Raw genomic sequence first — 54890 nt, forward strand, 5'->3', positions numbered from 1 at the left:
TTCATCGTCGCGTTCAACGACAACGACTTCGGCTACGCGTCGGCGCTGTCCGTCCTGCTGCTGCTCGTCGTCCTCGTGCTGTCGCTGCTGCAGTTGCGGATCGGGGACCGGACCCATGCGTGAACGACTCTTCCCCGGCGACCGGGTGGCGGCGTACGCCGTACTGGTCGCGCTCGGCCTGGTCACCGTGCTGCCGCTGCTCTACATGATCGTGCTGGCGTTGCAGAGTGACGCCGAGGTGCAGTCCGGTGATCCGGTGCTGTGGCCGGCCGACCTGCAGTGGCAGAACTTCACCCGGTTGTTCGAGGCCGCGCCGTTCGGGCGGTTCTTCGTGAACAGCTTCGTGATGGCCGGGGCGATCACGGTCGCGCACCTGGTCTTCGACCCGCTGGTCGGGTACGTGTTCGCGAAGATGGACTTCCCGGGCAAGCGGATCGCGTTCGTCGCGGTGCTGTCCACGCTGATGGTGCCGTTCTTCGTCCGGATGCTGCCGATCTACGCGATCTTCGCGAACCTCGGCTGGATCGACAGTTACCAGGGCCTGATCGTGCCGTTCCTGATGGATGCCTACGGCATCTTCTTGATGCGGCAGTTCATCCGGCCGCTGCCGGACGAACTGATCGAGGCGGCCCGGGTGGACGGCGCCGGCGAGTTCCGGATCTACCTGCGGGTGATCCTGCCGCAGTGCAAGCCCGCGCTGGCGGTGCTCGGCCTGTTCACCTTCGTGTTCCAGTGGAACGAGTTCCTCTGGCCGTTGATCGCCACCAGCCGGACCGAGATGCGCACGCTGCCGATCGGGCTGACACTGTTCAACCAGGAGTACTTCACCCAGTGGAACCTGACCGCGGCCGGCGCCCTGCTGCTGTTCGTCCCGACCGCGGTGTTCTTCGTGATCACCCAGAAATTCCTGGTCGAGGGCATCACGCTCTCCGGCCTCAAGTGAGGACTCTGATGCGCCCTAACGTGATCGTCTTCTTCACCGACCAGCAGCGCTGGGACACCGTCGGGAGCCCGCTGGGCATCACGCCCAACCTCGACCTGATGGCCCGGCACGGCACGTCGTTCGAGGCAGCCTGCACGACCAACCCCGTCTGCGCACCGGCCCGTGCGGCCATGCAGACGGGCATGTACCCGACCAACACCGGCGTCTACCGCAACAACGTGCCGCTGCCGACCGACGCGCCCACGCTGGGCCGGCTGTTCGGCGCGGCCGGCTACCAGACCGGCTACATCGGCAAATGGCACCTCGGAACGCAGGAGCCGGTGCCCGTCGAGGAGCAGGGTGGATACGACTTCTGGCTCGCGTCGAACCTGCTCGAGTTCACCTCGGACGCGTACCGGACCGTCGTGTACGACCGGGACGGCGAGCCCGTCCGCCTGCCCGGCTACCGCCCCGACGCGTTGACGGACGCAGCGATCCGGTATGTCGCCAGAGCCTCGGCCGATGACCGCCCGTTCATGCTCTTCCTGTCGCTGATCGAGCCACACCACCAGAACGAGCACGACGACTACCCGGCCCCGGAGGTCTACCGGGACACCTACAACGGCGCCTGGTTGCCACCGGACCTTGCCTCCCTCCCAGGTACGGCGCACCAGCACGCCGCCGGGTACTACGGCCAGATCAAGCGGGTCGATGAGTGCCTTGGCAGACTCCGCGACGCCTTGGTCAGCCTGGACCTGCTCGACGACACCCTCGTCGTCTACACCTCGGACCACGGGTCGCACTTCAAGACGCGGAACAGCGAGTACAAGCGGTCGCCGCATGACGGATCGGTCAGGATCCCGCTGGTCGTCGAGGGTCCCGGCTACCGCGGTGGTACTCGCGTCGGAGTACCTGTCAGCACGGTCGACGTAGTACCGACGGTGCTCGACGCAGCCGGAATCGAGTTGCCTGATCATCTGGACGGCGTACCCCTGCGGCAGCGGACGGTCAGTGAGCCGGTGCTGATCCAGGTGAGCGAGTCCGAGGTCGGCCGTGCGGTGCGCACGGAGCGGTGGAAGTACTACGTCCACGCACCGGAGATCGGTGACGAGCCGGCGGCGGATCGCTATGTGGAGAAGGCGTTGTACGACCTGACCGCCGACCCGTACGAGCTCGACAACCTGATCGACAGCGCCGGGCATCAGACGGTCGCCGCGCAGTTGCGGGAGGCGCTGATCCGCGAGGTGCTTCGGATCGAGAAGCAGACGGTGACGGTCACGCCGTACCCGGACGTGCGGGACCGCGGGCGCTTTGCCGAGACCACCGTCCGGCGCCTCGACCTGGACGGCCGCCGGCTCGAGTGACGTACTCCCGGCGGCCTCAGGGTCTCCCTGAGTCGTACCGCGGCTGGGGTAGGCGAACTGCCGTCGACTGCCGGACGCGGTAGGCGCAGTCCGGCGGCGACGCTGTGGTGGACATCGACTGTGACAGGGAGAAACCACCATGAACGCCTTGCTCCACAAGGGAAACAAGATCGCCGACTGGCTCGGGCAGCGCAGCGTCGACATCCTGCGGGTCAGCCTGGGCCTGGTCTTCCTCGGGTTCGGACTGCTGAAGTTCTTCCCGGGCGCCAGCCCGGCGGAGGCCCTGGTGATGCGGACCATCGACACGCTGACCCTCGGCGTCATAGAGGGACGCAACGCCGTCCTGCTGACCGCGCTGCTGGAGTGCTTCATCGGGCTGACCCTGGTCACCGGAAAGTTCCTGCGCACCGGACTGCTGGTGCTCGGGTTCTCGCTGGTCGGGATCATGTCGCCGCTGGTGCTGTTCTTCGGCGACCTGTTCCCCGGCACCCCGACGCTGGAGGCGCAGTACGTGCTGAAGGACATCGTGCTGGCCGCGGCCGGCCTGGTCGTCGCCGCGAAGGCGCTGACCGCGATGCCGGTCCGGATTGGAGATGGCCCCAGGCGGGCTTGATGCCTCGGTCCGGGGCCATCCGGCGCCTCTGCCGACTACGACGCGGCAGGGGCGCCGGCCGGTTCCTGCAGTTTTTCGACCAGTTGGCCGACCTGGCCGCGGGCCTTGGCCATCGCCACGTGGTCGATGTAGTCACGGGACTCCACGATCAGCCCGTCGCGGACCCGCAGCACGAAGATCGCCGGCGCCCGGAACGGCTCCCCGCTCGCCAGCACGGTCCCGGCGTACTCGAACTCGGCGACGATCACCTCCGGGTCGGCGGTCTGGTGGACCCGGATGTTCTCCGGCCGGAACCGGATCGACTCGACCGCCCGCGGGGCGTTCACCCCGAAGTGCTCACTCAGCGCGTCCCGGCTGAGCAGCGGCCGGTCGCCGTACGGGTTCATCGGGTGCCGGACGTCGGTCTGCTCGGCGTACAGCGCCGGGAGGGCGTCGAAGTCGCGGTCGGCGACGCCATGGACGAGTTTCAGGAAGACCTCTTCGGGAGTCATCGGGACGGACCCTCTCATCGATTAAACGGAGTATCGACTCCGAATATACGGAGTACCCACTTCGGTTACAACCCAATGGTGGGCGGCGGCGTCTCCTAGGCTGAAGGGGCGAGAGGGGAGCAGGGTGCGAGCAGACGCGCGGGACAACCGGGCCAGGATCATGACCGCGGCGGACGAGGTGTTCGGCCGGTCGCCGAACGCGTCCACCGACGACGTGGCGAAGCTGGCCGGGGTCGGGATCGCGACGGTGTTCCGGCACTTCCCGACCAAGACCGAGCTGCTCGAGGCAGTGCTCACGCTGCGGCTCGAGCGGTTGCGCGACACCGCCCTCGAACTTGCCGCCAGCAACCATCCCGGTCAGGCGTTCTTCGGGTTCTTCACCCAGGTGGTGTCGGAGTCCGCGTCCAAGCTCGCGATCGCCGAGGCGCTCACGGCGGCCGGCTCGCTGGGCGGCGCGGATGCCCGGAAGGCGGGCGCGGGGCTGCGGGAAGCGTTCGGCACCCTCCTCACCCGGGCTCAGGAGACCGGCGCAGTACGGCGTGATGCCGGGCTGGCCGAGGTGTACGCGCTGCTGATCGGCGCGTCCCGCGGTGCGACCGCGGTCGGGCTCGAGCCGGAGGTCCGCGACCGGATGCTCGCGCTGGTGTTCGACGGCCTGCGTCCGTGAGGCGGCGCTGGAAGACCTGGTCGCGCCGGCGCCGGGTCGTGCTGCTCGTCGTCCTGGTCTTCGTGCTGCTTGTGCCGGTGCCGCTCAGCGCCTTCGCGGTGTCGCTGCGGATCCAGTACGTCGGTGAACCGGCAGCCGAAGCCCGGACGCGCAACAACGACGCACTGTGGCTGGGCCATGCCTGGATGGACGGGCGGAAGACCGAGGCCGACGTGACCGCGCTGGCCCGTCAGCTCGAGGGCACGGGGATTCGGGACCTCTACGTGCACGCCGGTCCGCTGGAGCACGACGGCACGCTGCCGCTGGCCAAGGTGTCGCCGCGGGCGCAGTGGTTCACGACGGCCATGAAGGCTGCGGCTCCCGCCGTACGCGTGCAGGCCTGGCTGGGGGACATCGTGCAGCCGGGGAAGAACCCGGGCATGGACCTGGACGATCCGGCGGTGCGGACACGCGTGGTGGCGTCGTCGGCCGCCGTACTGGACCAGGGGTTTCAGGGCATCCACTTCGACTTCGAGCCGGTGCACTCCGGGTCGGCCGGCTTCCTCGCCGTACTGGACGAAACGCATGTGCTGACGGAGAAGCGCGGCGTTCCGCTGTCCGTCGCGGCTGCTCAACTGGAGCCGCTGTGGCGGGTCAACGCACTCCCACTGGCAATCGCCGGCGAGGGCAAGTGGTGGTCGCAGGACTACTTCGCCGAGGTCGCCCGCCGCGTCGAGCAGATCGCCGTCATGTCCTACGACACCGCGATGCCTCTGGAGTCCTTGTACGGCGGCTATGTCGCGCAGCAGACCAAGCTGGCGCTGGAGGCGACACCGGCATCAACGGACCTCCTCATGGGCCTACCGGCGTACTGGGAGAACAACCCGTCGCATTGGGGCCACGCGGAGACGGTCGCCGCGGCGGTCCGGGGCGCGCGGCTCGGTCTGGGCAAGTCAAACCGTCAGAACTTCGGCCTGGCCATGTACGTCGACTTCACTGCCACCGCGGACAACTGGGCGGCCTACCGCGACGGCTGGTGCGTCAGCCCTTAGACCAGACGTGCTAGGAGGGCGGCCCCCACACACGCCGCGAAGAAGAGCGTATCGACCAGTGCCTGCGGGTTGAGCCGGCGCCGGGCCGGTGTGGCCGGTAGTCCGGTCCGCGCTCTGAGCCGTAGCGCCTCGAGGACTGCAGCCACGTCTACGGGACGCTTTAGCCGAGTGATCTGGTGGCTGTCGCGGCCGGCCCTGAGTGCTACCCAGTTGCTGTGCACCTCGACCGAGTCGACCGTTCGCCAGTCCACGACCAGCTCGGACCAGCCACGCCGGAAGCGCACCTCGTCGGCCGACACACTGACGCGATCGAAAAGGTCGTCGCTGAGGAAGCGCAGCACCGTCGCGGCCGCGACCACCGCACCGATCGCCGGGAACCAGTCACCAACACTCACGAACCACGCGACCGCGACAGGCCCGCCCAGCAACGCCCCGATCAGCGCAGGCCAGCACCACCACGCGGCCGGCTCGCTAGGCACCGACCAAGGCAGTGGCGGCGTCTCCCGCGCCGCGTCGACGAGCCTGAACTCGGCGTGCACGTTCCTCGGGTCGACGTTCACCGACGTAGGCAAGCTGGCGGCGGCCTCGACACTCCAGGGCAGCCGGCGCGGTGCACGCATCGGAGCCGTCGGGCGCAGCGCGAGGTCACCCAGCAGCACCGTCGGCCAACCACCTTCGGCGAGCTCCCCCACCAGCAAGGCCTCACCCTGGTAGCGCTGGACCGTCTGGAGCCATTCCTGGCGAACGGAAGCCGGCGCGTCCGGCTCGTCGTCGTCGAGCTGATCGATCGCGTCGAACAGCCGGTCGTCCGCTGCCGCGTCGTCCAGGGCGGCTGGTAGGAAGGCTAGTGCGGTGGTGCTGTTGCTGAGGCTGATGACGAAGTCTGCCGAGGCGTCCGGTGTGATCCGGACGGGGAGGCCGGCGGCGGTCCATGACTGGCGAGGGCGGGCTCGACGTCGCCGGATGTCCCGGTAGGCAAGGAGAAGCGCCAGCAACCACGCGCCACCGGCCACCGCATACCAGTGCGTGTAGTCCGCGGGCTCCACGCGCAGCCGGACCCACTCGTCATCCGCCGGATCGATCAGCACCGGGATCTGGGTCCCTGGCTCGTAGTCGTCCAGCGGGATGATGAACCGCCGGTTGCCATCCGGCAGCCTGAGCTCCAGCTCATCGTCGTGGCTGTCACCGGCGACGGCTGTCTGCTCCACGGCCCGCTGCAGATGCACCTGCTCCTGCTGGTCCTGCCACCGCATGACCCCGAGACCAGCTGCTCCTGCCACCAGCAGCAGGACTGCAACAACGAGCCGCCCCGACAGGCCCAGCGGCTTCGCTGCAGGGACCGCCACCGGCCGTCTCGGCAGGTCAGCCGTCAGTGCGACCTGCTTGCGACGACTGACAGCGAACCAGACCAACAGAGCGAGGCATGCACACGCGAACAGCGCCCACTCGGCTAGTACTGCGCCCCCGTCGTACCAGACCTGGGCCGCGAAGAACACCAGCCCCGCAACGGCAGCGACGCGAGGCTGCCACCACCACAGGACCAGCGAGGCGAAGGCAGGAACCAAGGTCAGCGCGAACGCCACGTCAGGCGCACAGATGCTGGGGTCCTCCGTGCACGGCACGTCCTCGGTCGTCGTCAGCGACACCGTGGTCGCAGCGACCCACAGGACCGGCATCAGCCAGCGGTAGACCCAGCTGGGCACGACCGTGCCGGCCCAGCGCTTGGCCAGGTCTGCTGACATGACGAGCTCCCCCCTCGTTGGCGTGGGAGAACTGTACGGGTCAGCGGGCCCTCTCGACGCGCCCTTCGTCCCAGACGGGTTCGTTGGACTCGTAGACCGAGCCGTCGGCGCCGAAGACCAGGTAGCGGTCGAACCCGCGGGCGAACCAGCGGTCGTGGGTCACCGCGAGGACCGTGCCGTCGAACGAGTCGAGACCTTCCTCCAGCGCCTCGGCCGACTCGACGTCGAGGTTGTCGGTCGGCTCGTCGAGCAGCAGGAGCGTGGCGCCGGACAGCTCGAGCAGCAGGATCTGGAAGCGGGCCTGCTGACCACCTGACAGGCTGTCGAAGGTCTGCTCCGCGGCATGCGCCAGCTCGTACCGGTCCAGCTTCCGCGAGGCCAGCTCGCGTCCCATGCCCTCCCGGTGCTCGTCACCCCGGTGCAGGATCTCCAGCAGCGTCCGGCCGACCAGCTCCGGGTGCTCATGCGTCTGCGCGAACCACCCCGGTCGCACCCGTGCACCCAGCTTGGCGTTGCCGGTGTGCCGCACTGGAGCGATCTGTACGTCGCCGACCGGCCGGTGCTCCACGTCCGGATCCGAGCCGCCGTTGGCGAGCAGCCGGAGGAAGTGCGACTTGCCGGACCCGTTCGACCCCAGTACGGCGACGCGTTCGCCGTACCAGACCTCCAGGTCGAAAGGCTTCATCAGACCGGTGAGCTCGAGTGCGGTGCACACCACCGCGCGCTTGCCAGTGCGGCCGCCGGTGAGGCGCATGCTGACCTTCTGCTCGCGCGGGATGGCCTGCGGCGGCCCGGCCTCCTCGAACTTGCGCAGCCGGGTCTGCGCGGCCCGGTAGCGCGAGGCCATGTCGGAGTTGTACGCCGCCTTCTGCTTGTACATCAGCATCTGGGCGCGGAGCTTCGCGTGCTCCTCGTCCCAGCGTTTGCGCAGCTCCTCGAACCGCTCGAACCGGTGCTGCCTGGCCTCGTGGTACGTCTTGAAGCCGCCGCCGTGCGTCCACACCGTGTTGCCGGCCGCACCGAGCTCCACGGTGACGATCCGGGTCGCCGTGTTCGCCAGCAGCTCGCGGTCGTGGCTGATGTAGAGCACGGTCTTGTCGGTGGCCCGCAGCTGCTCCTCCAGCCAGCGCTTGCCCGGTACGTCGAGGTAGTTGTCCGGCTCGTCCAGCATCAGGACCTCGTCCGGTCCGCGCAGCAGCGCCTCCAGGACCAGGCGCTTCTGCTCGCCGCCGGACAGCGTCTTCACCTCACGCCAGCGGCACCGGTCGAACGGGATGCCGAGGGCGGCCGTCGTACAGACGTCCCAGAGGACCTCTGCGTCGTACCCGCCGACCTCGCCCCAGTCCGCCACGGCCTGCGCGTACTTGAGCTGGGTCTTCTCGTCGTCGGCCTCCATCATCGCCAGCTCGGCCTTGTCCAGCTCGGCCGCGGCGGTCTGGATCGCCTCCGGGGCGACCGAGAGCAGCAGGTCGCGCACGGTCGAGGAGTCCCGCACCGAGCCGACGAACTGCCGCATCACCCCGAGCCCACCGGACCGCGCAATGCTCCCGCTGTGCGGCTTCAGGTCCCCCGCGATGATCCGGGTCAGCGTGGTCTTCCCCGACCCGTTCGCCCCGACCAGCGCCACCTTGGCGCCGTCCCCGACCCGAAACGTGATGTCGTCCAGCAACACCCGCCCGTCCGGCAACTCGAACCCGACCCCACCGACATCCACGTGACCCATTCCCCCAGTCTGACAACCCAGGCACCCTCCCCGCGACCGGTTATGGTTGCCCGAACCAACGGGAGACGGGGTCGATGGCATTCAGGCGTGGGCGACTGCTCGACCCCAGGTCGCAGGACTGGGCGAGGGTGGCGGCGGTCATTCGGACCGTTGCGAGCCGCATGGAGCAGCCGCAGACCCGGTGGAACGGACGCATCTACCTCGAGCTGAGCAGCGCTGAGGGGGCCGCCGGACCGGACGGCGGGATGAGCGTCAGCGATGCGACCGTGCTGCAGCCCCTGGAACGGGCGTTCAGGGGCGAGGAGCTGACACCTGCTGAGCTCTACAACCTGCGGGACGCGCTCGTCACGCTCACCCACGAGTCACTGCACCTGTGCCATGAGGTGCAGGACACCGACGGAAACGTCCGGTTCTCGGCCGCCGAGCGAGCCTTCGAGGAGGGCCTGGCGGAGAACTGGGCGCAGGACAACGTCCATCACGTGATCCAGGCCCTGCACCTGGACGTCAGGTACCCGGAGTTGCTCACCCAGCCACGACTCGACGCCTATCCGGCCTTGCAGGCGGCGAGCAAAGAGCTGGTCGGCGGTGTCGCCACGCTGACCGGCAGAGAGCCCGGCGAAGTCGGCCGGCTGCTCCAGGGGACCAGGTCGAACGAGCGGTTCGGCGTCGTCGCGGACCTGGTGATCGAAGCTCGGCGCGACGAGATCACCGGCGACGTGGCGGAGCTTCGCGGCCGGCTCGAGCAGGCGCTGCAGGAGAAGTTCGCCCCGGTGCTGGCCGTCGAGGGCGACGACCTCGAGGGGAAGGCCGCGCGCGGCGCCGAGGTGGGCAGGCTGACGCTGGCCGAGGTCGACCGCGTGCTGACCGCGCCGGCCCCCAGCGAGACGGTCGAACCTCAGCACGTCCCGCGGACCTGGGAAGAGGAGATCCTCGCCTGGCAACAGCAACAGCAACAGCACGCGCAGGCGGCGCAGCAGGCACAGCAGGCACAGCAGCAGCCGGCTGCACAGACCTGGGAGGACGAGGTGCTCGCCTGGCAACGACAGCAGGCGCAACAACCGGCCGGGGACGTCAGTGACTTGCGGAAGTTCCTGGATGATCAACGGCCCGGTCTGGGCGGCGGCGCGAACATCGCCGACGCCTCGTCGACACCGGGTGCCATCCGGAGCGTCATATCGCAGCGCAGTCGCGGGCACGGGGTGGAGTGACCTGCCGGGTCGGCAGGATTCGGGGGTGAGTGTCGCCCATCCTTCGAGGGGGCGTCTTGGTGCGCTGATTCCGCCGGGGACGCCGGAGTACGCGGTGGTGGCGAGGGTTGTCGAGGCCGTCGTACGCCGTACCGGGATGCCGTCGCAGTGGAACCTCCGGTTGCACGAGCAGATCGGCGGGCAGCACGCGGCCTTCGCGCAGATCGGTGGGCCGATCGCTGCGCACCGGGCGATCGTCCTGGAACCGCTGGTACGGGCGGGCGCGGATCCGTGGCGGGCTCGGTTCGCGATGATCGTGCTGGTCCACGAGGCGGAGCACCAGACGAGCGTTCTCGGCGACGACAGGTCCCCGGACGCGGTCAAGTTGATGTCACCCGAGGACACCGCGCTCGAAGAGGCGCGAGCAGTGCTCAGGTCGGAACGCGACACCGACGAGGTCATCCGGGAGATCGGGCTCGACCGCGAGGTGCCCGGGATCCTGGACGCGGAGGTCGACTGGGGATACCCGGCAGTCAGCCGTTGCCTGGCGGACAGCGTCGACGCGCTGGCCGTGCTCACCGACCGGCCGGCCGACGAGTTCTGGGCGACGATCGACAAGACACCACGGCCGCAGCGGTTCAACGCGCTGGCCGACCTGGTCATCGACAAGCGGCTGGGCGACGTGATGCCGGAGTCTCACCGCGCTCTGATGCGCGACCGGCTCACCAGGTCACTGCGGCAGGAGCTCGGCGCGCTGATGCACTACGAAGAGGCCCGGCCCGGTCGGCCCACCGCCGAGGAGGCGGCCCGCTTCGGTGCGGAGCATGCGCAGCGTGCCGTCGCCGACCTGAGCGAGCGCCTGGCGGACGCGGAGGCGCACTACGCAGCTAACCCGGGCTCCGAACCACCGCTGTCGCCACACGAGCAGGAGTTTCTCGCAGACCTGAAGACCCACCAGGCCGTGCAGCGGGTGCAGGAAACGCTGGCGGACCTGCAGCGCTTCCTGGGATCACAGACCGGACAAGGCGCGACAGGGATGCCACGAACGGCGCCTGTGGAGCCTGTGGGTAGGCCAGTCGAGCCCGGCGTTGGGCCGGGCGGGGGTGCGGCGGCGGGGGGCGCCGCGGCGTCGGGTGCGGCAGCGGCCGGACGGGTGGTGCAGTTCCGGCCCAGGCAGGAGCGCGGACCGGCCGTCGACTGACTCACCAGTCTTTGAGCGCCTCCAGGTAGGTGCCACCGGCCGGGCGGACCGTGCCGGTCATGAAGAGCTTGAGCGGTGCGGAGTACAGACCGAAGGTGCGGGATCCGGTGAAGAAGCCGGCTGAGTCACAGCCGTCGTACTGCACCCAGATCTCCCGTACGCCGGCGGACGTGTCGAACCGCAGCACGATGGCCTCCGACGGCTGGGCGGCCTGTGGTGCGCACTTGAACACCGGCAGGTCGGGGTTCCGCTCGGGCAGCACCTTGATCGCGTCGACCACCTGCTGCGCGATCGTGGCGTTGAAGGCCCGCTGGCCGAGCAGCATCGTCGCGCCCGGGGTGAGCCGGTAGCGACACGCCTGCATCCCGAAGACCGGCGTCTCCACGTCCAGCCCGGTGCCCCGCGGTACGGCGATGGCCCCGTTCGGCTGCTGGATCGGGTGGTCGGCCGGACAGCCGGCGTCCGCCTGCGGTGGCACGAACTTCGGCGTACCCGACTCGGTGCCGGCAGTCCCACGCTCCGTGTTGCCACTGCTGTTGCTGTCCTGGGCGCTCGACGCGATCGGCGACGGCTCCCCGATGGCGTTCCAGACGCCTCCGATCGAGACGGCGACCACGGCGGCCGCCGCGGCCATCGCCATGCCCTGCCGCCGCTTGCGGACCCGCCGGCGAGCCTCTGCCGCCAGCCCGCTGCCCCGCAGCCCGCCGGCGCGGTCGGCCTGGTGCTGGAACGCGTCGGCGATCTTGGGGCCGAGCTCCTGCTCAGACTCGTGCTCGTGCTCGTGCTCAGGCATCCTCGGCTCCTTCCCTGCTCAGCGTGGTCTTCAGTGCTGCCAGTGCCCGGTGTACATGTGACCGGGCGGTCGCCTCCGCGCAGTGCAGCAGCGCACCGATCTCGGCGTACGAGAGCTCCTCGTAGAAGCGCAGTACGACGGCTGCCCGCTGCTTGTCCGGCAGCGTCGCGCACAGCGCCCAGACGGCGTCGGACTCCGCCCGGTCCGCGACCCCGTCCGGCGCCGGTGGCCCGGTGCGGACCGGATCAGCCGACGGGGCTTCGCGGCGGCGGAAGCGACGCCACCAGGAGATGTGCGCGTTGACCACCATCCGCTTCACGTACGCCTCGGGGTCGTCAGCGCGGCTGACCCGGCTCCAGCGGGCACAGGCGGTCGTCAGGGCGTCCTGCACCGCGTCCTCGGCCAAGCTCTTGTCGCCGGTCAGGACGTAGGCGAAGCGCAGCAGGGCGTCCGCCTTCTCGGTCACCCAGAGCTCGAAGTCGATCGAGCCAGTCCGTGCCTCTGCTGCCGCCAAGGCTGCCTCCATACCCTCAGGACGGCGCTCCCGCCCGATCCGTTGCAGCCGGTTTCACCGTCCCGTGGCTGACACGGTGGACAAATACCATCACACCCCATGGATCGTGGTGTGCTCCTGAACGGGCAAGACAACGTCCAGCGTGTCACCGGCACCCTGCACGACGCCGTGCACGAGCTCTGCGAGCGGGTCGGCGAGGTGTCCGGGCTCGCGCCCGGCGACCTGCACAACAAGCATCAGCTCACGCCCCCCGCCGAGCGCTGGTCACTTACCGGGCAGGTGGCACCGGGGTCGCAGCCGGGTGCCGGCGCGAGCTACGACCGGCCTGCGTCGGATAGGGATTCGCGCCGCAGGCAACGAGTTGGGTGGCTAGCGGGTCGCGCGGAGGACGCGGAAGCCTTTGGCGCTGGCCTTTCGCTCGCAGGGGTAGCCCTGGTCGGTCAGCCAGCGTTGCAAGGAGTCACCGCCGAGGTTCTTGCCGACGACGAACCACGCCACGCCACCAGGCGCAAGACGCTCGAGCCAGCGCAGCAGCATCTTGTGCAGTTCGGGCTTGCCGATGTGGATCGCCGGATTGGACCAGATCTGGTCGAACCGCACGTCCTCGGGTACGGCGTCCGGCAGCACAGCATGCACGCGGTCGGCCACACCGGCCCGCTGCGCGTTCTCTGCGGTCAGCTCCAGCGCCCGCGTGTTCACGTCGACCGCCCAGACCTCAGCCTTCGGCGCCTCGACCGCCAGCGCACAGGCGATCGGCCCGTAGCCGGTCCCGAGGTCCAGGTACGTGCCAGTGCCGCTCGGCGGGTCCACCTCGCGCAACAGGACCGCCGTACCGATGTCCAAGCGGTCCCGCGAGAACACCCCGGTGGCTGTGGTGAAGGTGTACTCCCGTCCCCAGATCCGAGCCTCGACAGTACGGCGTACGTCCGCCGAGCCCGGCTCTGCCGAGAAGTAGTGGTCAGCCACGCTGGTGCACCTCTCCCCTGACCTGGCGGGCCTGCAACGCCCGCGCAGCCAGCTCGTCGTCGGCTGGGTAGCGCACTTCCTCCAGTGTGAGCCCGTGCGCAGGCAGGACGGAGACAGCCGAGTCCCGCACCTTCCCCGCCAGTACGGCGGCCGGCCAGCTCACGTCACGCCGTCCGTCACCCACGGGGACCAGCGCACCGACCAGAGCCCGCACCATGGAGTGGCAGAACGCGTCTGCGATCACAGTGCCCTCCAGCAGGCCTGGCCCTGTCCGCTGCCACGAGTACTCCAGCAGCGCACGCACTGTGCTGGCGCCCTCCCGCTTCTTGCAGAAGGCCGCGAAGTCGTGCTCACCGAGCAGTCCGGCGCTGGCGGCGTTCATCCGGTCCACGTCGAGGGGGCGGCCCACTCGCAGCACATGACCGCGCTGCAGCGGGTCCCAGCCTGTGGGGTCGTCACACAGGCGGTACACGTAGCGACGGGCGAGAGCGGAGAACCGGGCGTCAAAGCCGTCTGGAGCCGCTGTCACGGCCGTAACAGCCACATCCTCGGGTAGTACGCCGTTCAGGCTTCTGAGCAGCCTGAGGGGCTCCACAGCGCCTTCGACGTCCACATGGGCGACCTGGCCACGCGCGTGTACGCCGGTGTCCGTCCGGCCGGCGCAGGTCACGGTCGGCGGCTCCGGCAGCCGCAGTACGACCCGGAGCGTCTCCTCCAGCACGCCCTGCACGGTCCGGAGACCCTCCTGGCGGGCCCAGCCGTGGAAGGCCGTTCCGTCGTACCTCAGGTCTATCCGCCAACGCACACGGCAATCTAACGCAACAGTGCCCCCGCACCGTGTGGTGAGGGGGCACTGCTGGTGGCTCAGGGCCGACGACTCACTTGTCGTCGGTCTTCGCGTCCTCGGTCGTGGCGTCGTCGGCGACGACGTCCTGGACCTTGGCCTCGTCCTCGACCGTCTCGTCGGTCTTGTCCTCGACCTTGGCCTCGTCCGCCGCCGCAACCTTCTTGGCCGGAGCCTTCTTGGCGGCCTTCTTCGCCTTCGGCGAGTCGGCCAGCGCCTCGACCAGCTCGATCTTCACCATCGGCGCGTTGTCACCCTTGCGCGGGCCGAGTTTGGTGATCCGGGTGTAGCCGCCCGGACGGTCGGCGTACCGCTCGCCGATCTCGGTGAAGAGCACGTGCACGACGCTCTTGTCCTTGATCCGCTTCATCACCTGGCGGCGCGAGTTCAGGTCACCACGCTTGGCCTTGGTGATCATCTGCTCCGCCAACGGCTGCAGGCGCTTGGCCTTGGCCGCGGTGGTGGTGACGGCGCCGTGCTCGAACAGCGACGTCGCGAGGTTGCTGAGGATCAGCTTCTCGTGCGCCGGGCTGCCGCCCAGCCGGGCACCCTTGGTGGGGGTTGGCATCTCTTGACTCCAGAAAGTTCAGGCCACTCGGACCCGGGGGTGGTTGGCTCTCAGTACTGCTCGGTCTCGGCGAAGCTCTCGTCCTCGTCGTCGGCCTCGGTGCCGTAGGCCTCGGTGGCCGCACGCAGGTCGAAGCCAGGAGGCGAGTCCTTCAGCGACAGGCCCATCTCGGCCAGCTTCAGCTTGACCTCGTCGATCGACTTGGAGCCGAAGTTGCGGATGTCCAGCAGGTCCTGCTCGCTGCGCGAGATCAGCTCACCCACGGTGTGGATGCCCTCACGCTTGAGGCAGTTGTACGACCGGACGGTCAGCTGCAGGTCCTCGACCGGCAGCGCCAGGTCGGCCGCCATCTGCTCGTCCACCGGCGACGGGCCGATGTCGATGCCCTCGGCCTCGACGTTCAGCTCGCGGGCCAGGCCGAACAGCTCGACCAGCGTCTTACCGGCCGACGCGACGGCGTCGCGGGGCAGCATCGACGGCTTGGTCTCGACGTCGACCACGAGGCGGTCGAAGTCGGTGCGCTGCTCGACACGGGTCGCCTCGACCTTGTAGGTGACCTTGAGCACCGGCGAGTAGATCGAGTCGACCGGCATCCGGCCGATCTCGGCGTCGGCGGACTTGTTCTGGATCGCCGAGACGTAGCCCCGGCCCCGCTCGACGACCAGCTCCATCTCGAGCCGGCCCTTCTCGTTCAGGGTGGCGATCTTCAGGTCCGGGTTGTGCACCTCGACACCGGCCGGCGGCGCGATGTCCGCGGCGGTGACGTCACCGGGGCCCTGCTTGCGCAGGTACATGGTGACCGGCTCGTCGTGCTCGGAGGAGACGCACAGGTCCTTGAGGTTCAGGATCAGCTGCGTGGCGTCCTCCTTGACCCCGGCCACGGTGGAGAACTCGTGCAGGACGCCGTCGACCTTGATGCTGGTCACGGCGGCCCCCGGGATGGAGGACAGCAGGGTACGGCGGATGGAGTTGCCGAGGGTGTAGCCGAACCCCGGCTCGAGCGGCTCGATCACGAACCGCGAGCGGTGCTCGTCGACGACCTCTTCGGTCAGGGTGGGGCGCTGGGCAATAAGCACTTCGTGTTCCTTGTCTGCTCGCGACGACCACTATTTGAGGTCGCGAAGGTGAAGAAACGGATCCGGCCGGCCGGCGGCCCGGAGGCCACCGGCCGGCGGTGGATCAGTTCTTCGAGTAGAGCTCGACGATCAGGTGCTCGGCGACCTGGGTGTCGATCTGCTGCCGGGTCGGCAGCTGGTGGACGAGGATGCGCAGCCGCTCGGGCAGCACCTCGAGCCAGGCCGGGACGACGCGCTCGGAGTGCGTCTCCCGGGCGATGATGAACGGGGTCGTCTCGACCGACTTCGCCTTGACATCGATGATGTCGTGCGCAGCCACCCGGTACGACGGGATGTTCACCTTGACGCCGTTCACGGTGAAGTGACCGTGCACGACGAGCTGACGGGCCTGCCGCCGGGTCCGGGCCAGGCCGGCGCGGTAAACCACGTTGTCCAGCCGGGACTCCAGGATGATCAGCAGGTTGTCACCGGTCTTGCCGGAGCGCCGCGAGGCCTCCTGGTAGTACCGGCTGAACTGCTTCTCCAGCACGCCGTAGGCGAAGCGGGCCTTCTGCTTCTCCCGCAGCTGGAGCAGGTACTCGCTCTCCTTCGGGCGGCCGCGGCCGTGCATACCCGGCGGGTACGGACGACGCTCGAACGCCTTGTCGCCACCGACGAGGTCGACCCCGAGACGGCGCGACTTCTTGGTCATAGGTCCGGTGTAACGGGCCATGGTTGTTCTCGCTCCTCTCGAAAGGTCAGACCCGGCGCCGCTTGGGCGGGCGGCAGCCGTTGTGGGCGGTCGGGGTCACGTCCTGGATGGTGCCGACCTCGAGGCCGACGGCGCCCAGCGAACGGATCGCGGTCTCACGGCCGGAGCCGGGACCCTTCACGAACACGTCGATCTTGCGCATGCCGTGCTCCATCGCCCGGCGCCCGGCGGCCTCGGCGGCCATCTGCGCGGCGAACGGAGTGGACTTGCGCGACCCCTTGAAGCCGACGGTGCCCGCGGAAGCCCACGAGATGACCGCGCCGGTCGGGTCGGTGATCGTCACGATCGTGTTGTTGAACGTGCTCTTGATGTGCGCGTGGCCGGCGGCCACGTTCTTCTTCTCCTTGCGGCGCACCTTCTTCGCGCCGGCCGCGGTGCGGCTCTTGGGAGGCATAGGTCAGTTGCTCCTGGGGTGGTCGACGGTCATCCGGGTCATCACTTCTTCTTCTTGCCGGCGATCGCCTTGCGACGACCCTTGCGGCTGCGGGCGTTGGTCCGCGTGCGCTGACCACGCACCGGCAGGCCGCTGCGGTGCCGGCGACCCTGGTACGACCCGATCTCGATCTTGCGGCGGATGTCCGCGGTCACCTCACGACGGAGGTCACCTTCGATCTTGTAGTTGCCCTCGATCCAGTCCCGGAGCTTCACCAGCTCCTCGTCGCCCAGCTCGTGGACGCGCTTGTCCCCGGAGATCCCGGTGCTCTTCAGCGTCTCCAGGGCGCGGGTACGACCGACCCCGAAGATGTAGGTGAGAGCGACCTCGATGCGCTTGTCGCGCGGCAGGTCGACCCCTACGAGGCGTGCCATGTGGCGGTGTTCCTTTCGTCGGCAGAGGTGTGGTGGCGCGCCGCGTCCTTGCCCGCCTCGGTGAGTGCTTCACCGGCAAGGCCCCGGCCTCTGTTCCGGGGGCAGCATCCAGCCGTGGTGCTCAGAGCTGGACGAGCGTGCGCGCTGTGGTGCGAAAAGTGCTGTGTACTGCTCGAGTGGGGCTGGTCAGCCCTGCCGCTGCTTGTGCCGCGGGTTCTCGCAGATCACCATGACCCGGCCGTGACGGCGGATCACCTTGCACTTGTCGCAGATCTTCTTGACGCTCGGATTGACCTTCATCGAGCTTCTTTCTTCGACAGGTGTTGGTGGTGGTCTTACTTGTACCGGTAGACGATGCGACCCCGGGTGAGGTCGTACGGCGACAGCTCCACGACGACCCGGTCCTCGGGGAGGATCCGGATGTAGTGCTGCCTCATCTTGCCGCTGATGTGCGCGAGCACCTTGTGCCCGTTGGACAGCTCAACACGGAACATCGCGTTCGGCAGGGCCTCCACGATGGTGCCCTCGAGTTCGATGACTCCCTCTTTTTTGGGCATGTCCTCGCACTTCTGTAGACGACGTACTGAATGATGGTTTCTGTCTCTTGGCGCCCTCCCGACCGAGGTCGGGCAGCCGCGGGCACGACGAGCCAGAGGCTACAAAGAGCCAAGGAAAGAGTGTACGCCACTCCCCCAGGCGAAACCCAATCGAGACCGCTCAGCGCCCCCGTGAGCCCTCCAGTTCGCCCAGATGCTCCGCTCCCCAGGCGTCCAGCGGCGCCAGCGCCACGTTGAGTGACTGCCCGAGCTCGGTCAGCGAGTACTCCACGCGCGGCGGGACCTGGTGGAAGACCTCGCGGTGAACGATGTCGCGGGACTCCAGCTCGCGCAGCTGCTGGATCAGCATCTTCTCGGTGACGCCGGCGATCTCCCGGCGCAGCTCCCCGAACCGCATCGGCCCGTGGTGCAGCGCCCACAGGATCCGCGGCTTCCACTTCCCGCCGATCACGTCCGCGGCGGCGTCCAGGCCGCAGGTGTACGGAAGCATTACTTACCTTTCCGTCAGTACCGCACCATTTAGTGAGTACTTGTCCATCCTAAAGCGTCCGGTCAGGGTTGACGACATGAAGACTCCCGTCACCGTTCTCGGCCTCGGCGCGATGGGCACCGCCCTAGCCCGGGCCTTCCTGGCCGCCGGCCACCCGACCACCGTCTGGAACCGCACTCCCGGCCGCTCCCCCGAGCTCGACGCCCTCGGCGCCACCCGCGCCGCCACCGCGGCCGACGCGGTCGCCGCCAGCCCGCTGGTCGTCGTCTGCCTGCTGGTCGACACGACCGTGCGCCGTACCCTCGAAGGCCTCGACCTGAGGGGCAAGACCGTCGCCAACCTCACCAACGGCACCCCGGCCCAGGCCCGGGGCACGGCCGCCTGGGCCACCGAAGCCGGCGCGGAGTACCTCGACGGCGGGATCATGGCCGTGCCCGCGATGATCGGCGGACCCGCCGCCTTCATCTTCTACAGCGGCTCCCCGGTCGCCTTCGAGCGGCACCAAGCCGACCTCGCGGCGATGGCGCGGCCGGAGTACGTCGGCAGCGACCCGGGCCTGGCCGCGTTGCACGACATCGCCCTGCTCAGCGGGATGTACGGCATGTTCGGCGGCGCCCAGCACGCACTGGCACTTGCCACCAGCGAGAAGGTCTCCGCGGTGCGGTTCACCGAGGACTACCTGCTGCCCTGGCTGACGGCGATGCTCGGCAGCCTGCCGCGGATCGCCAAGGACCTGGAGGAAGGCCCCGAGGGACCGGCGGGTTCCAACCTGGCGATGCAGGCGGCCGGCTACGACAACCTGGTCGACACCGCGACCGGCCAGGGCGTGGATCCCGCGCTGCTCATCCCGATGGGCGACCTCCTGCGGAAGGCGGTCGCCGAGGGTCACGGCGACGAGGATCTGGCTGCGCTTGTCCCGCTGCTCAGGGCTGGTGCGTAGCGGCCCACTGCTCGCCTTCGCGCCAGATCTGCTCCGGCATCAGGTCGAGCAGGTCGCAGGCCGCGTCCAGCTGCGCGAGGGCGGTGGCGGAGTCGCGGTACGCCGGCAGGATCGCGACGAAGCGCCGTCCCTCGCAGCTGAACCCGAACGCCGGCACCTGGGCCAGCGCCTCGACCGCCCGCGGGTGCAGCACCGTCTCCGCGTGGTCCTCCCGGCCGTTGAACAGGCAGAACCGCCCAGGCAGCCCGTCGACCGTCAGCTTGATCGGCAGCAGGCTCGCGGCAGCTACCGGCGCCAGCGCGGCCGGCAGCAGCTGTAGCGGTGGCAGCGGCCGATCGACCTGGAGATCAAGGAAGTCGAAGCCGAGGTCGCGCCGGCCGACCTTGTGCCGGAACCGCCCACTGGCGAACTCCCGGCCGCGGTGCCGGCCGGTGGTCACGTCGTAGACCTCGGCCTCCGGATCCGCCGAGAACGGCGGGAACGGCCAGCGCTCCCGCAACTCCGGCCGGTCGACGCTGAGCCGCCAGCCCATCTGCTCGACGACGTCGCCCCAGGCCTTCCGCCGCCGGCTGTCGGCGACCCGCAGGCCGAGTGTGAACCCGATCAGCACCAGGAACCAGGCGAGCATCAGCCAGCCGACCCAGCGCGGTTCCAGCAGCAGCCCGCCGATCGCCAGCGGTACGGCGACCGCGAACCAGATCACGTAGACGAGAGCAGACCCCTGCCGCAACTGCCAGTCCCAGTCCGGCCGCAACCGCGGGCCGGTGACGCGTCGGGTGACCGGGGCCGCTGTCAACGGCGCTTTCCGAGGTTGCTCAGGGCGAACAGGGTCCACGGGATCAGCAGCCAGACCGGCCAGAAGTGCGGCCAGTTCCCGCCGTTGGCGGCGCCGATCACGAACCAGATCACCACGTTGATCAGGACGACGCCGGTGAAGCCGCCGCCCAGCGCCGCCAGTCCCTTCGGCCCGTCCTGCTTCTTCCGCTCCGGGAACTCACCCGGGGCCGGGGCCGGCTTGCTGTCCTGCACCACCGCGGGGGTCTGGTACGTCCGCACCGGCGGCAGGTCACGCACCAGCGGCTCCAGCTCGCCGTACGTCTGCACGGAGTAGAGCTGGTCGAGCCGGGAGCTGAACTCGGGCTGGTCCAGCCGGCCGTCCGCGAACGCGTCCCGCAGCCGGCCGGCGATCTTGTCCCGGTCGGCTTCGGTGAAACGCTGGTGCGGCTGGTACTGAGGCATAGCTCAAGTGTGCCTCAGCGGCAGGCCCTTGGCGTCCCCCGACGGGTGGACGCAGGGTGTCCATCGGTACGGCGAGTCAGCGGACGCCGCCGTACCGTATTCAGTCGGCCAGGGCGCCGAACTTGACGCCGAGCTCGGCCAGCTTGGTCTCGCCGCCGTCGAGGGCGGTCAGGACCCACGGGCCCTGCGGGGTCAGCGTGAACGTGTGCTCGGTGTGCGCGGCGACCTTGCCGTCGTCGGTGACCACGGTCCAGTCGTCCTCGAGCGTGTGGTTGTCCTGCTTGCCGAGCGTGAGCATCGGCTCGACCGCGAGCGCCATTCCCTCGACCAGCTTCGGGCCGCGGCCGGGGCGGCCGAAGTTCGGCACGTTCGGCGGCTGGTGCATCGCCGAGCCGATCCCGTGCCCGACGAAGTCCTCGACGATCCCGTACGGCGAGCTCGCCCGGACGTGCCGCTCGATCGCGGCCGAGATGTCGGTCAGCCGGCCGCCGAGCCGGGCGGCGGCGAACCCGCGCCACATCGACTCCTCGCAGATCCGGGCCAGCTCGAGCAGCTCCGGCGTCACTTCGCCGACCGGCACCGTGATCGCGGCGTCGCCGTGCCAGCCGTCGACGATCGCGCCGCAGTCGATCGAGATAAGGTCGCCGTCGGCCAGTACCCGGTCACCGGGAATGCCGTGCACGATCTCGTCGTTCACCGACGCGCAGATCGAGCCGGTGAAGCCGTGGTAGCCCTTGAACGACGGGACCGCGCCAGAGGATCGGATGTGGTCCTCGGCGATCGCGTCGAGCTCACCGGTGGTGATCCCGGCCCGGACCTCGCCACGGAGCAGCTCCAGCGTGCGGCCGACGACCAGGCCGGCCGCACGCATGGAAAGGATCTGTTCGCGGGTCTTGATCTCGATCCCGCGGTCTTTAAAAATCACAGCACATCATTCGCCGGCTACTCGGTCACCGTCTTGAGAGCGGCCAGCACACGCTCGCTGACCTCGTCGATCTCGCCGACCCCGTCCACCTCGACCAGCAGGCCGCGCTGCGCGTACACGCGCAGCAGCGGCTTGGTCTCGGCGGTGTAGACGTCCTGCCGGTGCCGGATGACCTCCTCGGAGTCGTCCGACCGGCCCTCGGTCCGGGCCCGCTTCGTCATCCGCTCCACCAGCACCTCGGTGTCGGCCATCAGCGCCACCACCGCGTCCAGCTTGTGGCCGTGCTCGGCCAGGATGTCGTCCAGCGTGCCGACCTGGGCCAGGGTGCGCGGGTAGCCGTCCAGGAGGAAGCCGTCACCGGCGTCCGCCTCGGACAGCCGGTCCCGCACCATCGCGTTGGTGACCTCGTCCGGGACGTAGTCACCGGCGTCCATGTAGCGCTTCGCCTCGAGCCCGAGCGGCGTCTCGTCCTTGACGTTCGCACGGAAGATGTCGCCGGTGGACACGGCCGGGATATTCAGGCGTTCCGCAAGCACCTTTGCCTGCGTGCCCTTGCCCGCCCCGGGCGGACCCATCAGCAACATTCTCATCAGCGCAAGAACCCTTCGTAGTTACGCTGCTGCAGCTGAGACTCGATCTGCTTCACCGTGTCGAGACCGACGCCGACCATGATCAGGATCGACGTACCGCCGAACGGGAAGTTCTGGTTCGCGTTCAGGAGCACCAGCGCGATCAACGGGATCATCGAGATCACCGCGAGATAGATCGCGCCCGGCAGCGTGATGCGGGACAGCACGTAGCCCAGGTACTCCTCGGTCGGCCGGCCCGCCCGGATGCCCGGGATGAAGCCGCCGTACTTCTTCATGTTGTCCGCGACTTCCTTCGGGTTGAAGGTGATCGAGACGTAGAAGTACGTGAAGAAGATGATCAGAGCGACGTACGTGAGCATGTAGATCGGATGGTCGCCCTTGACCAGATTGCCCTGGATCCACTGCGCCCAGGACTTCTCCTGCTGGAACTGGCTGACCAGCACCGGCAGGTACAGCAGGCTGGAGGCGAAGATGACCGGGATGACACCGGCCTGGTTCACCTTCAGCGGGATGTACGTGGACGTGCCGCCGAACATCTTGCGGCCGACCATGCGTTTGGCGTACTGCACCGGGATCCGGCGCTGTGCCTGTTCGATGAAGATGACCGCGGCCATGATCACCAACCCGATCGCCAGCACCACCACGAAGGTGGCCAGACCGCGCTCCTTGCGGATGGTCCACAGCTGCGACGGGAAGGTGGCGACGATCTGGGTGAAGATCAGGATGGACATGCCGTTGCCGACACCCCGGTCCGTGATCAGCTCGCCCAGCCACATCACCACACCGGTGCCGGCCGTCATGGTCAGCACCATCACGACCACCGGGAACCAGCTGTCGTCGTGCAGCAGCGGCTCCTGGCAGCCCTGGAAGAGCCGGCCGGGGGTGCGCGCCAGCGCGACGAACGCGGTCGCCTGCAGGATCGCGAGGCCGACCGTGAGGAACCGGGTGTACTGCGTGATCTTGCCCTGCCCCGCCTGACCTTCCTTCTTCAGCGACTCCAGCCGCGGGATCACCACGGTGAGCAGCTGCAGGATGATGCTGGCGGTGATGTACGGCATGATGCCGAGCGCGAAGATCGCGAGCTGCAGCAGCGCACCGCCGGAGAACAGGTTGATCAGGTTGTACAGGTTCGCGTTCGCACCCTGCTGCGCGCCCTTCAGGCAGATGTCGAGCGACTTGACGTTGACACCCGGCGTCGGAACGACCGAACCGATCCGGAAGATCACGATGATGAAGAGCACGAAAAAGATCTTCCGGCGCAGGTCCGGAGTCTTGAACGCGTTGGCAAAGGCGCCTAACACCCTGTCCTCCCACACATGTTTCCTCTGCCCGGTCAGGGCAGGGGCCTAGCAAAGCAGCTTGGCAAGAGACGAACCAGGGCTCGTCCGAACTCCAGCGCACGATATCAAGCGCCGGCTCGCACGAGCCCTGGACATCACACCTCGGTGATGGTCCCCCCGGCCGCCTGGATCTTCTCCTGGGCGGACTTGGAGAACTTGTGCACCGAAACCTGCAGTGCCACGGTCAGCTCGCCGTCACCCAGCACCTTCACCGGCTGACCGCGACGGACCGCGCCCTTGGCGACCAGGTCGGCCACGCCGACCTCGCCACCCTCGGGGAACAGTTGTCCGAGCTTGTCCAGGTTAACGACCTGGAACTCCACCCGGTTCCTGCTCTTGAAACCCTTCAGCTTCGGCAGCCGCATGTGCAGCGGCATCTGGCCACCCTCGAAGTACTCGGGGATGTTGTTGCGCGCCTTGCTGCCCTTGGTACCGCGGCCGGCGGTCTTGCCCTTGCTGCCCTCACCACGACCCACGCGGGTCTTGGCGGTCTTGGCACCGGGCGCCGGACGCAGGTGGTGAACCTTCAGCGCCATGTCAGTCGACCTCCTCGACGGTGATGAGGTGGCGAACCGTGCGAACCATGCCGCGAACCTCGGGGCGGTCTTCGTGGACGGCGGTGTCGCCGATCCGCTTGACGCCCAGGGTGCGCAGCGTGTCGCGCTGGTTCTGCTTGCCACCGATGGCGGAACGGGTCTGGGTCACCTTCAGGCGTGCCATCAGGACGACACCTCCGCCCGCGCCTTCAGCAGCGCCGCCGGAGCGACGTCCTCGACCGGCAGGCCACGACGCGCGGCCACGGCCTCCGGGGTCTCCAGGCTCCGCAGCGCCTCCACCGTGGCGTGCACCACGTTGATGGCGTTCGCCGAACCCAGCGACTTGCTCAGCACGTCGTGGATCCCGGCGCACTCCAGTACGGCGCGCGCCGAGCCACCCGCGATGACACCGGTACCGGGAGCGGCCGGGCGCAGCAGCACCACGCCGGCGGCCTTCTCACCCTGGACCGGGTGCGGGATGGTGCCCTGGATCCTCGGCACCTTGAAGAACGCCTTCTTGGCCTCCTCGACACCCTTGGCGATCGCCGCGGGCACCTCCTTGGCCTTGCCGTAACCCACACCGACGGTGCCCTCACCGTCGCCGACGACCACGAGGGCGGTGAAGCTGAAGCGACGACCACCCTTCACGACCTTGGCGACACGGTTGATGGCTACCACGCGCTCGATGTAGGCGGTCTTGTCGGCTGCCGCGCCGCGACCACCGTCGCGGTTACGGCGCTCACCACCGGCGCCGCCTCCGCGACGCTGCTGGCCTCCGCTCATGTCGAACTACCTCTTCCTGTGTTTGTGTCGCCGGTCAGAAGCCGAGCCCGCCCTCGCGGGCGGCGTCGGCCAGGGCCGCGATGCGGCCGTGGTACTTGTTCCCGGCCCGGTCGAAGACGACCGAGTCGATGCCGGCAGCCTTGGCCCGGTCGGCGATCAGCCCGCCGACGGTCTTGGCCTTGTCGGTCTTGTTCGCCTCCGCGCCGCGCAGGTCGGCCTCCATGGTGGAGGCGGACACCAGCGTCTTGCCGGCCACGTCGTCGATGACCTGCACGAACAGGTGCTTCGACGACTTGGTGACCACCAGCCGCGGCCGGTCGGCCGTGCCGTTGATCTTCTTCCGGACCCGGATCTGGCGACGAAGCCGGGACGCGGTCTTCTTCGCGGAGTGCTTGTGCGGACGCAGTCCGATCGCCATGGTTACTTACCAGCCTTTCCGACCTTGCGGCGCACCTGCTCGCCGGCGTACCGCACACCCTTGCCCTTGTACGGCTCGGGCTTGCGCAGCTTGCGGATGTTGGCGGCAACCTCGCCGACGGACTGCTTGTCGATTCCCTGCACCGAGAAACGGGTCGGGGCCTCGACGTTGAACGTGATGCCCTCCGGCGCGTCCACCGTGATGGTGTGGCTGTACCCGAGCGAGAACTCCAGCTGGGTCGGTCCCTTGGACAGGACGCGGTACCCGACGCCGACGATCTCGAGCTTCTTCTCGTAGCCCTCCGTCACACCGGTCACCAGGTTGGCGATCAGGGTGCGGGACAGGCCGTGCAGTTCCTTGCTCTTGCGCTGGTCGTCCGGGCGGGTGACGGCGATCGTGCCGTCCTCGTCCCGGTTGACCGCGATGGGCTCAGCGACGACGTGCGAGAGCTGACCCTTGGGACCCTTCACGGTGACCGTCTGGCCGTCGATCGTGACGTCGACGCCGGACGGGACCGAGATCGGGAGCTTACCGATGCGAGACATGAAAGTGGTCCTCCTTCCGGTTCTTCGTCACCAGACGTAGGCGAGGACTTCCCCGCCGACGCCCTTGTTCTTGGCCTGGCGGTCCGTCAGCAGCCCCTGGGACGTCGAGATGATCGCGACGCCCAGGCCACCGAGAACCTTGGGCAGGTTGGTCGACTTCGCGTAGACCCGCAGGCCCGGCTTGCTGATCCGCCGGACGCCCGCGATGGAGCGCTCCCGGCTGGGACCGAACTTGAGGTCGACGATCAGGGTCTTGCCGACGGCGCCCTCCTTGGGCTCCTCCACCTTGTAGGAGGAGATGTAGCCCTCCTGCTGGAGGATGTCGGCGATGCCCTGCTTGATCTTGCTGTACGGCATCGAGGTCGACTCGTGGTACGCCTGGTTGGCGTTGCGCAGACGCGTCAGCATGTCTGCGATCGGGTCGGTCATCGTCATGGCCTGGGGCCTCTTTCCCGCCGTGGTTTCGCCGCTCGGCGACCTACGGTGACTAGATGGTGAGTAGGGAGAAGATCGGGGGTGGAGACGGTCACCAGCTGGACTTGGTCACACCGGGCAGCTCGCCCCGGTGCGCCATCTCCCGCAGGCAGATCCGGCACAGGCCGAACTTGCGGAAGACCGCCTTCGGCCGGCCGCAGCGCTGGCAGCGGGTGTAACCGCGCACCGCGAACTTCGGCTTCCGGGCCTGCTTGACCTTGAGTGCTGTCTTCGCCACGTCAGTTCTCCTTGAACGGGAAGCCCAGCGCGCGCAGCAGCGCCCGGCCCTCGTCGTCGTTCTTCGCGGTGGTCACCACGGTGATGTCCATCCCGCGGACCCGGTCGATGCGGTCCTGGTTGATCTCGTGGAACATCACCTGCTCGGTCAGGCCGAAGGTGTAGTTCCCGGTGCCGTCGAACTGCTTCGCCGACAGGCCGCGGAAGTCGCGGATCCGCGGCAGCGCGAGCGCCAGCAGCCGGTCCAGGAACTCCCACATCCGGTCGCCGCGCAGCGTCACGTGGGCGCCGATCGGCATCCCCTCGCGCAGCTTGAACTGCGCGATCGACTTGCGGGCCTTGGTGACCTGCGGCTTCTGGCCGGTGATCGCGGCCAGGTCCTTCACCGCGCCGTCGATCAGCTTCGAGTCGCGAGCCGCCTCGCCGACGCCCATGTTCACCACGATCTTGGTGAGGCCGGGCACCTGCATGACGTTCTCGAACTGGAACTGGTCCTGCAGCTTGCCGACGATCTCCTCGCGGTACTTCGTCTTCAGCCGCGGCTGGACCTTGGTCTCGGTAACTGCGGTGGTCATCAGATCTCCTCGCCGGTACGCCGCGCGATCCGGACGCTCCGGTAACCGGTGTACGTCGAACCGTCCGGGCGGCGCTTCTGCACCTCGACGCGGTTGTAGCCGACGCGGGTGGTCACCTTCTGCTTCTTGCCGTCCTTCTCGACCTCGACCAGCAGCGCCACGTTGGACACGTGGATCGGGGCCTCCTGGGTGACGATGCCACCGGTGGTGCCGCCGCGCTGGGCCTGCTGCACCTTGGTGTGCTTCTTCACCCGGTTGACGCCCTCGACGATGATGCTCTCGTCGTCCGGGAAGACCTGGATGATCTTGCCCTCGAGCCCCTTGGACTTGCCGGCGATCACGCGGACGAGATCACCCTTCTTCACGTGCAGCTTCTTCTGCGCCATCTCAGAGCACCTCCGGAGCGAGCGAGATGATCTTCATGAAGCGCTTCTCGCGCAGCTCCCGGCCGACCGGCCCGAAGATGCGGGTACCACGCGGCTCGCCGTCGGCCTTCAGGATGACGGCGGCGTTCTCGTCGAACCGGATGTAGGAGCCGTCCGGACGCCGGCGCTCCTTCACGGTCCGCACGACGACCGCCTTGACGACGTCACCCTTCTTCACACCACCGCCCGGGATCGCGTCCTTGACGGTGGCGACGATCGTGTCACCGACACCGGCGTAGCGCCGACCGGAGCCACCGAGCACGCGGATGCAAAGGATCTCCTTGGCACCCGTGTTGTCGGCGACCTTCAGTCGCGACTCCTGCTGGATCATCTGTTGATCTCCTGGTTGTCTCGCTGGTTCTCACGTCCGTGAGCCTTGCGGAACGAATGATTTCGATTGGTTGCCGGACAGCGCCGAAGCGCTGGGCCGGGAACTACTTGGCCTTCTCGAGGATCTCGACGACGCGCCAGCGCTTGGTCGCAGACAGCGGCCGGGTCTCCATCAGCAGGACGCGGTCGCCGATGCCGGCGGCGTTCTGCTCGTCGTGGGCCTTGAGCTTGCTGGTGCGGCGGATGACCTTGCCGTAGAGGTGGTGCTTGACCCGGTCCTCGACCTGGACCACGACGGTCTTGTCCATCTTGTCGCTCAGCACCAGGCCCTCACGGGTCTTCCGGCGGCCTCGCGCCTCGGTGGTGGTCGTGCTCACGGTCTCGTCCTTCGCGTTCTCGGTCATGCCTTGCTCCCAGCCTTCTCGCTGTCGTCCGCGTCGGCTTCGGCGTCGGCCTCGACCTCGGTCTCGGCCGCCGGGGCGGCGTCGACGTCCTCGGTGATGCCGAGCGCGCGCTCGGTCAGCACCGTGTAGATGCGGGCGATGTCCTTGCGGACGGCGCGCAGCCGGCCGTGGGACTCCAGCTGACCCGTGGCAGCCTGGAACCGGAGGTTGAACAGCTCCTCCTTGGCTTCACCGAGCTTCGTCAGCAGCTCGTCCCGGCCCAGGTTCCGCAACTCGGCGGCGGTCAGGGTAGCCATCAGTTCTCACCTGCCTCTCGGGTGATGAAGCGGCACTTCATCGGCAACTTGTGAATCGCGCGGCGCATGGCCTCGCGAGCGATCTCCTCCGGAACACCGGACAGCTCGAACATCACGCGACCGGCCTTCACGTTGGCGATCCACCACTCCGGCGAACCCTTGCCGGAACCCATCCGGGTCTCGGCCGGCTTCTTGGTCAGCGGGCGGTCGGGGTAGATGTTGATCCACACCTTTCCGCCACGCTTGATGTGCCGGGTCATCGCGATACGCGCGGACTCGATCTGCCGGTTGGTGACGTAGTGGCTCTCCAGCGCCTGGATGCCGAAGTCACCGAAGGCCAGCGTGGTGCCACCCTTGGCAGCGCCGGAGCGCTTCGGGTGGTGCTGCTTGCGGTGCTTGACCTTGCGGGGGATGAGCATCGGTCAGCTCTCCGTTCCGGTCGTCTCGGCGGGCTTGTCGGCAGCAGCCGGCGCCTCGGCCCGGGGGGCCTCGTCGCGCTGTCCCCGACGGTCGTCCCGGCGGTCGCCACCGCGGCCACCGCGGTCGCCACCACGACCACCACGGTCGTCGCGACGGGCCGGACGGCGCTGCTGAGTGGCGGCCCGGGCCGCGGCCTGCGCCTCGCGCTCGGCGCGGGAGCCGGCGACGTCACCCTTGTAGATCCAGACCTTCACGCCGATCCGGCCGAAGGTCGTGCGGGCCTCGTAGAAGCCGTAGTCGATGTCCGCGCGGAGCGTGTGCAGCGGCACCCGGCCCTCGCGGTAGAACTCCGACCGGGACATCTCCGCGCCACCGAGGCGGCCGGAGCACTGGATCCGGATGCCCAGGGCGCCGCCACGCATGGTGGTCTGCATCGCCTTGCGCATCGCGCGGCGGAACGCCACGCGGCCGGACAGCTGCTCGGCCACGCCCTGCGCGACCAGCTGAGCGTCGACCTCGGAGTTCTTCACCTCGAGGATGTTCAGCTGCACCTGCTTGCCGGTGAGCTCCTCCAGGCTGCCCCGGATCCGGTCCGCCTCGGCGCCGCGGCGACCGATGACGATGCCCGGACGGGCGGTGTGGATGTCCACGCGGACCCGGTCACGGGTGCGCTCGATCTCCACGCGGGAGATGCCGGCGCGCTCCATGCCCTTGCTCAGCAGGCGGCGGATCTTGACGTCCTCGCCCACGTAGTCCTTGTAGAGCTTGTCGGCGTACCAGCGGCTCTTGTGGTCGGTGCTGATGCCGAGACGGAACCCGTGCGGGTTTACCTTCTGTCCCACAGTCAGGACTCCTTCTTCTCAGCGGTGGCCTTCTTGGCGGCCGACTTCTTGGCGGTCGCCTTCTTGGCCGGCTTCTCCGCGGCCTCGGCCTGGTCAGCCGGAGCCTTCTTGGCCGGGGACTTCTTGGCCGTGTCGGCCTTCTTGGCCGACTTCTTGGCGGGGGCCTTCTCGACCGGCTCCTCCTCGACCCGCGGCGCCACCACGACAGTGATGTGGCTGGTCCGCTTGTCGATCCGGGTGGCGCGGCCCTGGGCACGCGGGCGGTGACGCTTCAGCGTCGGGCCCTCGTCCACGAAGGCCTTCGCCACGACCAGGTCGGCCCGGCTCAGGTGCTCGGTGCCCTCGGCGTTCGCCGCGGCGCTGTCGACGACCTTGTACACGGTCGCGGCAGCGGCCTGCGGGGCGAACTTCAGAGTGGCGAGTGCGTCGTCGACGCCCAGACCGCGCACCAGGTCGACCACGCGGCGCGCCTTCATCGGCGTCACGCGGACGAAGCGCGCGACCGCGAAGGCCCCGGGCTCGTCGCCCAGCAGGCTCTCGCGACGGGCGCTGATCGCCCTACGCTCTTGAACGCTCATGATGTTCGAATCTCTCCGTAGGTTGCTTTCGCTTCGTCACTGACCGGGGTCAGCGACGCCGTGACTTCCGGTCGTCCTTCTCGTGACCCTTGAACGTCCGGGTCGGCGCGAACTCGCCGAGCTTGTGCCCGACCATCGCGTCCGTCACGAACACGGGCACGTGCTTGCGGCCGTCGTGCACCGCCAGCGTGTGGCCGATCATGTCCGGCACGATCATCGATCGGCGGGACCAGGTCTTGATGACGTTCTTGGTGCCCTTCTCGTTCTGCACCTCCACCTTCTTCATCAGGTGGTGGTCGACGAACGGGCCCTTCTTGAGACTGCGTGGCATCTGGCCGGCTCCCTATCAGCGCTTCTTGCCGGCCTTGCGGCGCCGGACGATCATGCGGTCGCTTTCCTTGCGGGTGCGGGTGCGGCCCTCGGGCTTGCCCCACGGGGACACCGGGTGGCGACCACCCGAGGTCTTGCCCTCACCACCGCCGTGCGGGTGGTCGACCGGGTTCATCGCGACACCGCGAACGGTCGGGCGCTTGCCCTTCCAGCGCATCCGGCCGGCCTTGCCCCAGTTGATGTTCGACTGCTCGCCGTTGCCGACCTCACCGAGGGTGGCGCGGCAGCGCACGTCGACCATCCGGACCTCGCCGGACGGCATCCGCAGGGTGGCCATCCGGCCTTCCTTCGCGACCAGCTGAATGCTGGCGCCGGCCGAGCGGCCCATCTTGGCGCCGCCGCCCGGGCGCAGCTCGACGGCGTGCACCGTGGAGCCGACCGGGATGTTGCGCAGCGGCAGGTTGTTGCCGATCTTGATGTCGGCGGCCGGACCGTTCTCGACGATCGTGCCCTGCTTCAGGTTCGACGGGGCGAGGATGTAGCGCTTCTCGCCGTCGACGTAGTGCAGCAGCGCGATCCGCGCGGTGCGGTTCGGGTCGTACTCGATCTCGGCAACCTTCGCCGGGACGCCGTCCTTGTCGTACCGCTTGAAGTCGATCAGCCGGTACGCCCGCTTGTGACCGCCGCCCTGGTGCCGGGTGGTGATCTTGCCGGAGTTGTTCCGGCCGCCCTTCTTCGGCAGCGGACGCAGCAGCGACTTCTCGGGGGTCGAACGGGTGAGCTCGACGAAGTCGGCCACGCTCGAGCCACGGCGGCCCGGCGTCGTCGGCTTGTACTTGCGGATTCCCATTACGACTGGCCTCCGAAGATGTCGATGCGGTCGTCACCCTTGAGGGTCACGATCGCCCGCTTGGTGTCCGGGCGCTTGCCCCAGCCGGACCGGGTCCGGCGGCGCTTGCCCTTGCGGTTGATGGTGTTCACGTCGCTGACCTTGACCTTGAAGACCTTCTCGACCGCGAGCTTGATCTCGGTCTTGTTGGCGTTCGGGTCGACCTCGAACGTGTACTTCTGCTCGTCCAGCAGGCCGTAGCTCTTCTCGCTCACGACCGGCCGCAGCAGCACGTCCCGCGGGTCCTTGTTGACTCCGTGGCTCATGCTTCTACCTCCTCGGCTTCGGTCGACGTCGCGACAGCCTTCACGGACTTGCCCTTCGGGGCGCCGGCGACGAACGCGTCCAGCGCACCCTTGGTGAACACGACCGCGTCACTGACCAGCACGTCGTACGCGTTCAGCTGGTCGGCGGCGATCAGGTGCACGTGCTGCACGTTGCGCAGGCTCAGCCAGGTGAGCTCGTCGGCGCGCTCGACCACGACCAGCGCCTTGCCCGGGTCGGTGACCTCGGACAGCACCTTCAGCGCGGACTTCGTCGACGGCTTGTCGCCGTCCACGAACTGCTCGACCACGTGCACGCGGCCGTCGCGGGCCCGGTCCGAGAGCGCACCGCGGAGCGCGGCGGCGATCATCTTCTTCGGGGTCCGCTGGCTGTAGTCACGCGGCACCGGGCCGTGGACCACGCCACCGCCGGTGAACTGCGGCGCGCGGGTCGAGCCCTGGCGGGCGCGACCGGTGCCCTTCTGCCGGTACGGCTTCGCGCCGCCACCGGAGACCTCACCGCGGGTCTTGGTCTTGTGCGTGCCCTGGCGGGCCGCGGCCAGCTGGGCCACCACGACCTGGTGGATCAGCGGGATGTTGACCTGGACGTCGAACAGCTCGGCCGGAAGCTCGGCGGAGCCCTTCTTGCTGACCTTGTCGCCCTTCACGACGACGACGTCGACGGTGCTCACTTGGCAGCTCCCTTCGCGGCGTTGCGGATCAGCACGAGGCCGCCCTTGGGGCCGGGGACGGCGCCCTTCAGCAGGATCAGGCCGCGGTCGGCGTCGATCGCGTGGACCGACACGTTCTGCGTGGTGACCTTCTCGTTGCCCATCCGGCCGGCCATCCGCAGGCCCTTGAAGACCCGTCCGGGGGTGGCGCAGCCGCCGATGGAGCCCGGCGAGCGGTGCTTCTTGTGCACACCGTGGGTGGCCCGCAGACCGCCGAAGCCGTGCCGCTTCATCACACCGGCGAAGCCCTTGCCCTTGCTGGTGGCGGAGACGTCGACCAGCTCACCGGCCTCGAACGCCTCGGCCTTGATCTCCTGGCCCAGCGTGTACTCGCTGGCGTCGGCGGTGCGCAGCTCCAGCAGGTGGCGCCGCGGCGTCACGCCGGCCTTGTCGAAGTGGCCGCGCATCGGGCTGGTCACCTTGCGTGGGTCGATGTCGCCGAAGGCGATCTGGACGCCGTCGTACCCGTGGCTGTCCGAGGTGCGAACCTCGGTCACGACGCAGGGGCCGGCCTGGATCACGGTGACGGGGACGACACGGTTGTTCTCGTCCCAGGTCTGGGTCATGCCGAGCTTGGTGCCCAGCAGACCGCGCGTGTTCTTGTGCTTGCTCATTGGTTGTTCGCGTCCCTCAGAGCTTGATCTCGATGTCGACACCGGCCGGCAGGTCGAGCCGCATCAGCGAGTCGACGGTCTTCGGCGTGGGGTCGATGATGTCGATGAGCCGCTTGTGGGTGCGCATCTCGAAGTGCTCGCGGCTGTCCTTGTACTTGTGCGGCGAGCGGATGACGCAGAACACGTTCTTTTCCGTCGGCAACGGCACCGGGCCAGCAACCTTCGCACCAGTACGCGTCACCGTGTCGACAATCTTGCGCGCCGAGCTGTCGATGACCTCGTGGTCGTAGGCCTTCAGCCGGATGCGGATCTTCTGTCCCGCCATCGCTTCGCTTCGTCCTTCTCTATCGTCTTCGTTGCGTTGCTCCGACCCCCGCGGTCGGGTGTGTCGCGGACGCGGCCCGCACGTGACTCACCGCTTCTTCGACCTGGGATGGAGATCGGGGCCCGGTCTCGGACCGGAACCTCGGCATGGTCTCCGGTCCGGCGCACCCGCCAGACCCGGGAATGAGTCTGTGGCGCACCCCGGCGGCCTCGCCTGAGCAACCTGAATATTGTGCCAGAGATCGGCGTCGAAACGCCAATCGGGTGGCCTCACGCCTGATCCGGCCCACCTGAGCGCCGGATCGGGCGCAAAGCAGAGGTCCGCGGGGGCTCAGCGTGCGAGCCCTCGCGGACCTCGTGAGATCACTTGATGATCTTGGTGACCCGGCCGGCGCCGACGGTGCGGCCACCTTCGCGGATCGCGAACTTCAGACCGTCCTCCATGGCGATCGGCTGGATCAGCTCGACCGACATGTCGGTGTTGTCGCCCGGCATGACCATCTCGGTGCCCTCGGGAAGCTGCACGACACCGGTCACGTCCGTGGTACGGAAGTAGAACTGGGGCCGGTAGTTCTGGAAGAACGGCGTGTGACGGCCGCCCTCCTCCTTGGACAGGATGTAGACCGAGGCCTCGAAGTTGGTGTGCGGGGTCGTGGTGCCCGGCTTGATGACAACCATGCCGCGCTCGACGTCCTCGCGCTTCGTGCCACGAAGCAGCAGACCGACGTTCTCACCGGCCTGGCCCTCGTCCAGCAGCTTCCGGAACATCTCGATACCGGTGACCGTGGTGGTCTGCTTCTCCGGACGGATGCCGACGATGTCGACGGTCTCGTTGACCTTGATGACACCGCGCTCGATCCGGCCGGTGATGACGGTGCCGCGACCCGTGATGGTGAAGACGTCCTCCACCGGCATCAGGAACGGCTTGTCGATCTCGCGCTCCGGCTGCGGGATGTACTCGTCGACGGCGTTCATCAGCTCGACGATCGACTCGCCCCACTTGGCGTCGCCCTGCAGCGCCGGGTGAGCGGCGACGCGGACGATCGGCGCGTTGTCGCCGTCGAACTCCTGCTCCGAGAGCAGCTCGCGAACCTCGAGCTCGACGAGCTCCAGGATCTCCTCGTCGTCGACCATGTCGCACTTGTTCAGTGCCACGACCATCGCCGGCACGCCGACCTGACGGGCGAGCAGCACGTGCTCACGCGTCTGCGGCATCGGGCCGTCGGTGGCGGCGACGACCAGGATCGCGCCGTCCATCTGGGCCGCACCGGTGATCATGTTCTTGATGTAGTCCGCGTGACCCGGGCAGTCGACGTGGGCGTAGTGCCGGGCCTCGGTCTGGTACTCGACGTGCGCGATGGAGATGGTGATACCGCGCTGACGCTCTTCGGGCGCCTTGTCGATCTGATCGAAGGCCGACGCCTCGTTGAGGTCCGGGTACTTGTCGTGCAGCACCTTGGTGATCGCCGCGGTAAGCGTGGTCTTACCGTGGTCGATGTGACCGATGGTGCCGATGTTGACGTGCGGCTTAGTCCGCTCGAACTTCGCCTTCGCCACTGGGGCCCTCCTAGATAAATGTTGACTACGCCGTACGCCGACGCGCTTGGGGTGTTGGTCAGGAGCGAGAGACTACTCGCCCCGGGCCTTCTTGATGATCTCTTCCGCCACGTTCTTCGGAACCTCGGCGTAGGAATCGAACTGCATCGAGTAGGACGCGCGGCCCTGCGTCTTGGAACGCAGGTCACCGACATACCCGAACATCTCCGACAGCGGCACCAGGGCCTTCACGACCCGGCTGCCACCGGGGCCCTCGTCCATCGACTGGATCTGGCCACGGCGGGAGTTGAGGTCGCCGATCACGTCGCCCATGTAGTCCTCGGGCGTGGTGACCTCGACGGCGAACATCGGTTCCAGGATGACCGGCCCGGCCTTGCGGGCGGCATCCTTGAACGCCATCGAACCGGCGATCTTGAACGCGAGCTCGGAGGAGTCGACGTCGTGGTACGCGCCGTCCTGCAGCGTGACCTTGACGTCCACCATCGGGTAGCCCGCGAGGACACCGAACTCCATCGCCTCCTGGCAGCCCTCGTCCACCGACGGGATGTACTCCCGCGGGATGCGGCCACCGGTGACGGCGTTGACGAACTCGTAGCCGCCCTCGCCGCCGGCCTCGACGGAGGTCGGCTCGATGTCGATGATCACGCGACCGAACTGACCCGAACCACCGGTCTGCTTCTTGTGCGTGTAGTCGACCTTCTCGACCTTCTTGGTGATGGTCTCGCGGTAGGCGACCTGCGGCTTGCCGACGTTCGCCTCGACGCGGAACTCACGCTTCATCCGGTCGACCAGCACCTCGAGGTGCAGCTCGCCCATCCCGGCGATGATGGTCTGGCCGGTGTCCTCGTCGGTCCGGACCTGGAAGGTCGGGTCCTCCTCGGCGAGCCGCTGGATCGCGACGCCCAGCTTCTCCTGGTCGGCCTTCGACTTGGGCTCGATGGCGACCGAGATGACCGGGGCCGGGAACTGCATCGACTCCAGCACGACCGGGTTCGACGGGTCGGCCAGGGTCTCACCGGTGGTGGTGTCCTTCAGGCCCATCACGGCGACGATGTGGCCGGCGCCGATCGACGCGATCTCCTCACGCTTGTTCGCGTGCATCCGGTAGATCTTGCCGATCCGCTCCTTGCGGCCCTTGGTCGGGTTCAGCACCTGGGTGCCGGTCTCGAGCTTGCCCGAGTACACCCGGATGAAGGTCAGCTTGCCCAGGTGCGGGTCGGCCGCGATCTTGAACGCCAGCGCCGAGAACGGCTCGCTGTCGTCCGGCTTGCGCAGCACGACCTGCTCGGCGTCCTTGACGTCGTGGCCCTCGATGGCCGGGACGTCGATCGGGCTCGGCAGGTAGTCGTTGACCGCGTCGAGCAGCGGCTGCACGCCCTTGTTCTTGAACGCGGTGCCGGTCAGGACCGGGGTCAGCTTGCTGGCCAGGGTCGCCCGCCGGATCGCGGCCTTCAGCTGCTCCTTGGTCGGCTCCTCGCCCTCCAGGTACAGCTCCATGACCTCGTCGTCGGCCTCGGCGACCGTCTCGATCAGCTTGTCGCGCCACTCGGCGGCCAGCTCGGTGTGGGTGGCCGGGATCTCCTCGACCGTGTAGTCCTCACCGATCTTGGTCTCGCCGCGCCAGGTCAGCGCCCGCATCTCGACCAGGTCGATGACGCCGATGAAGTCGGCCTCGGCGCCGATCGGCAGCTGCATGACCAGCGGGATCGCGGCGAGGCGGTCGCGGATCATGTCGACGCAGCGCATGAACTCCGCGCCGGTCCGGTCCAGCTTGTTGACGAAGCAGATCCGCGGCACGCCGTACCGGTCCGCCTGACGCCAGACGGTCTCGGACTGCGGCTCCACACCGGCGACACCGTCGAAGACCGCGACGGCGCCGTCGAGCACGCGCAGCGAACGCTCCACCTCGACGGTGAAGTCGACGTGGCCCGGGGTGTCGATGATGTTGATGGTGTGGTCTTTCCAGGTGCAGGTCGTCGCGGCGGACGTGATCGTGATGCCGCGCTCCTGCTCCTGCTCCATCCAGTCCATCGTGGCGGCGCCCTCGTGGACCTCACCGATCTTGTAGGTGATACCGGTGTAGAAGAGGATCCGCTCGGTCGTCGTCGTCTTGCCGGCGTCGATGTGAGCCATGATCCCGATGTTGCGGACCTTGGCCAGGTCGGTGGTGATTTGTACGGCCACCTCGGTGGTCTACCTCTCGATTCTGTACTGCGTCAAAAGGGTGAGCGCTGGGGTCCGGATCGGACCCCGGATCACCAGCGGTAGTGGGCGAAAGCCTTGTTGGCTTCGGCCATCTTGTGCGTGTCCTCGCGGCGCTTGACCGAGGCTCCCAGGCCGTTGGAGGCGTCCAGGATCTCGTTCATCAGGCGCTCGGCCATCGTCTTCTCGCGACGGGCCCGGGAGTACGTCGTCAGCCAGCGCAGCGCCAGCGTGGTGGAGCGGCCCGGCTTGACCTCGATCGGCACCTGGTAGGTGGCGCCACCGACCCGGCGGCTCTTCACCTCGATGCTCGGCTTCACGTTGTCGAGCGCACGCTTCAGCGTGATGACCGGGTCGGTGCCGGTCTTCGTGCGGGTGCCCTCGAGCGCGCTGTAGACGATGCTCTGCGCGATCTGCTTCTTGCCGTCGACCAGGATCTTGGAGATCAACTGGGTGACGAGCGGCGAACTGTAGACCGGGTCGATGATGACCGGCCGCTTCGGGGCGGGACCCTTGCGCGGCATTAGCTCTTCTCCTTCTTCGCGCCGTAACGGCTGCGGGCCTGCTTCCGGTTCTTCACACCCTGGGTGTCGAGCGAACCGCGGATGATCTTGTACCGGACACCCGGCAGGTCCTTCACACGACCGCCACGCACGAGCACGATCGAGTGCTCCTGCAGGTTGTGGCCGACGCCGGGGATGTACGCGGTGACCTCGATGCCGCTGGTCAGGCGGACACGCGCGACCTTGCGAAGGGCCGAGTTCGGCTTCTTCGGCGTGGTGGTGTAGACGCGCGTGCACACACCGCGACGCTGAGGGGAACCCTTCAGGGCCGGCGTCTTGTTCTTGGACACCTTGTCCTGGCGGCCCTTGCGGACCAGCTGCTGAATGGTGGGCACCGCGTAGGTCTCTTTCTGTCGTCCGGCTTTCTTCTGCTGCGTTCGCCTGACCCCCGCGGTCGGGTGTGTCGCGTGTTCACGGGCGCACCGAAAGCCTTGAACTTCCAGACTGTCGGCAGGAGTCCCGTGCCACGCGCGCAGACCCGTTCGACGAGGGGCACGCATGACGGCCCAGGATGACCCGGGCACGATCGTTAAGACTAGCGGCTGCCTGAAGCACGGTCAAAATGAGTAACCGACCGGAACCGAGGCCCTTCCGCTCCTCCAGTTTACAGGGTCTACGGAGTGGCCTTCCCGGAGAGGAAAGCGGCTGCCACGGCGGGGTCTCCCTCGACCGTCAGGACGCTCCCCGGCAAGCGTTTCCACAGGCACAGGTCGAGCTCGGCCGCGGTCCCCGAGAGGACCGCTTCGCCGGCCGCCTTCCCGCGCTCGACATGCGGCCGATCGCCTTGTGGCACAGGGCTCAGCGTCCATTCGTCACCGGTGTCGGTCGCCCGGACGCCGAGCTGCCGGGTGACCGCCGGATCGAACCCGCGGGCCAGCATCCGGGGCAGGAACACCCCGAACACCTCGTCCACCCCGTCCGCCGCAAGCTCCGGAGGTACGGCGGTAAGACCACTGGCCGCCCGTTGATCCGGGGCTGCCCCGGTCTGGACCGCGTCCACGAGGTGGATGACCGTCTCATGCATGCGCCGGCGCGACCAGAATCCGGCGCGCTGCTCGACCGGTGCGAAGTTCCAGCACGGCTCGTCCGGGTCGACGGCCCGGATCGCGGCGGCCAGGGCGGCGGTCGTGCCCGCATACCAGTCGGCCCAGGAGACCGTCGTACGGAGCACCTCCGGGACCTTCTGCCTGGCGCCGCTCAGCAGGATGGACGCGGCCCAGCGCTGACCGGAGCCGACGTGCAACGCCAGGTCGGCCAGCGTCCAGCCGGGGCAGCCGGGCACCGCCGCGGCCGGGTCGACGCTGTCCAGGACGGCCGCGAACTGCGCGGCCGTCCGCTCGAACTCGGCCAGGTGGTCGATCGGGGCGGACAGCGCCCCAGACTCGGACACGGACTCGGACACGGGCTCAGGCCCGGAACTGGACTTCGGCGATCAGCCCCTCGGTCACGCGGTACAGCGCGATCATCGGGATCGGCTCGCCGGAGTCGTAGGCCAGGATGTGCTCGACCACCCACTCGCCGAGCATCAGCTTCTGCACCACCTCGGTCTTGCACCGGCCGGCGTCGAAGCGTGGCCGGTAGTACTCGCGGAGGAAGCGCCGGCCCTTCAGCTCGCTGTCGTCGGCCAGCACGATCCGCGCGGTCGGCGAGTACATCGCCAGGAACGCCTCCAGGTCATGGGCGGCGTACGCGGAGTGCTCGCGGGCGACCACGCGAGCCGCAGGGGTATCGACCGTGGCAGCCGCGACCGTGGCGGCGGCGACACTGGCCAGCGGTGTGGCCGTGGGGGCGACGGCCGGGGTGGGAGTGGGCTCGGGAGCCGGGGGTGCGGCAGGAGCCGCCGTGGGGGCTGCCGGGGCCGGTGCAGGGCTGGGCTTCGGCTGACTGGCGGGGTCAGCGGGCGCCTTGGCTGCCTTGGCGGTCACGGTGGGCTTGGCGGCGGTCGTCGTACGCCGGGTGGTCGGCTTGGCGGGAGGAGGAGGAACAAGGAGCTTGTTCTGGCCGTCCGGCTCCTCACCCAGGTGGGCGATCGCCCAGTCCAGGGCCTTGGCGACGGCGGCGCGTGATTCTTCGGTGTGGTCGAGCATGTCGAACCCGTGGTGCCCTTTCGGTACGTCGATGATGTCCAGCGCGGTACCACCGGCGGAGACGAACTCCGCGACCGGACCGGCGAGCTCCTCCAGCTCGAGTCCGGCCCTTGTCAGCAGTACCGGCAGGTCCTTGTGTTTGCCAATCACTTCGGCGGCATTGACCAGTTCTTCGACACCGGGCGGGGTGGCGAGCAGGGGATAGGTCAGGGCGACGCAACGCAGCCAGTCGGGGCGGCTGTCCAGCCACTCCCCTGCCAGCAGTCCGGCGCCGGAGAAGAACCACAGGGCGACCCGATCGGGGTCGACCCGTGGGTCGGATCGCAGTACGCCGATCGCAGCCTCCACCTCGTCCGCGGCGGTGACCAACTGGTCGAAGCCGTGGATCAGGCTGTGGTCGACGACAGCGGCCACCACGCCACGCCGGGCGGCAGCGGTCGCATAACCCCGGTACACCGGCCACTCGCGAGGCAGCACCTCGAGGCCGGCGGGCCCAGGACCCCCGTGCACAAAGAGAATCGCGCCGGTCCGGGCGGTTCCGGCCGGGCGGTAGAAGTCGATCTCCCCGAGCCGGTCGACCCGGACGCCGGGGCCGTCCAGCACCCCCAGGACGAAAGGGCGCAGGTAGGCCGGGAGATCCGTCATGGACCAATCTTGGCGCATCACAGGGACACTTTCAGCCGCCACCCCGAGTGTCTTTCCCGGCACCCGTCGTACCGGGCCCGGAAACGCCGAAAGGCGGCACTCCAGCAGGAGTGCCGCCTTTCGCGGAATGACTCGAATCAGTTCTGGTAGGAACCGAGATCGAAGTCGTCGAGCGGGACCGACTGACCGGTGGACGGGCCGAAGTCGTAGTCGTACGACTCGTAGCCGACCATCGAGTACATCGCGGCCTTCGCCTCCTCGGTGGGCTCCACCCGGATGTTGCGGTAACGGTCCATGCCGGTACCCGCCGGGATCAGCTTTCCGATGATGACGTTCTCCTTCAGACCGACCAGCGAGTCGGACTTGCCGTGGATCGCGGCCTCGGTGAGGACGCGGGTCGTCTCCTGGAAGGAGGCGGCCGACAGCCACGACTCGGTCGCCAGCGAGGCCTTGGTGATACCCATCAGCACCGGACGGCCGGAGGCCGGCGTGCCGCCCTCGGCGACCACCCGGCGGTTCTCCGCCTCGAACATGATCCGGTCCGCGAGCTCACCCGGCAGCAGCTGGGCGTCGCCCGACTCGATCACCGTGACCCGGCGCAGCATCTGCCGGACGATGATCTCGATGTGCTTGTCGTGGATGGCCACACCCTGCGACCGGTACACCTCCTGGACCTCGTCCACCAGGTGCTCCTGCGCCTTGCGCACACCGAGGATCCGCAGAACCTCCTGCGGGTCCGGCGTACCCTGCGTCAGCTGCTGACCGACCTCGACGTGCTGACCTTCCTCGATCAGCAGGCGGCCACGCTTCGACACCGGGTAGGCGACCTCCTCGGAACCGTCGTCCGGGGTGAGCACCAGCTTGCGGGTCTTGTCGGTGTCCTCGATCGAGATCCGGCCGGCCGCCTCGGAGATCGGCGCCTTGCCCTTGGGCTGCCGGGCCTCGAACAGCTCGACGACACGCGGCAGACCGTGGGTGATGTCATCACCCGCGACACCACCGGTGTGGAAGGTACGCATGGTCAGCTGCGTACCCGGCTCACCGATGGACTGGGCCGCGATGATGCCGACCGCCTCGCCGATGTCGACCGGCTTGCCGGTCGCCAGCGAACGGCCGTAGCACTTCGCGCAGGTCCCGGTCTTGGCGTCACAGGTCAGCACGGAGCGGACCTTGACCTCCTCCAGCCCGGCCTCGACCAGGATGGCGATCGAGACGTCGCCGAGGTCGCTGCCGGCCTCGAGGACGACCTTGCCGTCCGGACCGATGGCGTCGGTGGCCAGCGTCCGTGCGTACGCGCTGGTCTCGACGTTCTCCGCGTGCACGACCTTGCCGTCCGGACCGGGCTCGCCGATCTTCTTCGGCAGACCGCGCTCGGTGCCGCAGTCCTCCTCGCGGATGATCACGTCCTGCGAGACGTCCACCAGACGACGGGTCAGGTACCCGGAGTCGGCGGTCCGCAGCGCGGTGTCGGCCAGACCCTTCCGGGCGCCGTGGGTGGCGATGAAGTACTCGACCACCGACAGGCCCTCACGGAAGTTGGACTTGATCGGCCGGGCGATGATCTCACCCTTCGGGTTGGCCACCAGGCCACGCATACCGGCGATCTGCCGGATCTGCATCATGTTGCCCCGGGCGCCCGAGTGGACCATCATCCAGATCGGGTTGGCCTTCTCGAAGTTCTCCTCCATCGCCTTGCCGACCTCGGCGTTGGCGCCGGTCCAGATCTCGATCAGCTCCTGGCGCCGCTCGGACGAGGTGATCAGGCCTCGCTCGAACTGCTTCTGGACCTTCTCGGCCTGCGACTCGTACCGGGCCATGATCTCCGGCTTGGACGGCGGCGTGCTGAAGTCGTCGATCGACACGGTCACACCGGACCGGGTGGCCCAGCGGAAACCGAGGTCCTTCAGCGCGTCCAGGCAGTTGGCCACCTGGACCTTGGAGTACCGCTCGGCCAGGTCGTTGACGATCCCGCCCAGCTGCTTCTTGCCCACCTCGACGTCGACGAACGGGTAGTCCGCCGGCAGCGTCTCGTTGAACAGCGCCCGGCCCAGCGTGGTCTCCAGCGAGAACCCACGACCGTTCTCCACGGCGCCGGCCGGTACGGCGGACCCGTCCAGACGCAGCGTGATCTTGGCCTGCAGCGACAGCTCGTTGCGGTCGAACGCCATCAGCGCCTCGGCCACCGAGCTGAACGCCCGGCCCTCGCCCAGCGCGCCTTCCTTCAGCATGGTCAGGAAGTAGATGCCGATGATCATGTCCTGGGTCGGCATCGTGACCGGACGGCCGTCGGCCGGCTTCAGGATGTTGTTCGTCGACAGCATCAGGATCCGGGCCTCGGCCTGCGCCTCGGCCGACAGCGGCAGGTGCACCGCCATCTGGTCACCGTCGAAGTCCGCGTTGAACGCGGAGCAGACGAGCGGGTGGATCTGGATCGCCTTGCCCTCGATCAGCTGCGGCTCGAACGCCTGGATACCCAGCCGGTGCAGGGTGGGCGCGCGGTTCAGCAGCACCGGGTGCTCGGTGATGACCTCTTCCAGCACGTCCCAGACCTGGGCGCGCTGGCGCTCGACCATCCGCTTGGCGGACTTGATATTCTGCGCGTGGTTGAGGTCGACCAGCCGCTTCATCACGAACGGCTTGAACAGCTCCAGCGCCATCGCCTTCGGCAGACCGCACTGGTGCAGCTTCAGCTGCGGGCCGACGACGATCACCGAACGACCGGAGTAGTCGACGCGCTTACCGAGCAGGTTCTGCCGGAAGCGGCCCTGCTTGCCCTTGAGCATGTCGGACAGCGACTTCAGCGGCCGGTTGCCCGGGCCGGTGACCGGACGGCCACGGCGGCCGTTGTCGAACAGCGCGTCGACGGCCTCCTGCAGCATCCGCTTCTCGTTGTTGACGATGATCTCCGGCGCGCCCAGGTCGAGCAGTCGCTTGAGCCGGTTGTTCCGGTTGATCACCCGGCGGTACAGGTCGTTCAGGTCCGAGGTGGCGAACCGGCCACCGTCGAGCTGGACCATCGGACGCAGGTCCGGCGGGATCACCGGGACGCAGTCCAGCACCATGCCCATCGGGCTGTTGTTGGTCTGCAGGAACGCGGTGACGACCTTGAGCCGCTTCAGGGCGCGGGTCTTGCGCTGGCCCTTGCCGGTCTTGATCGTCTCGCGCAGGTTGTCCGCCTCGGCCTTCAGGTCGAAGGTCTCCAGCCGGCGCTGGATCGCGGCCGCGCCCATGGCGCCCTCGAAGTACTTGCCGAACCGCTCCTTCATGGCGCGGTAGAGGATCTCGTCGCCCTCCAGGTCCTGGACCTTCAGGTTCTTGAACCGGGTCCAGACCTCGTCGAGGCGGTCGATCTCCCGCTGCGCGCGGTCGCGCAGCTGCTTGACCTCGCGCTCGGCGCCTTCCTTCACCTTGCGGCGGACGTCGGCCTTGGCGCCCTCGGCCTCGAGCTGCGCCAGGTCCTCCTCGAGCTTCTTCATCCGCTGCTCGATGTCGTTGTCACGACGGTTCTCGAGCTGCTTGCGCTCCACGTCCACCCGGCCCTCGAGCGAGGACAGGTCGCGGTGCCGGGCCTCGTCGTCGACGTCGGTGATCATGTACGCCGCGAAGTAGATGACCTTCTCGAGGTCCTTCGGGGCGAGGTCGAGCAGGTAGCCGAGCCGCGACGGGACACCCTTGAAGTACCAGATGTGGGTGACCGGCGCGGCCAGCTCGATGTGGCCCATCCGCTCGCGGCGCACCTTGGAGCGGGTGACCTCGACGCCACACCGCTCGCAGATGATGCCCTTGAAGCGAACGCGCTTGTACTTGCCGCAGTAGCACTCCCAGTCCCGGGTGGGACCGAAGATCTTCTCGCAGAACAGACCGTCACGCTCAGGCTTGAGGGTCCGGTAGTTGATCGTCTCGGGCTTCTTGACCTCGCCGTGCGACCACTGACGGATCTCGTCCGCGGTGGCCAGGCCGATCCGAAGCTCGTCGAAGAAGTTCACGTCGAGCACGATGTGTTATCTCCTAGTAAAGATGGTCTGAGTGAGTTGTGTGTTGATCTCAAGCGGCAACCCGCTCAGACCTCTTCAACGCTGTTCGGCTCACGCCGGGACAGGTCGATGCCCAGTTCCTCCGCAGCACGGAAGACGTCCTCCTCGCTGTCGCGCATCTCGACCCGGCTTCCGTCGGACGAGAGCACTTCCACGTTCAGGCACAGGGACTGCATTTCCTTGACCAGAACCTTGAAGGACTCCGGGATACCCGGCTCCGGGATGTTCTCGCCCTTGACGATCGCCTCGTACACCTTGACCCGGCCGACCACGTCGTCGGACTTGATCGTCAGCAGTTCCTGCAGCGCGAAGGCGGCGCCGTAGGCCTCCAGGGCCCACACCTCCATCTCGCCGAACCGCTGACCGCCGAACTGGGCCTTACCACCCAGCGGCTGCTGGGTGATCATCGAGTACGGACCGGTCGACCGCGCGTGGATCTTGTCGTCGACCAGGTGGTGCAGCTTCAGCATGTACATGTAGCCGACACCGATCGGCTCCGGGAACGGCTCACCCGAACGGCCGTCGAACAGCCGGGCCTTGCCGGTGCTGTCGACCATCCGGACGCCGTCGCGGTTCGGCAGCGTGGAGCCGAGCAGGCCGGTGACCTCCTCCTCCTTGGCGCCGTCGAAGACCGGGGTGGCGACGTTCGTCATCGGAGCGGCGGAGCCGGCGCCGATCTTGATCAGCCGCTGGGCCCACTCCTCCTGGTTCTCCGGGTCGATCTCCCAGCCGCGGCTGGCGACCCAGCCGAGGTGGGTCTCGAGCACCTGGCCGACGTTCATCCGGCCGGGCACGCCCAGCGGGTTCAGGATGATGTCGACCTGGGTGCCGTCCTCGAGGAACGGCATGTCCTCGACCGGCAGGATCTTGGAGATGACGCCCTTGTTGCCGTGCCGGCCGGCCAGCTTGTCGCCGACCGAGATCTTCCGCTTCTGGGCGACGTACACCCGGACCAGCTGGTTCACGCCCGGCGGCAGCTCGTCGCCGTTGTCGCGGTCGAAGACGCGGACGCCGATGACGGTGCCGTTCTCGCCGTGCGGAACCTTCAGCGAGGTGTCGCGGACCTCACGAGCCTTCTCACCGAAGATCGCGCGCAGCAGCCGCTCCTCCGGGGTCAGCTCGGTCTCGCCCTTCGGGGTGACCTTGCCGACCAGGATGTCACCGGTGGTGACCTCGGCGCCGATCCGGATGATGCCGCGCTCGTCCAGGTCGGCCAGCATCTCGTCGGAGACGTTCGGGATGTCCCGGGTGATCTCCTCCGGACCCAGCTTGGTGTCCCGGGCGTCGACCTCGTGCTCCTCGATGTGGATCGAGGTCAGCAGGTCCTGCTGGACCACGCGCTGGCTGAGGATGATGGCGTCCTCGTAGTTGTGGCCCTCCCACGGCATGAAGGCGACCAGCAGGTTGCGGCCGAGCGCCATCTCGCCCTCGTCGGTGCACGGACCGTCGGCCAGCGGCGAGTTGACCTCGACCCGCTGCCCGGCGTCGACCAGCGGGCGCTGGTTGATGCAGGTGCCCTGGTTCGAGCGGCGGAACTTCGCCAGCCGGTAGGTCTGGTAGGTGCCGTCGTCGGCGGCGATCTCGATCAGGTCGGCCGAGACCTCCTTGACCACACCGGCCTTGTCGGCCACCACCACGTCACCGGCGTCGACCGCACCGCGGTACTCCATGCCGGTGCCGACCAGCGGCGCGTCCGCGGTGATCAGCGGAACGGCCTGGCGCTGCATGTTGGAGCCCATCAGCGCGCGGTTGGCGTCGTCGTGCTCGAGGAACGGGATCATCGCGGTCGCCACCGACACCATCTGGCGCGGCGAGACGTCCATGTAGTCCACGTCCTCGGTCAGCACGAGCTCGACCTCACCGTGCCGCCGGCGGACCAGCACCCGGTCCTCGGCGAACCGGTTCTCGTCGTTCAGCGCGGCGTTCGCCTGCGCGATGACGAACCGGTCCTCCTCGTCCGCGGTCAGGTAGTCGACCTGGTCGGTGACCTGGCCGTCGATGACCTTGCGGTACGGCGTCTCGACGAAACCGAACGGGTTCACCCGGCCGTAGCTGGCCAGCGACCCGATCAGGCCGATGTTCGGGCCTTCCGGGGTCTCGATCGGGCACATCCGGCCGTAGTGGGACGGGTGCACGTCGCGGACCTCGAAGCCGGCCCGCTCCCGGCTCAGACCACCCGGGCCGAGCGCGTTCAGCCGGCGCTTGTGGGTCAGGCCCGCGACCGGGTTGGTCTGGTCCATGAACTGCGACAGCTGGGAGGTGCCGAAGAACTCCTTCAGCGCCGCCACCACCGGACGGATGTTGATCAGGGTCTGCGGCGTGATCGCCTCGACGTCCTGGGTCGTCATCCGCTCCCGGACCACTCGCTCCATCCGGGCCAGGCCGGTGCGGAGCTGGTTCTGGATCAGCTCGCCGACGGTGCGCAGCCGGCGGTTGCCGAAGTGGTCGATGTCGTCTTCCTCGACCACGATCTCACCGGTCGGGGCGGGCAGCTCGGTCTTGCCCTCGTGCAGCGCGACCAGGTACTTGATCGTGGCGACGATGTCGTCGATCGTCAGCACCGCGGTGTCGTGCGCCTCGTCCCGGCCGAGCTTCTTGTTGATCTTGTACCGGCCGACCTTGGCCAGGTCGTAGCGCTTGCCGTTGAAGTAGTAGTTGTCCAGCAGCGCCTGCGCGGCCTCGCGGGTCGGCGGCTCACCCGGACGCAGCTTGCGGTAGATGTCGAGCAGCGCGTCGTCCTGGCCGGACGTGTGGTCCTTCTCCAGGGTGAGCCGGATCGACTCGTAGTCGCCGAACTCCTCCAGGATCTGGGCGTCGGTCCAGCCGAGCGCCTTCAGCAGCACGGTGACGTTCTGCTTGCGCTTGCGGTCGAGCCGGACGCCGACCATGTCGCGCTTGTCGACCTCGAACTCCAGCCACGCGCCGCGCGACGGGATCACCTTGGCGGTGAAGATGTCCTTGTCCGACGTCTTGTCCGGCGTGCGCTCGAAGTACACACCGGGCGAGCGGACGAGCTGGGACACGACGACCCGCTCGGTGCCGTTGATCACGAAGGTGCCCTTGCGCGTCATCAGCGGGAAGTCACCCATGAAGACGGTCTGGCTCTTGATCTCGCCGGTCTCGTTGTTCATGAACTCGGCCGTGACGAACAGCGGCGCGGAGTAGGTGACGTCCCGCTCCTTGCACTCGTCGACCGTGTTCTTCGGCGGCTCGAAGCGGTGGTCGCGGAACGACAGCGACATGGTGCCGCTGAAGTCCTCGATCGGGGAGATCTCCTCGAAGATCTCTTCCAGGCCGCTGGGGCCGGACAGGTCCGACCGGCCCTCGGCCTCGGCGGCGGCCACCCGGGCCTGCCAGGTTTCGTTGCCGACCAGCCAGTCGAAACTGTCCACCTGCAGCGCAAGCAGATCCGGAACCTCGAGAGGCTCGGAAATCTTGGCGAAGGAGATGCGGCGGGAGCCGGAAACGTCGGAAATGCTGTCGGACTGGGGGTTGCGCGAGGCGACCAAGGGGCGTCCTTCCACGGGCTCGCAAAGAATCACTTCGGTGCTGGGAGCGCACGCCGAACCGCCCTAGTCAAGTCGAGACCCGAAGCCAGGGTGGGGGTAAAGGCAGCGCAAAGCAATAGGCTACCCGATCAGGGCAAGCCTGTCCAGTGGGGTCCGATACTATGCCTTCGGACCACCCACTCCGTCAAGGATCGACCCGGGTTCTCCAGCGGGACTGCAGAAACTGCCTGGCCCGCGAGCCGCCCGGAACGTCCTGTCCGGAGTCACAAAGAGACTACAGTCCGGCGATCTCCTGGACCAGCCATTGATCGCCGTTTCGGACCATCGTGAACCGGGTCCGGTTCAGGTCGACCCGGGGCTTACCCTCCGTGATCGTGCTGGTGGTCGTCTGGTTGACGAAGATGATCAGCGTGACCCGGTCGGCGTTGCCGTCGCGGACCCCGACCTCGCGGACGTCGGCGCGGACCGTCGCCTTGGTCTTGGTGGCCAGCTCGCCGGCCACCTTGGCGGTCTCGTCGAACTTCCCGGCGAACTCCGGGGTCATCGTCGCCCGCGCCGCGGCGAAGCTTCTGTCCAGGTCACGGTAGTCGTAGCTGAGCGCGGTCTCGGCCGCCTTGCGCCCGGCCGCGGCGGCCTGGTCGCGGGCGTCCTCGGCCTGCTTGCCCTGCCACGCCTTGACCCCGAGGACCGCCGCGAAGGTGAGCACGAGCACCACCAGCACGCCGAGCAGCGCCGACAGCGCACCACCCAGCGATCGACTCCTTTCGTCACTTTCCGTAGCCGGAACGGCGTCCTCGGCAGCCTCTTCAGGGGCCTCCGGAGCCTCGAGTGTGGCCGGGGTCACTTCCTCGTCGACAGTGTCCGGGACCTTCGTTGTGACCTCGGCCGGTGCTTCGGGCGGGGCTTCGGCCTGTACTTCGGGTGGCGCTTCGGAAGTCGTGCCGGTGGCGGGGGTACGGCGCTGGCCGGCGATGCGCGGGCGGTTGCGGGGACGGTCCGGCATCAGCCCACCGCCTGCAGGTCGGCGGTCAGCCAGCGGTCCTGCTCGCGGACCAGGTCCAGCTTGATCCGGTAGCGGCGCTGCACGCCCTGGGTCGAGGCGGTGTTGGTCACCACCGCGTCCACGATCACCAGGACCTGGGCGGAGTCCTTGTCGTTCGAGACCACCGCGGCCTCCTTCACGTCACCCTTGGAGGTCGCCTTGTTGGTCTGCACCTCGGCCTTCACCACGTTCAGCCCGGCTTGGAACTCCTGCTTGAACTGCCCGGTGGAGTCGTCCAGCACCCGCTTGGTGTCGGCGTCCCAGGTCTTGTAGTCGTAAGTGGTGAAGTCGAGCGCCAGCTGCCGGGCCGCCTTCATCGCGCCTTCGCGCTCGGTCTTGTCCTCGCTCTGCCGGTTCAGCGCGACGATGGAGAGAGTGGCAGCGGCCAGCGCGACCACCAGCAGGACGCTGAGCGCCCAGGCCAGGATCAACGGGCCCCGCTTGGGGTTGCTTGCAGTCACTTGCCGGTCACCGGTCCGAGGATGAGGGCTTTCCAGGAGTCGCTGCCGAGCAGGTCGGCCTGGCCACCGGTTGAGCCGAGCACCAGCTCCGGCATCCCGCCGGAGCCGCCCGCGACCCCGGTGGCCGGGTCGTACCCGACGCCGTACCCGGTCCGGTTCAGGGAGCGGGCGGACGGGCTCGGCTTGTTCTGCGCGCCGCGGACGTTCACGCCGGACGACGGGTTCGCCGTGCAGGCCGCCTTGGTGTTGGCCGGCTTGTCGGCGGTCTCCTGCGGGATCCGCTTGTCGGTCCCGCCGTACCCGGCCCGGCAGGCCGCCGGGTCCAACCCGAGCACCAGGCCGAAGTGCGCGTCGTAGTGCCCGGTCCCCTTGTCCTTGGCCGGTACGACGTACCCGCCCATCGAGACCGCCGGGTACACCACCAGCAGCTGCTCGACGGCGTCCAGCCGGACCGCGGTCAACTCGTTCACCGTCAGCAGGTTACCGAGCAGCACCGCGACGTCCGCACGGTTCTCCTGGATCAGGGCGGTCACCTGCGTCGACGCGCCGGAGCCCTGGTCGATCACCTGGCGCAGGTTCGCGTCCGAGCTGACCAGGGTGTCGGACAGCAGCGCGAGGTTCTTCGCCCAGGTCTTGATCGCGTCGCCGCCGGCCACCTGGGTGGCGAGCACGGTGTCGCCGTCGTTGATCAGCTTGATCGTCTGCAGGATGTTCGCGTCCGCGTCGTCGATCAGCTTGCCGGAGTTGTCGATGATCCGCTGCAGGTCGGTGCCGCGGCCCTTCAGCGCCGCGCCGAGCTCGCGCACCGTGGTCCGCAGGCTCTCCTTGTCGACCGAGTTGACCAGCTGGTCGAGGTTCAGCAGCAGCTCGGTGGTGTCGATCGGGATCGCGGTGTCCTCGCGGGCGATCCGCGAGTTGTCCTGCAGGTACGGGCCGCCGTCGCGGCGCGGCTGCAGGTCGACGTACTGCTCGCCGATCGCGGACCGGTTCGCGACCACCGCGACCAGGTCGTTCGGGATCTTCACGCCCTTGTCGATCTGCAGGTTCACCTGGACGCCGTCGGACAGCAGGTCGAGGTCGCCGACCCGGCCGACCGGCTGGCCGCGGTAGGTCACCTCGGCGCCGGAGAAGATGCCGCCGGACTCGGCGAAGCTGGCGCTGACGGTGTAGTCGTCGTCGAACAGCAGCTTGTCGACCTGGGCGTACTTGCCGCCCACGTAGGCGACACCGACCACAGTGATCAGCAGGAACACCATCAGCTGGATCCGGACCGCTCTGGTGATCACTTCGCCACCCCCGGCATCAGCACCTTGGCCAGCTCGGGGTCGAAGCCCGAGCGGTTCAGCGTGGGCGTGCAGACCGGCAGGCCGAGGATCGTCGTACAGGTGGTGCCCGCACCCGTCGGCACCGGCAGCGACGGCAGGCCGCCCGTGGTCGGGTTGTGCAGCGGGATGCTCAACCCGGCTGTGGGCAGGGCCGTCGGTCCAAGGGTCGGTACCTGCACGCCGAGGAGGCTTTGCAGCGCCTTCTGGGTGTTGACGTCCAGCGTGATGCCGAGGTTGGTGAAGTCACCCTGGACGGCCTTCGCGGCGGCGTCCGGGAACGGGTAGGTGAACAGCAGCTCGAGCGACTTCGGCAGGTCCTCCCCCGCCTGGGCCAGCTTGGTCAGGATCGGGTAGAGCGACTGCAGGTTGGCCACCAGGTCCTTCTGCGACGCGGTGATCACCCGGGTGGCCGTGTTGCCCAGGGTCGCCAGCGCCTGCAGCGTCTTCACCAAGGCCGCGCGCTGCTTGTCCAGCGTCGCGATCGACTTCGGCAGCGAGTCGATCGCGGTCGCCAGCGTCGCCTTCTGGGCGTTCAGCTTCTTGGCCAGCGCGTCGACGGCGGCGATCGCGGTGACGATCCGCTGCTTGTTCTGGTCCAGGGTGCCGACGAACGTGTTGAGCTGGGTGAGCACGCTGCGGATGGCCGGCTCGTTGCCGGTCAGCGCCTTGTTCAGCTCCTGGGTGATGATCTGGAGCTGGGCCACGCCGCCGCCGTTCAGCAGCAGCGAGAGCGCGGACAGGACTTCCTCCACCTCGACGTTGCTGGTGGTCCGCGACAGCGGGATGACCTCGCCGTTGTCGAGCTTGCCCCGCGGCAGCTCCGACCCCGTCGGCGGCGACAGCGAGACGAACTTCTCGCCGAGCAGGCTGGTCTGCCGGATCGTGGCCCGCTCGTTGTCGGGCAGCTCCAGGCTCTTCGGCAGCCGGATCCGGACCTTGGCGACGTACCCGTCCAGCCAGACCTTCTCGACCGTGCCGACGGTGACGTCGTCGACCTTCACCGTCGACTTCGGCACCAGGTCCAGCACGTCGGCGAACTCGACGGTGACCGTGTACGACGGCCCCTTGATCTTGGCGCCACCCGGCAACGGCAGCGAGTACACGCTGAAGTCGCACCCGGTCAGCAGCATGGCCATGCCGAGCAGACCCGCGATGATCGTCGTACGGCGTCTCATCGGACCAGCCCTCCCAGGGTCGGGTCGACCGGGTCCGGGCTCGACAGCTTCGGCGCCGGCGGCGCGGCCCAAGGCGTCCCGGCCGGGCCACCGCTGGCCGGTGCGCCGCCGCTGAGCTGGCTCAGCAGCGGTAGCTTGCTCAGGGCGTCGAAGACCGGCTTCAGCGCCGTACAGGTCGACATCGGCTGGTTCACCTGGCGGAGGAGCGAGCAGATGAAGTCCGCCGGGTCGTCGAGCTGGGCCATGTTCAGCCGCTGGTCCAGCGTCCCGTACTGCGGGTTGTAGACCCGGGCCAGGTTGCCCAGGCCGAGCGGCGCGGTGTCCAGCACCTCCGCGATGGCGGCCTTCTCCTTGACCAGGATCTGCGACAGGTCGGTGGCGCTGGAGATCGTCGTCTTCAGCAGCGCCCGGTTGTCCTTCACGAACGTCGCGACCTCACCCAGGGCGGTCGCCAGCAGGGACAGTGCCTTCGCGAGGTCCTGGCGTTCACCGGCCAGCGTGGTCGAGGTGGCGGCGAAGTTGGTGTTGAACTGCCGGACCAGCTGGTCGTTCGCAGCCAGCGCGGACACGAACGTCTGCAGCTGCCGGATCGTGGCGAACAGGCTCTGCGAGTTGCCCGCCAGCGTGCCGGTCAGCTTGGAGACGTCGGTGATGGTCTGGTTCAGCTTGGCGCCCTGGCCGTTCAGGTTCTTCGCCGAGACGTCCAGCAGCCGCGACAGCGCGCCCTGGTCGTTCGCGCCCTTGGGGCCGAGCGCCACGGACAGGTCGTTCAGGCTCTGGTAGATCTGGTCCAGCTCCAGCGGTACGGCGGTCCGGTCGATCGGGATCTCCGCGCCGTCGGCCATCACGTCGCCCTTGGAGTACGCCGGGGTGAGCTGCACGTACCGGTCGGCGACGATCGACGGCGCCGCGATCACGGCCTTCGCGGTGGCCGGCACCTTGTGCTTGGCCTCCCACCAGAACTTCACCCGCACGGTCCGCCCGGCCGGGGTGACACTCTCCACCTCGCCGACCTTGATGCCCAGGATCCGCACGTCGGAGCCGGGGTAGACCGACACCGCCCGCGGGAAGTACGCCGTCGCGCTCACCCGCTCGGGGTTCGGCCAGAGCGAGATCACGCTGACCGCGACGATCACCAGGACGACCGCGATCGCGACCAGCCGGGACAACGACTGGACCTTCATCAGCCGCCACCTCCCAGGATCGGCGGCAGCCCGGGAATCGGGACCGCCGGCGCGGGAATCTCCGGGACCGGGACCAGGTTCTGCAGGTAGACGTCGAACCACGGCCCGGTGCCGAGCGTGTTGGTGAAGACCCGGACGAACGGCGCCAGGCCCTTGATGCTGGCGTCCAGGTCGTTCTGGTTCTTCAGCAGCACGGCCAGTACGGCGTTCACCTTCTGCAGCGTCGGCGCCAGGTCCTTGCGGTTCTCCCGGACCAGCGCGGTGATCTGCGCGGACAGCTTCTGGGTCGACACCAGCAGCTGGTGGATCAGCGCCCGCCGGGCCTGCACGGCCTGGAAGACGGTGTTCCCGTCCTTCATCAGCTTGATCAGCTGCTGGTTGCGGTCGGCAAGGACCTTGGTGACCACGTTCGAGTGCTGCAGCAGCAGCTTCAGCTGCTCGTCGCGCTTGGCCACGTTCCGGGACAGCCGGGACAGGCCGGTCAGCGACGCCTGCACCTCTTCGGGCGTGTTCTGGAAGGTCGTCGACAGCGTGTCCAGGGCCCGGGCCAGCTGCGCGGTGTCGATCCGCTCGGTGGTGTTCGCGAGATCGCTGAAGGCGTCCACCACGTCGTACGCCGAGATGGTCCGGGCCAGCGGGATCTCGCTGCCGGCCCTGAGCTGACCGCCGCCGGCCGGGGTCAGCTTGAGGTACTTCTGGCCGAGCAGCGTCTTGATCTTCATCTCCGCGCCGGTCTGGTCGCCGAGCTTGACGCCCTTGTCCACCACGAAGTCGACCCGGACGTGGGTGCCCTCGAGCTCGACCTTGCGGACCTGCCCGACCCGGACGCCGGCCACCCGGATCTCGTCGTTCGGCTTCAGCCCGCCGGCCTCGGAGAACTGCGCGGAGTACTTGGTCCCGCCGCCGATCAGCGGCAGGTCCTGCGCCTTGAACGCGGCCAGCATGATCAGCCCGAGCACAGTCAGGCCGATGACGCCGACGGTCACCTGGTTCTGCTCACGGAACGGCTTCACGGCTTCTTGCACCTCGCCGAGTTGTTGTCGTACGCGACCGGGATGCGGGTGCCGGTCGGCAGCGTGACGTTGCCGTCGAAGTTGCACAGGTAGAAGTTGAACCAGGAGCCGTACGACGCGGTCCGGGTCATCGTGTTCAGCTTCTCCGGCATGTTCTGCAGCGTCTTCACCCAGATCGACTGCGTGTCGTCGAGGGTGGTCGCGACCGTGCGGAGCCGGTCCAGGTCGGCCTTCAGCGGCACCCGGGTCTGCTGCAGCAGGCCGGCCGTCTTGGTGTTCAGCGAGTTGATCGAGCCGACCGAGTTCAGGATCGGGTTGATGTCCTGGCTCAGCCCGGTGATGAACTGCTGCAGGTTCACCAGCAGCTGGGAGAAGTTCTGCTGCCGCTGCGAGACGATCTGCAGGGTCGAGGTCAGGTTCGTGATCAGGTCGCCGATCACCTGGTCCGCGTCGGCCAGCGTCGTGGTCAGCGAGGCGGTCTTGGCCAGCAGCGACTCGATCGTGCCGCCTTCGCCCTGCAGCACCTTGATCACCTCGAAGGCGAACTGGTTGACGTCCGCCGGGGTGAGCGCGGTGAACAGCGGCTTGAACCCGTTGAACAGCACCGACAGGTCCAGCGCCGGCGTGGTCCGCTCCTTCGGGATGACGCCGTTCGACTTCAGCCGCTCACCGCCGCCGACGCCGTCGGTCAGCGCGACGTAGCGGTTGCCGACCAGGTTCCGGTACCGCAGCGTCGCG

At 68.2% G+C, this 54890-nt stretch carries 65 protein-coding genes and 1 pseudogene (2 of these 66 cut by a window edge); 9 read left to right on the forward strand and 57 right to left on the reverse strand.

What is annotated here, in order from left to right; genetic code table 11:
- The 4 genes from ACWCOV_RS13230 to ACWCOV_RS13245 form a co-directional block, all read left to right on the forward strand.
- A protein-coding gene (locus tag ACWCOV_RS13230; protein WP_449829488.1) for a carbohydrate ABC transporter permease crosses the window boundary here: on the forward strand, nucleotides 1-123 show its 3' end. 729 nt of this gene lie to the left of the window's left edge; only the last 123 of its 852 coding nucleotides appear in the window; the start codon falls outside the window, past its left edge; it ends in the stop codon at nucleotides 121-123.
- Complete coding sequence (locus ACWCOV_RS13235) at nucleotides 116-943, forward strand: carbohydrate ABC transporter permease (protein ID WP_449829489.1); 828 nt, start codon at nucleotides 116-118, stop codon at nucleotides 941-943. Before ACWCOV_RS13230 ends, ACWCOV_RS13235 begins: the two co-directional genes overlap by 8 nt.
- 8 nt (nucleotides 944-951) lie before the next feature.
- On the forward strand, nucleotides 952-2286 hold the full coding sequence (locus ACWCOV_RS13240) for a sulfatase-like hydrolase/transferase (RefSeq protein WP_449829490.1): 1335 nt from the start codon (nucleotides 952-954) through the stop codon (nucleotides 2284-2286).
- Between the two features lie 139 nt (nucleotides 2287-2425).
- Entirely contained in the window at nucleotides 2426-2899 is a 474-nt protein-coding gene (locus ACWCOV_RS13245) for a DoxX family protein (protein ID WP_449829491.1), read from the forward strand.
- Nucleotides 2900-2934: 35 nt separating this feature from the next.
- Here the strand turns inward: ACWCOV_RS13245 and ACWCOV_RS13250 are convergent, their stop codons facing one another.
- On the reverse strand, nucleotides 2935-3390 hold the full coding sequence (locus ACWCOV_RS13250; protein ID WP_449829492.1) for a nuclear transport factor 2 family protein: 456 nt from the start codon (nucleotides 3388-3390) through the stop codon (nucleotides 2935-2937).
- Nucleotides 3391-3514: 124 nt separating this feature from the next.
- Between ACWCOV_RS13250 and ACWCOV_RS13255 the strand changes: the two genes are divergently transcribed.
- Both ACWCOV_RS13255 and ACWCOV_RS13260 read left to right on the forward strand, forming a co-directional pair.
- Nucleotides 3515-4057 (forward strand): TetR/AcrR family transcriptional regulator, encoded by a 543-nt coding sequence (locus ACWCOV_RS13255; protein ID WP_449829493.1) that lies wholly within the window; start codon nucleotides 3515-3517, stop codon nucleotides 4055-4057.
- Entirely contained in the window at nucleotides 4054-5088 is a 1035-nt protein-coding gene (locus tag ACWCOV_RS13260; RefSeq protein WP_449829494.1) for a hypothetical protein, read from the forward strand. The genes ACWCOV_RS13255 and ACWCOV_RS13260 overlap by 4 nt, the downstream gene beginning before the upstream one ends.
- Here ACWCOV_RS13260 and ACWCOV_RS13265 read toward each other — a convergent pair.
- Both ACWCOV_RS13265 and ACWCOV_RS13270 read right to left on the reverse strand, forming a co-directional pair.
- Complete coding sequence (locus ACWCOV_RS13265) at nucleotides 5085-6830, reverse strand: hypothetical protein (RefSeq protein WP_449829495.1); 1746 nt, start codon at nucleotides 6828-6830, stop codon at nucleotides 5085-5087. The two genes, ACWCOV_RS13260 and ACWCOV_RS13265, sit on opposite strands and share 4 nt — an antisense overlap.
- A 40-nt stretch (nucleotides 6831-6870) precedes the next feature.
- Nucleotides 6871-8553, reverse strand: coding sequence for an ABC-F family ATP-binding cassette domain-containing protein (locus ACWCOV_RS13270; RefSeq protein ID WP_449829496.1), 1683 nt, complete (start codon nucleotides 8551-8553; stop codon nucleotides 6871-6873).
- A 161-nt stretch (nucleotides 8554-8714) separates the two neighbouring features.
- On the opposite strand from ACWCOV_RS13270, the gene ACWCOV_RS13275 reads away from it, so the two are divergent.
- Nucleotides 8715-9761: a hypothetical protein gene (locus tag ACWCOV_RS13275; RefSeq protein ID WP_449829497.1), complete on the forward strand. Its 1047-nt coding sequence runs from the start codon at nucleotides 8715-8717 to the stop codon at nucleotides 9759-9761.
- 25 nt (nucleotides 9762-9786) lie between these two features.
- A complete protein-coding gene (locus ACWCOV_RS13280; protein WP_449829498.1) occupies nucleotides 9787-10941 on the forward strand; it encodes a hypothetical protein in 1155 nt (384 codons plus the stop codon).
- A gap of 1 nt (nucleotide 10942) precedes the next feature.
- On the opposite strand, the gene ACWCOV_RS13285 is transcribed toward ACWCOV_RS13280, so the two are convergent.
- The 13 genes from ACWCOV_RS13285 to ACWCOV_RS13345 form a co-directional block, all read right to left on the reverse strand.
- Nucleotides 10943-11734, reverse strand: a complete 792-nt coding sequence (locus ACWCOV_RS13285) for a hypothetical protein (protein ID WP_449829499.1) — start codon at nucleotides 11732-11734, stop codon at nucleotides 10943-10945.
- Nucleotides 11727-12248: a SigE family RNA polymerase sigma factor gene (locus tag ACWCOV_RS13290; RefSeq protein ID WP_449829500.1), complete on the reverse strand. Its 522-nt coding sequence runs from the start codon at nucleotides 12246-12248 to the stop codon at nucleotides 11727-11729. The genes ACWCOV_RS13285 and ACWCOV_RS13290 overlap by 8 nt, the downstream gene beginning before the upstream one ends.
- A gap of 90 nt (nucleotides 12249-12338) precedes the next feature.
- On the reverse strand, nucleotides 12339-12485 hold the full coding sequence (locus ACWCOV_RS13295) for a hypothetical protein (RefSeq protein ID WP_449829501.1): 147 nt from the start codon (nucleotides 12483-12485) through the stop codon (nucleotides 12339-12341).
- A 132-nt stretch (nucleotides 12486-12617) separates the two neighbouring features.
- Nucleotides 12618-13214 carry a class I SAM-dependent methyltransferase gene (locus ACWCOV_RS13300; protein WP_449829502.1) on the reverse strand — a complete coding sequence of 199 codons (597 nt, stop codon included), beginning with the start codon at nucleotides 13212-13214 and terminating at the stop codon, nucleotides 12618-12620.
- Nucleotides 13207-14019 (reverse strand): tRNA pseudouridine(38-40) synthase TruA, encoded by an 813-nt coding sequence (gene truA / locus ACWCOV_RS13305; RefSeq protein WP_449829503.1) that lies wholly within the window; start codon nucleotides 14017-14019, stop codon nucleotides 13207-13209. Before truA ends, ACWCOV_RS13300 begins: the two co-directional genes overlap by 8 nt.
- A 73-nt stretch (nucleotides 14020-14092) precedes the next feature.
- Nucleotides 14093-14626: a 50S ribosomal protein L17 gene (gene rplQ, locus ACWCOV_RS13310; protein ID WP_449829504.1), complete on the reverse strand. Its 534-nt coding sequence runs from the start codon at nucleotides 14624-14626 to the stop codon at nucleotides 14093-14095.
- Nucleotides 14627-14676: 50 nt separating this feature from the next.
- Nucleotides 14677-15702: a DNA-directed RNA polymerase subunit alpha gene (locus ACWCOV_RS13315; RefSeq protein WP_360535690.1), complete on the reverse strand. Its 1026-nt coding sequence runs from the start codon at nucleotides 15700-15702 to the stop codon at nucleotides 14677-14679.
- 103 nt (nucleotides 15703-15805) lie between these two features.
- Nucleotides 15806-16414 (reverse strand): 30S ribosomal protein S4, encoded by a 609-nt coding sequence (rpsD, locus tag ACWCOV_RS13320; RefSeq protein WP_449829505.1) that lies wholly within the window; start codon nucleotides 16412-16414, stop codon nucleotides 15806-15808.
- A gap of 25 nt (nucleotides 16415-16439) precedes the next feature.
- Nucleotides 16440-16847, reverse strand: a complete 408-nt coding sequence (gene rpsK, locus ACWCOV_RS13325) for a 30S ribosomal protein S11 (RefSeq protein WP_012923659.1) — start codon at nucleotides 16845-16847, stop codon at nucleotides 16440-16442.
- 41 nt (nucleotides 16848-16888) lie between these two features.
- On the reverse strand, nucleotides 16889-17260 hold the full coding sequence (gene rpsM, locus ACWCOV_RS13330) for a 30S ribosomal protein S13 (RefSeq protein WP_360527791.1): 372 nt from the start codon (nucleotides 17258-17260) through the stop codon (nucleotides 16889-16891).
- Between the two features lie 186 nt (nucleotides 17261-17446).
- Entirely contained in the window at nucleotides 17447-17560 is a 114-nt protein-coding gene (gene rpmJ, locus ACWCOV_RS13335; protein WP_008361054.1) for a 50S ribosomal protein L36, read from the reverse strand.
- Nucleotides 17561-17595: 35 nt separating this feature from the next.
- Nucleotides 17596-17817 carry a translation initiation factor IF-1 gene (gene infA, locus ACWCOV_RS13340; protein WP_012923661.1) on the reverse strand — a complete coding sequence of 74 codons (222 nt, stop codon included), beginning with the start codon at nucleotides 17815-17817 and terminating at the stop codon, nucleotides 17596-17598.
- 160 nt (nucleotides 17818-17977) lie between these two features.
- Complete coding sequence (locus tag ACWCOV_RS13345; RefSeq protein WP_449829506.1) at nucleotides 17978-18307, reverse strand: winged helix-turn-helix transcriptional regulator; 330 nt, start codon at nucleotides 18305-18307, stop codon at nucleotides 17978-17980.
- Nucleotides 18308-18383: 76 nt separating this feature from the next.
- Here ACWCOV_RS13345 and ACWCOV_RS13350 point away from each other — a divergent pair, with 76 nt between their 5' ends.
- Nucleotides 18384-19247, forward strand: coding sequence for an NAD(P)-dependent oxidoreductase (locus tag ACWCOV_RS13350; RefSeq protein WP_449829507.1), 864 nt, complete (start codon nucleotides 18384-18386; stop codon nucleotides 19245-19247).
- Here ACWCOV_RS13350 and ACWCOV_RS13355 read toward each other — a convergent pair.
- The 41 genes and pseudogenes from ACWCOV_RS13355 to ACWCOV_RS13555 form a co-directional block, all read right to left on the reverse strand.
- The gene (locus ACWCOV_RS13355) at nucleotides 19231-20043 is read right to left on the reverse strand and encodes a hypothetical protein (RefSeq protein WP_449829508.1); all 813 of its coding nucleotides are present in this window, start codon (nucleotides 20041-20043) and stop codon (nucleotides 19231-19233) included. The genes ACWCOV_RS13350 and ACWCOV_RS13355 overlap by 17 nt on opposite strands.
- The gene (locus ACWCOV_RS13360; RefSeq protein WP_449829509.1) at nucleotides 20040-20486 is read right to left on the reverse strand and encodes a DUF1707 SHOCT-like domain-containing protein; all 447 of its coding nucleotides are present in this window, start codon (nucleotides 20484-20486) and stop codon (nucleotides 20040-20042) included. The genes ACWCOV_RS13355 and ACWCOV_RS13360 overlap by 4 nt, the downstream gene beginning before the upstream one ends.
- A gap of 100 nt (nucleotides 20487-20586) precedes the next feature.
- Nucleotides 20587-21411: a type I methionyl aminopeptidase gene (map, locus tag ACWCOV_RS13365; RefSeq protein ID WP_449829510.1), complete on the reverse strand. Its 825-nt coding sequence runs from the start codon at nucleotides 21409-21411 to the stop codon at nucleotides 20587-20589.
- A gap of 17 nt (nucleotides 21412-21428) precedes the next feature.
- Entirely contained in the window at nucleotides 21429-22001 is a 573-nt protein-coding gene (locus ACWCOV_RS13370; protein ID WP_449829511.1) for an adenylate kinase, read from the reverse strand.
- Nucleotides 22001-23302, reverse strand: a complete 1302-nt coding sequence (gene secY / locus ACWCOV_RS13375; RefSeq protein WP_449829512.1) for a preprotein translocase subunit SecY — start codon at nucleotides 23300-23302, stop codon at nucleotides 22001-22003. Before secY ends, ACWCOV_RS13370 begins: the two co-directional genes overlap by 1 nt.
- Nucleotides 23303-23436: 134 nt before the next feature.
- Nucleotides 23437-23877 carry a 50S ribosomal protein L15 gene (rplO, locus tag ACWCOV_RS13380; RefSeq protein WP_449829513.1) on the reverse strand — a complete coding sequence of 147 codons (441 nt, stop codon included), beginning with the start codon at nucleotides 23875-23877 and terminating at the stop codon, nucleotides 23437-23439.
- A gap of 1 nt (nucleotide 23878) precedes the next feature.
- Entirely contained in the window at nucleotides 23879-24061 is a 183-nt protein-coding gene (gene rpmD / locus ACWCOV_RS13385; RefSeq protein WP_449829514.1) for a 50S ribosomal protein L30, read from the reverse strand.
- Nucleotides 24061-24660, reverse strand: a complete 600-nt coding sequence (rpsE, locus tag ACWCOV_RS13390) for a 30S ribosomal protein S5 (RefSeq protein ID WP_449829515.1) — start codon at nucleotides 24658-24660, stop codon at nucleotides 24061-24063. Before rpsE ends, rpmD begins: the two co-directional genes overlap by 1 nt.
- 34 nt (nucleotides 24661-24694) lie before the next feature.
- Entirely contained in the window at nucleotides 24695-25078 is a 384-nt protein-coding gene (gene rplR / locus ACWCOV_RS13395) for a 50S ribosomal protein L18 (RefSeq protein ID WP_132318727.1), read from the reverse strand.
- Nucleotides 25079-25080: 2 nt separating this feature from the next.
- Nucleotides 25081-25623, reverse strand: coding sequence for a 50S ribosomal protein L6 (gene rplF, locus ACWCOV_RS13400; RefSeq protein WP_449829516.1), 543 nt, complete (start codon nucleotides 25621-25623; stop codon nucleotides 25081-25083).
- A 27-nt stretch (nucleotides 25624-25650) separates the two neighbouring features.
- On the reverse strand, nucleotides 25651-26058 hold the full coding sequence (gene rpsH, locus ACWCOV_RS13405; RefSeq protein ID WP_131360997.1) for a 30S ribosomal protein S8: 408 nt from the start codon (nucleotides 26056-26058) through the stop codon (nucleotides 25651-25653).
- A 91-nt stretch (nucleotides 26059-26149) separates the two neighbouring features.
- Nucleotides 26150-26335: a type Z 30S ribosomal protein S14 gene (locus ACWCOV_RS13410; RefSeq protein ID WP_012923674.1), complete on the reverse strand. Its 186-nt coding sequence runs from the start codon at nucleotides 26333-26335 to the stop codon at nucleotides 26150-26152.
- A 1-nt stretch (nucleotide 26336) separates the two neighbouring features.
- Nucleotides 26337-26909, reverse strand: coding sequence for a 50S ribosomal protein L5 (gene rplE, locus ACWCOV_RS13415; RefSeq protein WP_396387218.1), 573 nt, complete (start codon nucleotides 26907-26909; stop codon nucleotides 26337-26339).
- On the reverse strand, nucleotides 26909-27295 hold the full coding sequence (gene rplX, locus ACWCOV_RS13420) for a 50S ribosomal protein L24 (RefSeq protein ID WP_449829517.1): 387 nt from the start codon (nucleotides 27293-27295) through the stop codon (nucleotides 26909-26911). Before rplX ends, rplE begins: the two co-directional genes overlap by 1 nt.
- A gap of 1 nt (nucleotide 27296) precedes the next feature.
- Nucleotides 27297-27665: a 50S ribosomal protein L14 gene (gene rplN, locus ACWCOV_RS13425; RefSeq protein WP_012923677.1), complete on the reverse strand. Its 369-nt coding sequence runs from the start codon at nucleotides 27663-27665 to the stop codon at nucleotides 27297-27299.
- Between the two features lie 103 nt (nucleotides 27666-27768).
- Complete coding sequence (rpsQ, locus tag ACWCOV_RS13430; protein ID WP_449829580.1) at nucleotides 27769-28041, reverse strand: 30S ribosomal protein S17; 273 nt, start codon at nucleotides 28039-28041, stop codon at nucleotides 27769-27771.
- Between the two features lie 23 nt (nucleotides 28042-28064).
- Complete coding sequence (gene rpmC / locus ACWCOV_RS13435) at nucleotides 28065-28364, reverse strand: 50S ribosomal protein L29 (RefSeq protein WP_449829518.1); 300 nt, start codon at nucleotides 28362-28364, stop codon at nucleotides 28065-28067.
- On the reverse strand, nucleotides 28364-28783 hold the full coding sequence (gene rplP / locus ACWCOV_RS13440) for a 50S ribosomal protein L16 (protein ID WP_132147608.1): 420 nt from the start codon (nucleotides 28781-28783) through the stop codon (nucleotides 28364-28366). The genes rpmC and rplP overlap by 1 nt, the downstream gene beginning before the upstream one ends.
- A gap of 3 nt (nucleotides 28784-28786) precedes the next feature.
- A complete protein-coding gene (rpsC, locus tag ACWCOV_RS13445) occupies nucleotides 28787-29626 on the reverse strand; it encodes a 30S ribosomal protein S3 (RefSeq protein ID WP_360527738.1) in 840 nt (279 codons plus the stop codon).
- A gap of 101 nt (nucleotides 29627-29727) precedes the next feature.
- Nucleotides 29728-30204, reverse strand: a pseudogene (gene rplV / locus ACWCOV_RS13450) (50S ribosomal protein L22); the annotation flags it as partial.
- Between the two features lie 49 nt (nucleotides 30205-30253).
- Nucleotides 30254-30535, reverse strand: a complete 282-nt coding sequence (gene rpsS, locus ACWCOV_RS13455) for a 30S ribosomal protein S19 (protein ID WP_131361012.1) — start codon at nucleotides 30533-30535, stop codon at nucleotides 30254-30256.
- Nucleotides 30536-30550: 15 nt separating this feature from the next.
- Complete coding sequence (rplB, locus tag ACWCOV_RS13460; RefSeq protein ID WP_360527735.1) at nucleotides 30551-31384, reverse strand: 50S ribosomal protein L2; 834 nt, start codon at nucleotides 31382-31384, stop codon at nucleotides 30551-30553.
- Nucleotides 31384-31689 (reverse strand): 50S ribosomal protein L23, encoded by a 306-nt coding sequence (gene rplW / locus ACWCOV_RS13465; protein WP_132147597.1) that lies wholly within the window; start codon nucleotides 31687-31689, stop codon nucleotides 31384-31386. Before rplW ends, rplB begins: the two co-directional genes overlap by 1 nt.
- Nucleotides 31686-32378, reverse strand: coding sequence for a 50S ribosomal protein L4 (rplD, locus tag ACWCOV_RS13470; RefSeq protein WP_449829519.1), 693 nt, complete (start codon nucleotides 32376-32378; stop codon nucleotides 31686-31688). The genes rplW and rplD overlap by 4 nt, the downstream gene beginning before the upstream one ends.
- Nucleotides 32375-33031: a 50S ribosomal protein L3 gene (gene rplC, locus ACWCOV_RS13475; protein WP_360527728.1), complete on the reverse strand. Its 657-nt coding sequence runs from the start codon at nucleotides 33029-33031 to the stop codon at nucleotides 32375-32377. Before rplC ends, rplD begins: the two co-directional genes overlap by 4 nt.
- 16 nt (nucleotides 33032-33047) lie before the next feature.
- Nucleotides 33048-33356, reverse strand: a complete 309-nt coding sequence (gene rpsJ / locus ACWCOV_RS13480) for a 30S ribosomal protein S10 (RefSeq protein WP_012923688.1) — start codon at nucleotides 33354-33356, stop codon at nucleotides 33048-33050.
- A gap of 362 nt (nucleotides 33357-33718) precedes the next feature.
- Nucleotides 33719-34912, reverse strand: coding sequence for an elongation factor Tu (gene tuf, locus ACWCOV_RS13485; RefSeq protein ID WP_449829520.1), 1194 nt, complete (start codon nucleotides 34910-34912; stop codon nucleotides 33719-33721).
- 72 nt (nucleotides 34913-34984) lie between these two features.
- Nucleotides 34985-37096, reverse strand: coding sequence for an elongation factor G (gene fusA, locus ACWCOV_RS13490; RefSeq protein WP_449829521.1), 2112 nt, complete (start codon nucleotides 37094-37096; stop codon nucleotides 34985-34987).
- A gap of 71 nt (nucleotides 37097-37167) precedes the next feature.
- Complete coding sequence (gene rpsG, locus ACWCOV_RS13495; protein ID WP_360527719.1) at nucleotides 37168-37638, reverse strand: 30S ribosomal protein S7; 471 nt, start codon at nucleotides 37636-37638, stop codon at nucleotides 37168-37170.
- Complete coding sequence (gene rpsL, locus ACWCOV_RS13500; protein WP_012923692.1) at nucleotides 37638-38012, reverse strand: 30S ribosomal protein S12; 375 nt, start codon at nucleotides 38010-38012, stop codon at nucleotides 37638-37640. The genes rpsG and rpsL overlap by 1 nt, the downstream gene beginning before the upstream one ends.
- Before the next feature lie 278 nt (nucleotides 38013-38290).
- Nucleotides 38291-39079 carry a maleylpyruvate isomerase N-terminal domain-containing protein gene (locus ACWCOV_RS13505; RefSeq protein WP_449829522.1) on the reverse strand — a complete coding sequence of 263 codons (789 nt, stop codon included), beginning with the start codon at nucleotides 39077-39079 and terminating at the stop codon, nucleotides 38291-38293.
- 4 nt (nucleotides 39080-39083) lie between these two features.
- Nucleotides 39084-40409, reverse strand: a complete 1326-nt coding sequence (locus tag ACWCOV_RS13510; protein WP_449829523.1) for a nuclear transport factor 2 family protein — start codon at nucleotides 40407-40409, stop codon at nucleotides 39084-39086.
- A gap of 137 nt (nucleotides 40410-40546) precedes the next feature.
- The gene (locus ACWCOV_RS13515; protein WP_449829524.1) at nucleotides 40547-44404 is read right to left on the reverse strand and encodes a DNA-directed RNA polymerase subunit beta'; all 3858 of its coding nucleotides are present in this window, start codon (nucleotides 44402-44404) and stop codon (nucleotides 40547-40549) included.
- Nucleotides 44405-44469: 65 nt separating this feature from the next.
- Nucleotides 44470-47952 (reverse strand): DNA-directed RNA polymerase subunit beta, encoded by a 3483-nt coding sequence (gene rpoB, locus ACWCOV_RS13520; protein ID WP_449829525.1) that lies wholly within the window; start codon nucleotides 47950-47952, stop codon nucleotides 44470-44472.
- 274 nt (nucleotides 47953-48226) lie between these two features.
- Entirely contained in the window at nucleotides 48227-48955 is a 729-nt protein-coding gene (locus tag ACWCOV_RS13525; RefSeq protein ID WP_449829526.1) for a hypothetical protein, read from the reverse strand.
- A complete protein-coding gene (locus tag ACWCOV_RS13530) occupies nucleotides 48955-49455 on the reverse strand; it encodes a hypothetical protein (RefSeq protein WP_449829527.1) in 501 nt (166 codons plus the stop codon). The genes ACWCOV_RS13525 and ACWCOV_RS13530 overlap by 1 nt, the downstream gene beginning before the upstream one ends.
- Nucleotides 49452-50741 (reverse strand): MCE family protein, encoded by a 1290-nt coding sequence (locus tag ACWCOV_RS13535; protein ID WP_449829528.1) that lies wholly within the window; start codon nucleotides 50739-50741, stop codon nucleotides 49452-49454. Before ACWCOV_RS13535 ends, ACWCOV_RS13530 begins: the two co-directional genes overlap by 4 nt.
- Nucleotides 50738-51955 carry an MCE family protein gene (locus tag ACWCOV_RS13540; protein ID WP_449829529.1) on the reverse strand — a complete coding sequence of 406 codons (1218 nt, stop codon included), beginning with the start codon at nucleotides 51953-51955 and terminating at the stop codon, nucleotides 50738-50740. Before ACWCOV_RS13540 ends, ACWCOV_RS13535 begins: the two co-directional genes overlap by 4 nt.
- Nucleotides 51952-53139, reverse strand: coding sequence for an MCE family protein (locus ACWCOV_RS13545; RefSeq protein WP_449829530.1), 1188 nt, complete (start codon nucleotides 53137-53139; stop codon nucleotides 51952-51954). Before ACWCOV_RS13545 ends, ACWCOV_RS13540 begins: the two co-directional genes overlap by 4 nt.
- The gene (locus tag ACWCOV_RS13550; protein ID WP_449829531.1) at nucleotides 53139-54152 is read right to left on the reverse strand and encodes an MCE family protein; all 1014 of its coding nucleotides are present in this window, start codon (nucleotides 54150-54152) and stop codon (nucleotides 53139-53141) included. The genes ACWCOV_RS13545 and ACWCOV_RS13550 overlap by 1 nt, the downstream gene beginning before the upstream one ends.
- Nucleotides 54149-54890, reverse strand: the 3' portion of a protein-coding gene (locus tag ACWCOV_RS13555; protein WP_449829532.1) for an MCE family protein. The gene runs 293 nt beyond the window's last position; the window shows 742 of its 1035 coding nt (coding positions 294-1035); its start codon lies off the right edge, out of view; the stop codon is at nucleotides 54149-54151. The genes ACWCOV_RS13550 and ACWCOV_RS13555 overlap by 4 nt, the downstream gene beginning before the upstream one ends.

This window comes from Kribbella sp. NPDC002412 (assembly GCF_053592935.1).

Bases quoted from the DNA above. Each gene is read 5' to 3' on its own strand.
- ACWCOV_RS13235 (WP_449829489.1), top strand. From the start codon at position 116: ATGCGTGAACGACTCTTCCCCGGCGACCGGGTGGCGGCGTACGCCGTA.
- ACWCOV_RS13240 (WP_449829490.1), top strand. From the start codon at position 952: ATGCGCCCTAACGTGATCGTCTTCTTCACCGACCAGCAGCGCTGGGAC.
- ACWCOV_RS13245 (WP_449829491.1), top strand. From the start codon at position 2,426: ATGAACGCCTTGCTCCACAAGGGAAACAAGATCGCCGACTGGCTCGGG.
- ACWCOV_RS13250 (WP_449829492.1), bottom strand. From the start codon at position 3,390: ATGACTCCCGAAGAGGTCTTCCTGAAACTCGTCCATGGCGTCGCCGAC.
- ACWCOV_RS13265 (WP_449829495.1), bottom strand. From the start codon at position 6,830: ATGTCAGCAGACCTGGCCAAGCGCTGGGCCGGCACGGTCGTGCCCAGC.
- ACWCOV_RS13270 (WP_449829496.1), bottom strand. From the start codon at position 8,553: ATGGGTCACGTGGATGTCGGTGGGGTCGGGTTCGAGTTGCCGGACGGG.
- ACWCOV_RS13275 (WP_449829497.1), top strand. From the start codon at position 8,715: ATGGAGCAGCCGCAGACCCGGTGGAACGGACGCATCTACCTCGAGCTG.
- ACWCOV_RS13285 (WP_449829499.1), bottom strand. From the start codon at position 11,734: ATGCCTGAGCACGAGCACGAGCACGAGTCTGAGCAGGAGCTCGGCCCC.
- ACWCOV_RS13295 (WP_449829501.1), bottom strand. From the start codon at position 12,485: ATGCTTGTTGTGCAGGTCGCCGGGCGCGAGCCCGGACACCTCGCCGAC.
- rplQ (WP_449829504.1), bottom strand. From the start codon at position 14,626: ATGCCAACCCCCACCAAGGGTGCCCGGCTGGGCGGCAGCCCGGCGCAC.
- rpsD (WP_449829505.1), bottom strand. From the start codon at position 16,414: ATGGCCCGTTACACCGGACCTATGACCAAGAAGTCGCGCCGTCTCGGG.
- rpsK (WP_012923659.1), bottom strand. From the start codon at position 16,847: ATGCCTCCCAAGAGCCGCACCGCGGCCGGCGCGAAGAAGGTGCGCCGC.
- rpsM (WP_360527791.1), bottom strand. From the start codon at position 17,260: ATGGCACGCCTCGTAGGGGTCGACCTGCCGCGCGACAAGCGCATCGAG.
- rpmJ (WP_008361054.1), bottom strand. From the start codon at position 17,560: ATGAAGGTCAATCCGAGCGTCAAGAAGATCTGCGACAAGTGCAAGGTG.
- infA (WP_012923661.1), bottom strand. From the start codon at position 17,817: ATGCCCAAAAAAGAGGGAGTCATCGAACTCGAGGGCACCATCGTGGAG.
- ACWCOV_RS13345 (WP_449829506.1), bottom strand. From the start codon at position 18,307: ATGCTTCCGTACACCTGCGGCCTGGACGCCGCCGCGGACGTGATCGGC.
- ACWCOV_RS13350 (WP_449829507.1), top strand. From the start codon at position 18,384: ATGAAGACTCCCGTCACCGTTCTCGGCCTCGGCGCGATGGGCACCGCC.
- ACWCOV_RS13360 (WP_449829509.1), bottom strand. From the start codon at position 20,486: ATGCCTCAGTACCAGCCGCACCAGCGTTTCACCGAAGCCGACCGGGAC.
- ACWCOV_RS13370 (WP_449829511.1), bottom strand. From the start codon at position 22,001: ATGAGAATGTTGCTGATGGGTCCGCCCGGGGCGGGCAAGGGCACGCAG.
- rplO (WP_449829513.1), bottom strand. From the start codon at position 23,877: ATGGCGCTGAAGGTTCACCACCTGCGTCCGGCGCCCGGTGCCAAGACC.
- rpmD (WP_449829514.1), bottom strand. From the start codon at position 24,061: ATGGCACGCCTGAAGGTGACCCAGACCCGTTCCGCCATCGGTGGCAAG.
- rpsE (WP_449829515.1), bottom strand. From the start codon at position 24,660: ATGAGCGGAGGCCAGCAGCGTCGCGGAGGCGGCGCCGGTGGTGAGCGC.
- rplR (WP_132318727.1), bottom strand. From the start codon at position 25,078: ATGGCGATCGGACTGCGTCCGCACAAGCACTCCGCGAAGAAGACCGCG.
- rplF (WP_449829516.1), bottom strand. From the start codon at position 25,623: ATGTCTCGCATCGGTAAGCTCCCGATCTCGGTCCCGTCCGGCGTCGAC.
- rpsH (WP_131360997.1), bottom strand. From the start codon at position 26,058: ATGACGATGACCGACCCGATCGCAGACATGCTGACGCGTCTGCGCAAC.
- rplE (WP_396387218.1), bottom strand. From the start codon at position 26,909: ATGACCACCGCAGTTACCGAGACCAAGGTCCAGCCGCGGCTGAAGACG.
- rplX (WP_449829517.1), bottom strand. From the start codon at position 27,295: ATGGCGCAGAAGAAGCTGCACGTGAAGAAGGGTGATCTCGTCCGCGTG.
- rplN (WP_012923677.1), bottom strand. From the start codon at position 27,665: ATGATCCAGCAGGAGTCGCGACTGAAGGTCGCCGACAACACGGGTGCC.
- rpmC (WP_449829518.1), bottom strand. From the start codon at position 28,364: ATGGCTACCCTGACCGCCGCCGAGTTGCGGAACCTGGGCCGGGACGAG.
- rplP (WP_132147608.1), bottom strand. From the start codon at position 28,783: ATGCTCATCCCCCGCAAGGTCAAGCACCGCAAGCAGCACCACCCGAAG.
- rpsS (WP_131361012.1), bottom strand. From the start codon at position 30,535: ATGCCACGCAGTCTCAAGAAGGGCCCGTTCGTCGACCACCACCTGATG.
- rplB (WP_360527735.1), bottom strand. From the start codon at position 31,384: ATGGGAATCCGCAAGTACAAGCCGACGACGCCGGGCCGCCGTGGCTCG.
- rplW (WP_132147597.1), bottom strand. From the start codon at position 31,689: ATGAGCCACGGAGTCAACAAGGACCCGCGGGACGTGCTGCTGCGGCCG.
- rplC (WP_360527728.1), bottom strand. From the start codon at position 33,031: ATGAGCAAGCACAAGAACACGCGCGGTCTGCTGGGCACCAAGCTCGGC.
- rpsJ (WP_012923688.1), bottom strand. From the start codon at position 33,356: ATGGCGGGACAGAAGATCCGCATCCGGCTGAAGGCCTACGACCACGAG.
- rpsG (WP_360527719.1), bottom strand. From the start codon at position 37,638: ATGCCGCGCAAGGGTCCCGCCCCGAAGCGGCCGGTCATCATCGACCCG.
- ACWCOV_RS13510 (WP_449829523.1), bottom strand. From the start codon at position 40,409: ATGACGGATCTCCCGGCCTACCTGCGCCCTTTCGTCCTGGGGGTGCTG.
- ACWCOV_RS13525 (WP_449829526.1), bottom strand. From the start codon at position 48,955: ATGCCGGACCGTCCCCGCAACCGCCCGCGCATCGCCGGCCAGCGCCGT.
- ACWCOV_RS13540 (WP_449829529.1), bottom strand. From the start codon at position 51,955: ATGAGACGCCGTACGACGATCATCGCGGGTCTGCTCGGCATGGCCATG.
- ACWCOV_RS13545 (WP_449829530.1), bottom strand. From the start codon at position 53,139: ATGAAGGTCCAGTCGTTGTCCCGGCTGGTCGCGATCGCGGTCGTCCTG.